The following is a 56508-nucleotide window of genomic DNA, read 5'->3' as shown; positions in this document are numbered from 1 at the left end:
AGCACGGCGGCTGAATTGTTAAAAGTGTCCACATGGCGGGACGCGCTCGGCAAATAGCGCCGGCGCATCCGCCGGAGCGCGCGAATTCGAAGCATGTCATTGATTTATATCGCGTTTCCATCCCAATAACGAGAACGATTGCCGATAAGTCGCGCTCGCGCCGGCCCTTCCAGCCCATTCGATGGCAGGTTCTCCACAAAGTTATCCACAGGCCATGCGCATCGGCTGAAGCGCTCGTCCAACGCGCGGCGGTGAAGCACGCGACTTGCCGGGCGGGACACGCGCGCGCTAGAGTGGCGGGTTCGACCGCATGCCGAACGCTGCGCCGGTCGCGCCAGTACGGCCCATCGGCAGGCAATTGCGCGGCATGCGGCGCAACTGCATTGGATGCCGCCGCAGCTTCATTTGCGCTTCATTTTTCGATCGCCAGGAGAACCGCGTTGATGTCTGTCCCGCGTATTGCGCCTAGCCTCTCCACGCCGCCGTCCTTTACGACGACGAACGGCGCGCCGCTCGTTCATCCGGCGTGCCGATGAGCAATCTCACCGACCGTCTCGAGGCCCGACTTGCGCGCGAATGGCAACGGCGCGGCCCGCTTGCATGGGCGCTGACGCCCCTCGCCTGCGTGTTTGGCGCAATCGCCGCCGCTCGCCGCGCCGCCTTTGCGCTCGGCTGGCTGAAAACGGTGCGCGTCGGCGTGCCCGTGGTGGTGGTCGGCAACGTGACCGTCGGCGGCACCGGCAAGACGCCGACCGTGATCGCGCTGGTCGAAGCGCTGCGCGCGGCGGGCTTCGAACCCGGCGTGGTGTCGCGTGGCTACGGCGCGCGCGTGAACCAGCCGACGCCGGTCACGCCCGCTTCCACGGCGAGCGTCGGCGGCGACGAGCCGTTGCTGATCGCGCGCCGCACCGGCGCGCCGGTGTGGGTCTGTCCGGACCGCGTGGCGGCCGCGCAAACGCTGTGCGCCGCGCATCGCGATGTCGACGTCATCGTGAGCGACGACGGCTTGCAGCATTACCGCCTCGCGCGCGACGCCGAAGTGGTCGTGTTCGATCACCGGCTCGGCGGCAACGGCTTTCTGCTGCCCGCCGGGCCGTTGCGCGAGCCGCTGTCGCGCCGCCGCGACGCGACGCTGATCAACGATCCGTATGCGCGCAGCCTGCCGGCGTGGCCGAACACGTTCGCGCTGCGGCTCGCACCCGCCGACGCGTGGCATCTCGACAATCCCGCGCTGCGCCGTCCGCTCGCGCAATTCCAGGGCGAGCGCGTGCTGGCCGCGGCCGGCATCGGCGCGCCGGAGCGCTTTTTCGCCACGCTGCGCGCCGCCGGCCTCACGCCCGCCACCCGCGCGCTGCCCGATCACTATGCGTTCGAGCGCAATCCATTTACCGACATCGACGCCGACGCCATCCTGATAACGGAAAAGGATGCGGTAAAATTGGGGTCCTGGCACGACGCGCGCATCTGGGTTGTCCCGGTCGAAGCCGCGCTCGATCATCGCCTCATTGCATTAGTTGTGGAGAAAATCCGTGGACGCTCGCCTGCTTGAAATTCTCGTCTGCCCGATCTGCAAGGGCCCGCTCAGCTACGACCGCGCCGCGCAGGAATTGATTTGCAACGCTGACAAGCTCGCCTATCCGATCCGCGACGGCATCCCCGTCATGCTGGTCGACGAAGCGCGGCAGACTGTCGAAGGCACGCCGGTGGATTTGAATCCGGGTTCCGTGGCTTGAGTTGGCGGGATCGGCGTTGCGCTTGCGAGGCTGCTTCGGTCGCGGCGCCCCGCGGGTTTGAGCGGCAGGTTCGAGCAATGCCGCCAGGTTGCGTCAGGGTCCGCGCGTCTGGTCGGAGCCTCCACCCAGGTTTTCACGCCGCGTCCGCAGTCCTCGTTTGCCGTCTTTCCCATCCGCGACCGCTGCATGCGCGGTCGCTTACTTCCCGTCTCATCGCCGCCCGTCTTTAGATGACTCACGCCAACGTCAGCCCTCCCCCGTTCGTCGCCGTCGTGCCGGCCCGGCTCGCCTCCACCCGTCTGCCCAACAAGCCGCTCGCCGACATCGGCGGCAAGCCGATGGTTGTGCGAGTCGCCGAACGCGCGCGCGAATCGGGCGCGCACCAGGTGCTGATCGCGTCGGACGCGCAGTCGGTCCTCGACGCCGCCCGCGAGCATGGCTTCGAAGCCGTGCTGACGCGCGCCGATCATCCGTCGGGCACCGACCGTCTCGCGGAAGTCGCGGCGCGATTCGGCTGGAGCGACGAAACGATCGTGGTGAACGTGCAGGGCGACGAACCGCTGATCGATCCGGCGCTCGTGTGCGGCGTGGCGTCGCACCTCGCGGCCAGCAACGGCTGCGCGATCGCCACCGCCGCGCATCCGATCACCGACCCCGCCGAAATCTTCAACCCGAACGTCGTCAAGGTCGTGATCGATGCGCGCGGCGTCGCGCTCTACTTTTCGCGCGCGCCGATTCCGTGGGCGCGCGACGCCTATCAGCCGCATTGGCCCAACGTCGGCGCGATGCCCACGCCGCCCGCGCCCGCGATCGTCCACCGGCATATCGGCTTGTACGCGTATCGCGCGCAATTTCTGCGCACGTACCCGAGTCTCGCGATCTCGCCGATCGAGCAAGCCGAGGCGCTCGAACAACTGCGCGCGATGTGGCACGGCGAGCGGATCGCGGTGCTCGTGACCCACGACGTGCCGCTTCCCGGCGTCGACACACCCGCCGATCTCGCGCGCGTGCGGGCTTTATTCGGGTCTTGAGCGTAAAAACCCGTGGCATAATCAGACGCTTGTGCGCGCCTCCTGGCGCCTCCCGTTAAGCAGCGAGAATGAGGGTTTGCCCGGTCGCACCGCTTCGGTCTTGCAGCGCCGTCATAGCCGATGTGCAGCGCGAGACTTGAACGGCAGTTCGATGCGGGTCCCCACGAATCGCGGGATGGCCGCAGCGCCACCAAAGAATTCACATAGATCTGGAGATATCACATGCGTTTGATTCTTTTGGGTGCGCCCGGCGCGGGTAAGGGCACTCAGGCCACGTTCATCAAGGAAAAATTCGGCATTCCGCAGATTTCCACCGGCGACATGCTGCGCGCGGCCGTCAAGGCGGGCACGCCGCTCGGCATCGAAGCCAAGCGTTTCATGGACGCCGGCGAACTGGTCACCGACGAACTGATCATCAATCTCGTGAAGGAGCGCCTGCAGCAGCCCGACTGCGTGAACGGCTATCTGTTCGACGGTTTCCCGCGCACCATCCCGCAAGCGGAAGCGATGAAGCAAGCCGGCGTCGCGATCGACTACGTGCTCGAAATCGACGTGCCGTTCGAGGAGATCATCGTGCGCATGAGCGGCCGCCGCTCGCATCCGGCCTCGGGCCGCACATATCACGTCAGGTTCAATCCGCCGAAAGTCGAAGGCGTGGACGACGTGACCGGCGAACCGCTGATCCAGCGCGACGACGACAAGGAAGAAACGGTCAAGAAGCGTCTGCAAGTGTACGAGGCGCAAACCAAGCCGTTGATCGAGTACTACAACAACTGGGCGAAGAACGGCGATGCCGCCTCCCCGCTGAAGGCGCCGCAATACCGCCGTATCTCGGGTCTCGGTAGCGTCGACGAAATTCGCGAACGCGCGTTCGAGGCGTTGAAGTAACTCGCTCGTCGCTGCATTCGTTGTGCTGAAACCCGCCCATGTCGGCGGGTTTTTTGTTGCGTGCCGCGCGCCCCGCGCTGCCTTGTCGCGCGGCCGCTTTCTTTTATGCGTTGCAGCATAGTCGCTACAATCGATCATCCAAAACATACTCGATCGACACATTACCGAACCGTAGCAAAGGAGAAGACATGGAGATTCGTGACAACGTATTCCTGATCACCGGCGGTGCATCGGGCCTGGGTGCGGCCACTGCGCGCCTCGTCGTGGAGAACGGCGGCAAGGTGGTGCTCGCGGATCTGAATCAGGATGCCGGCGAGGCGCTCGCGAAGGAACTCGGCGGCGTGTTCGTCAAATGCGACGTCAGCCGCGAAGACGACGCCACGCAAGCGGTCGAAGCGGCAACGAAGCTCGGCACGCTGCGGGGCCTCGTCAATTGCGCGGGCGTCGCGCCGGCCATCAAGACGGTCGGCAAGGACGGCCCGCATCCGCTCGATTCATTCGCGCGCACCATCTCGATCAATCTGATCGGCACCTTCAACATGATCCGGCTCGCCGCCGCGGCCATGTCGAAGAATGAACCGAATGCGAACGGCGAACGCGGCGTGATCATCAACACGGCGTCGGTGGCCGCGTATGACGGCCAGATCGGCCAGGCGGCTTACGCGGCATCGAAAGGCGGCGTGGTCGGCATGACGCTGCCGATCGCACGCGACCTGTCGCGCAACGCAATTCGCGTGATGACGATTGCGCCAGGCATCTTCGAAACGCCGATGCTGCTCGGCATGCCGCAGGAAGTGCAGGACGCGCTCGGCGCAATGGTGCCGTTCCCGCCGCGCCTCGGCAAACCGGCGGAATATGCGATGCTGGCCAAACAGATTTTCGACAATCCGATGCTCAACGGCGAAGTGATTCGCCTGGACGGCGCGATCCGCATGCAGCCGAAATAACGAGGTGTCCGGTGCGCTGTTTGATAGGCGCGCCGCAAATTAAAACGCCTGCGCATGAGTCATGCGCAGGCGTTTTGTTTTGGCTCGTCGTTCGGACCGATTGCCGGTCTGTCAGTCGCGATCGTCGGGCTGGGTGCGTTGACGCAGTTCATGCAATTGCGACTCCACCACCGTTGCGTCCTCGGCATCCGGCCGCTCGCCGAGATAACGCTCGAGGTCCTCGAGCGCGGGGCGCAGATAATCGAGCCGCGCATAGGCGAAGCCGCGGTCGCGCACTTCCTCGATGCTTTCCGGCAGCAGGATCACGAGACGCTGCTGCACGGCCAGCAAACGCTGCCAGCGCTCCGTCTGAAGATACGTGGACTTGAGATTGCGCAGCATGCGGGCGAGAATCTCGCGCCGCGTGGCCGGCTGCAACAAGATGCGCAGCGCGCGGCTCACCGACTCGCCCGCCGACGCCACATACGGCTCCAGCATTTCCACCATCTCCGATTCGGACAGCGATTGTCCGCTGGTCGGATCGAGCATCACATCGCCGTCGGGCGTCGTGACACGCAGCAGGAAGTGCCCCGGAAACGACACGCCACGCACCGGAATACCGATCTGCTCGGCCATCTCCAGATACAGCACCGCCAGCGAAATCGGAATGCCGCGGCGCCGCTTGAGCACGGCGTTCAGGTGGCTGTTGTCGGGGTCGTAGTAATCGTTGAGGTTGCTGGCGAAACCCAGCTCGCGAAAGAAAAACCGGTTCAGGATGCCGACCTTCTGCTTGATGTCGGCGTCGTCCGGCATGCGGCGCTGCAGGCGCACCACCAGTTCGTCGATCTCTGCCAGCGTGCCTTGCAGATCGAGGTCGGGATAAGCATCCTGCGCGAGCGAGAGCGCCGCCTCGGTCAGCGGCAGGCTCTCGTCCTCGGCGACGAGTGTGCTGAAATAGTCGAGAACCCGCGTCATCGTGATCACTTCACTCGCCTTCTGAAATACGCGTACTTGAAGCCCATCAGCCAAAGCATACCGAAATATAGCGCGGCGAACAGCACGAGGCACGCGCCCAGCAACGCCATCCGGTCGAGCGGCCGGCTATGCATGCCGATCCAGTCGAAGCTGATTGCCAGCCAGTGCATCGCGCCGGCCAGCACCAGACAGGCGCCGAGCAACTGCACGAAAAATTTGGGCCAGCCGTGCGACGGCATATAAATGCCGCGCTTACGCAAGCCGAGGAACAACAACAGCGCGTTGCCGCAAGCGCCGAGCCCGACGCTCAGCGTGAGGCCGGCGTGCGAGAAAATCGGCACGAACAGATAGTTGCTCAACTGCGTGAGAATCAGCACGCCGACGCCGATTTTCACCGGCGTCTTGATGTCCTGCTTCGCGTAAAAGCCGGGGGCGAGGATCTTGATGAGGATCAGGCCGATCAGGCCGACGCCGTAGGCCGACAACGCGCGAGAGACCATCACGACCGCGTTGCCGTCGAACTTGCCGTAATGAAACAGCGTGGCGGTGAGCGGCTGGGCAAAGAAAAACAGCGCGACCGCGCTCGGCGCGGCCAGCAGGAACGTGACGCGCAGCCCCCAGTCGAGCAGCGACGAATATTCGTGCGGATCGGCGTCGACGTGCGCCTTCGAGAGACTCGGCAACAGGATCGTGCCGAGCGCGACGCCGAGCAGCGCGGTGGGAAACTCCATTAAACGGTCGGCGTAGTTGATCCACGACACCGCGCCCGGACCGATGCGCGATGCAATATTCGTGTTGATGATCAGGCTGATTTGCGCGACCGACACCGCGAACATGGCGGGCACCATCTTGGAGAGCACGCGCTTCACGCCGCGATGCGCGAGCGCCTTCACCGGGTTCAGGCCGATGCGCGGAATCATGTCGATCTTCTTCAGACCCGGCAGTTGCACGGCGAACTGCAGCACACCGCCCGCGATCACGGCCCACGCGAGCGCATAAACCGGCGTTTTCAGATGCGGCGCGACGAACATGGCCGCGACGATGAACGCAACGTTCAGCAGGACCGGCGCGAATGCGGGCAGCGAAAAGTTCTTGTACGTATTGAGCACGCCCGACGCCAGTGACGTCAGCGAGATGAAAATGATGTACGGGAACATGATGCGCGTCATGGTGACCGCGAGCGCGTACGCCTGGCCCTCATGCGCGAGACCCGACGCGACGACGAACACCACGCCTGAGGCGCCCACGACGCCGATCAGCGAGAGGATCGCCAGCGCCCACGCGAGCACCGTCGAGGTCGCGTCGACCAGCGCCTTGGTGGCGTCGTGCCCTTGCTGGTTCTTGAATTCGGCGAGGATCGGTACAAAAGCTTGGGAGAACGCGCCTTCGGCGGAAATGCGGCGCAGCAGGTTGGGGATGCGGAAGGCGACGTAAAACGCGTCGGTATATTGACTGGCGCCGAACGCGCGAGCAATCAGCGTTTCGCGGGCCAGACCGGTCACGCGCGACAGCAGCGTGAAGCCGCTGACCGTCAGCAGGGCTCGGAATAGATTCATGGGGCGCTTATTATACGGGTGCCGCAAAGGCGGACGACGAGCCGGAACGCGATTCGGACCGTTTTTCGAGGTGGACGTTCGCCGCGGTGTCGTCGGCCGAGGCGTTTTTAGTTGCGGAGGGCGCGCGTTTGGTTCATCGCCCGCTCATATCGCCGCCCGCTCGTGGACTTCGGCGGGCTGATGGAAACGTGGCCGCGCGGATCGTCAGGCGCATCGGAATCGGCGATTCCCCGTTGTCACATGCCTGATTTTGTTGCTATAATCGCCGGTTTCGAAGCTCGCTTAACTTTCGGACGGGGTAAAAGTACGCAATCAAGCACGCCGCATTCAAGCGTGAGAAAGCGTCAACCAACCTCGAAGCACGCCGGAACACGGGCCCGCCTTCGCGTAGTTCGATCGAATTTTTCGACACTTTTTGCGCTCTTGGGCAATCGCTTCCAAGAGTTCGGATCTAAAAGCAGCACCTCACCTTAAGGTCAGGTACTGGAAACAGGAACAGGATAAGGAACCGTCATGGCTAACTCCGCACAAGCACGCAAGCGCGCCCGCCAGGCCGCCAAGGCAAATTCGCACAACTCGGCACTGCGCTCGAAGTTCCGCACGGCTATCAAGGCTGTCCGCAAGGCGATCGACGCCGGCGACAAGGCCAAGGCCGCTGAAATCTTCCAGGCATCGTCGAAGACCATCGACATCATCGCCGACAAGAAAATCGTTCACAAGAACAAGGCAGCTCGCCATAAGAGCCGTCTCGCTGCAGCCATCAAGGGTCTGCAAGCGTCCGCAGCCCAGTAATTCCGGTCGGCCCGCTCCGGTGGGCCACGTCCTGTTTCCGCTGCACGGAAAAGCCCGCCTCGGCGGGCTTTTTTGCCTCGATTCAACTCCCCCGCCGCCGGCTCCGCGACTCGTCTCATGCATGAGCGAGACAGGCTGTGCGCTGAAGCTTCCGCTTTTAGGCCACAAAAAAACCCGCTGCTTGCGGGTTTTTTGTTTTTGCCGGCCTTGCGACGACGTGCGCCTTAACGCGTGTTCTTACCTTGCTGCGTGCCGTGCTCAGGCGGCAACTCGCATGCCTCGGTCACCACGAGATCATTGTCTTTCGCGAAGTTCAGAACGAAATCGAAAGCCATGGGTTCGATGTCGCGCAAGCGTGAATCGAGGATCACGCATTTGAGGTCGCCGATCATGGTCGGCCGGACGTACGACGAGTACTGCAGATAAGCGTTCGGCCCCTTTGCACCGGGGCCGAAGCATGACATCACGCCTGCGAGCCGCTCCGACCAGTCGCTCGGCCGAAACCTCTTTCCCGTCGACGTGATGCCCTGAATGAAATATTCGGTTGGAGCTGCTTCGGCCATGTAGGAATACCTGTGTGACTGCCCAGCGGGATGACGGCACCATGACGGCGATGCGGCTCTGAGATGCCTGAGCCCGCCATGCATGCGGCGTTGGCGAACTGCGCCAGGTGCACTGGCGAAGCGCCGGCCAGCCAGCTTGACTGCGTTGCTTGACTGAGCCACCTCGGTGCCAGCCATGACCGCACCCGGGAAGGTTTTTCGAACCGCGTGAGCCATGTCCCGCAAGCGAAATACCAGCCTGCCGGGCTTTGGGATAACTTGCGGATTATAGCGCAGCGTGCCTTTTTCCGCACCGCACACAAGCTTTATCCGACGGGCCCGCGAGCCTTTCGGACAGCTTTCCCAGCCTTTTGCCTGACTCGTCAAATCAGGCGAAATCCTTTATGCTGCATTGGGTTACCACAAACGACGGCGGCGCCGTCCGGCAATCCCTGCCGGGTGAGACCGCCGTATTTGTTTCATGACCGCCAAGAAAATTCGCCACTATCTGCAGTTCAAGGATTTCTCGCTGGAAGACTACGAGTACGTGTTGGAGCGCGCGCGCATTCTGAAACGCAAGTTCAAGAACTACGAGACTTACCACCCGCTGCACGACCGCACGCTGGCAATGATCTTCGAGAAGAATTCGACACGCACGCGCCTGTCGTTCGAAGCCGGCATCTTCCAGCTGGGCGGCCACGCCGTCTTCATGAGCACGCGCGACACGCAGCTCGGCCGCGGCGAGCCGATCGAAGACGCGGCGCAAGTGATCTCGCGCATGGTCGACATCATCATGATCCGCACGTTCGGCCAGGACATCATCCAGCGCTTCGCCGAGAATTCGCGCGTGCCGGTGATCAACGGACTGACCAACGAATATCACCCGTGCCAGGTGCTGGCGGACGTCTTCACCTTTTTCGAGCATCGCGGCCCGATTCGCGGCAAGACCGTCGCGTGGGTCGGCGACGCCAACAACATGCTCTACACGTGGATCGAAGCCGCGCAGATTCTCGGCTTCAAGCTGCGCCTGTCCACGCCGCCCGGCTACAAGCTCGACCGCGCGCTGGTCGCTGCCGAAAGCGCGCCCTTCTACGCGGAATTCGACGACCCGAACGAAGCCTGCGCGGGCGCCGACCTCGTCACCACGGACGTGTGGACCAGCATGGGCTTCGAGGCCGAGAACGAAGCGCGCAAAAAAGCCTTCGCCGACTGGTGCGTCGACGCCGAAATGATGGCGCGCGCCAACTCCAATGCGCTCTTCATGCACTGCCTGCCCGCCCACCGCGGCGAGGAAGTCAGCGCGGAAGTGATCGACGGTCCGCAAAGCGTCGTGTGGGACGAGGCGGAAAACCGTCTGCACGTGCAAAAGGCGTTGATGGAGTATCTGCTGCTCGGCAAGCTCAATCACTGAGCGAGCCGCGTTTCAGCAGCTCAGCCGGCCGCTGCGTGCAGTGCGACGGGTTCTCGACTATGAATCCGCGTCGCGCACGCCGCATCCGGCTGCAGTCCATTGTGCAAGCGGACCGCCGATCACACCGCACCGTCCCAAAAACGCGGGCCGCCGGCGGTTTAGTGTCAAAATAGTGTTTTTCCGTGCTCCGGAACCGCCGGCGCGCCTTGTTTTCCCGCTTTCTCCAGCTACGAGTTCACCATGAGCGATATCAAGAAAGTCGTGCTCGCCTATTCGGGCGGCCTCGACACCTCCGTCATCCTGAAGTGGTTGCAGGACAACTACGACGCCGAAGTCGTCACGTTCACGGCCGACATCGGCCAGGGCGAAGAGCTGGAACCGGCGCGCAAGAAAGCCCTGCAACTCGGCATCAAGCAAGACAACATCTTTATCGAAGACTTGCGCGAAGAATTCGTGCGCGACTTCGTGTTCCCGATGTTCCGCGCAAACACGATCTATGAGGGCGAGTACCTGCTGGGCACGTCGATCGCGCGTCCGCTGATCGCCAAGCGCCAGATCGAAATCGCCCGCGCCACCGGCGCGCAAGCGGTCTCGCACGGCGCAACCGGCAAGGGCAACGACCAGGTTCGCTTCGAACTCGGTTACTACGCGCTTGAACCGGGCATCAAGGTGATCGCACCGTGGCGCGAATGGGACCTGCTGTCGCGCGAAAAACTGCTCGCCTACGCGGAAAAGGCCGGCATCCCGATCGAAATGAAGCACAAGCAAGGCGGGGCGCCGTATTCGATGGACGCGAACCTGCTGCACATCTCGTTCGAAGGCCGTCACCTGGAAGATCCGAAAGCGGAAGCCGAGCCGGAAATGTGGCGTTGGACGGTGTCGCCGGAAGAGGCGCCGGATCAGGCGGAATACCTGGACATCGAGTACGAGCACGGCGATCCGGTTGCGATCAACGGCAAGCGTTTGTCGGCGGCCGAAATGCTGACCGAGTTGAACCGTCTGGGCGGCAAGCACGGCATCGGTCGTCTGGATCTGGTGGAGAACCGTTACGTCGGCATGAAGTCGCGCGGCTGCTATGAAACGCCGGGCGGCACGATCATGCTGAAGGCGCACCGCGGCATCGAGTCGATCACGCTCGACCGTGAAGTGGCGCATCTGAAAGACGATCTGATGGCCCGTTACGCGTCGCTGATTTATAACGGCTACTGGTGGAGTCCGGAGCGCCGCGCGCTGCAGGTGCTGATCGACCATACGCAGGAGAAGGTCAACGGCTGGGTGCGTGTGAAGCTGTACAAGGGCAGCGTCTCGGTCGTTGCGCGCGATTCGAAGGAAACGCTGTTCGACAAGACGATCGCCACGTTCGACGACGACGGCGGTGCGTACAACCAGGCGGACGCTGGCGGGTTCATCAAGCTCAACGCCCTACGCATGCGAATCGCGGAAAACGCGCGTCGTCAGCGTAGCTAAGCGCCGCAAGGCGCAAGCCAGCAACCAAAACGCAGACACAAAAAAGGCGCCGGGAGGCAACTCCCGGCGCCTTTTTCCGTCCCGCGGACAAATCACGCCATCACAAACAAACCGGCTCCGCTTCCAGTTCCACGCCAAAGCGCGTCAGCACATCCTGTTGAATCGCCTTCGCGAGCGCCAGCACTTCTGCGCCGCTCGCGCCGCCGCGATTCACCAGCACCAGCGCCTGCCGCTCATGCACGGCCGCGGCGCCCATCGCGCGCCCCTTCCAGCCGCATCGATCGATCAGCCACCCGGCCGCAAGTTTGACCCGGCCGTCCGGTTGAACGTAGGACACGAGGCCGGGCTCGCGCAGCTTCAGCGCCTCGAACTGCGCCGCCTCGACGACCGGATTCTTAAAAAAACTCCCCGCGTTGCCCAGCTCGAGCGGGTCGGGGAGCTTCGCGCGACGCACCGCGACCACTGCATTGAAGATAGCCTGCGCGCTCGGCGACGCGGCGTCGTCGCCATTGCCGCTCGCGGCCAGTTCACGCGCCAGATCGGCGTAACCGGCGCGCGGCTGCCAAACCTTCGGCAAGCGAAAAGCAACCGACGTAATCACGAAACGGTCGCGCCCTTCCCGCTTGAAAAAACTGTCGCGATAGCCGAATCGGCAAGCCTTCGCGTCGAGTTCGACCACCGCCCCCGTTGCCAGCTCCACCGCGCGCAGCGACGCAAACCGCTCGCACATTTCCAGCCCGTAAGCGCCGATGTTCTGAATCGGCGCCGCGCCCACCGTGCCGGGAATCAACGCGAGGTTTTCCAGACCCGGCAGCCTTTGCGCCAGCGTCCACGCGACGAACTCATGCCACGGCTCGCCGGCTGCGGCCTCGACATACCAGGCGTCGTCGTCCTCCCGCACGATGCGGCGGCCCCGCAGCGCCACCAGCAGCAGCAGCCCCGCGAAATCCCCCGTCAGCACGACATTGCTGCCGCCGCCCAGAACGAGGCGCGGCAGGCCGGCGGCGCGCGGATCGCGCACGGCCGCCATCAGTTGCTCTTCGCGCTCGATACGGCACGCAAGCTGCGCGCGAACATCGAAGCCGAAGGTGTTGTGCGCCTTTAGCGGATAGCCGGCAATGAACGCGGCGGAAGCGGATTCGGACATCGGAGCGGGAACAATGAAACGACGAATGGGCGGCGGATAAGACCAGATCGAGCCTCGGCCGCGCGACAATGTGCGGCGGCCTTGGGCAAAAGGGAGTGGCGTCGGTAAAATGACATCCGGTCCGTGATTATAGCGAGTGCCCCGTGAGCAGCCGACCGGCCGCGTCATGCACCGCAGCACTATTGGGAGAAAGCAATGCCATCGTTTGACGTCGTCTGCGAAGCGAACATGATCGAAGTCAAGAACGCGATCGAGCAGTCCAACAAGGAAATTTCAACCCGCTTCGACTTCAAGGGGTCGGACGCGCGCGTCGAACACAAGGAAAACGAGATCACGGCGTATGCGGACGACGACTTCAAGCTCGGTCAGGTGAAAGACGTGCTGCTGTCGAAAATGGCCAAGCGCAACGTGGACGTGCGCTTCCTCGACTACGGCAAGATCGAGAAAATCGGCGGCGACAAGGTCAAGCAGGTCATCAAGATCAAGAAAGGCGTGTCCGGCGACCTGTCGAAGAAAATCGTGCGCCTCGTGAAGGACAGCAAGATCAAGGTCCAGGCGAGCATTCAGGGTGACGCGGTGCGCATCACCGGCGGCAAGCGCGACGATCTGCAAAGCGTGATCGCGATGCTGCGCAAGGACGTCACCGACACGCCGCTCGACTTCAACAACTTCCGCGATTGAACGCGGAGCGCGCGCGGTATCGAGCGCGCGCTGAAGGCTTGGCGCACCCGCGGTGGATAGTCCATTGCGTCATCGCGCCGGCCGCGAAGCGGCCACGATCACAGGTTGGACCAATCAACACCGTTCGACGCGCAACGCAGCTCCCGCTCAAGCTCCGTTGCCCGACGCCGGCCCTCCTGCCGCATCGACCTTCTTTTTCTTGTCGCCGATGCGGCTTTCCTCACCGCGGATCAGCTTGGCGATATTGCCGCGATGACGCCAGATCAGCAGCGAACTCATCACGACGATCGCGAGCGCAATGACGTGCGGCCCGAACAGAAAACCGTCGAAGATCGGCGCGAACGCCGCCGCGGCCAATGCCGCGAGCGACGAATAACGCGTGAAGAAAGCCACGATCAACCACGTCAGCAAAGTCGCAAGGCCGAGAATCGGATTGATCGCGAGCAGCACGCCCGCCGCGGTCGCCACGCCTTTGCCGCCCTTGAAGCGGAAAAAGACCGGATACAGGTGGCCGAGAAACACGGCAACGGCTGCGATGGCAACCGAGGTGTCGTCGAGTCCGTAACGCGCGCCGAAGTGCACGACGAACCATACCGGCAGCCAGCCTTTGAACGCGTCGCCGATCAAGGTAAGGATCGCGGCCTTCTTGCTGCCGCTGCGCAGCACGTTGGTGGCGCCGGGGTTGCCTGAGCCATACGAGCGCGGGTCGTCCAGCCCCATCGCGGCGCTCACGATCACGGCGAATGACACCGAACCGATCAGATAGGCAACGACGGCAACGATCAGATTTTGCATCTAGGACTCTTATAAGGATCGGCGGTCTGAAACTCGATACCCCAACCGCAACAGGGAACGAAACACGGAGCAAAGCGCGGAACAAAGCGGCGCACATTCTACCGAACCCGCCCGCCCGGAAAACATTCAGGCAAACGTCAATCGACGCTCGCGCATTGCACCGGTTTCGCCGCCAGCAAATCTGCGAGCACCTTCGGCTCGATACTAACCAGAAAACCGCGCCGCCCGCCGTTCAGCCAGATGGTGTCCATCTCGAGGATGCTCGACTCCACGTAGACCGGCATCGGCTTGCGCGTGCCGAACGGCGACGTGCCGCCGATCAGGTAACCCGAATGACGGTTCGCCACCTCCGGCTTGCACGGCTCGACGCGTTTCGCGCCGATCTGCCGCGCGAGATTCTTGGTGCTGACGGTGCGGTCGCCGTGCATCAGTACGATCAGCGGCTTGGCATGCTCGTCTTCCATGACCAGCGTCTTGACGACGTGATGCTCGTCCACGCCGAGCTGACGCGCCGACTCCGCGGTGCCGCCGTGCTCGACGTAATCATAAGGATGCTCGCCGAACGCGACGCCGTGACGGCGCAGAAACTGCGTCGCGGGCGTTTCGGAGACGTGTCTGGATTTGCTCATCGGCGCATTGTAATGGCGAGTCTGCACAACGGCTATTTGCCGAATGGCCAATTGTGCGGGTCGGGCGCTTGTGGCACGATCGTTCGGGAATGTTCCGGCGCAGTGTACGCCGGGCGCGAGCCGCTAGAGCGGGGAACTGTGGTCGGCTGCTTTGAATGGGACCGGGGTAACGCGCTTTGGCGTGAACTCTGGTCGACCGCCTTTGCATGGGACCAGTAAGCCGGTAAAGCGGCAAGTCCGGTCGACCGCTCTGCATGGGACCAGAGTAAGCCGCCAAAGCGGCAACTCTGGTCGACCGCCTTGCATGGGACCAGAGTAAGCCGCCAAAGCGGCAACTCTGGTCGACCGCTTTGCATGGGACCAGAGTAAGCCGCCAAAGCGGCAACTCTGGTCGACCGCTCTGCATGGGACCAGAGTAAGCCGCTAAAGCGGCAACTCTGGTCGACCGCTCTGCATGGGACCAGAGTAAGCCGCTAAAGCGGCAACTCTGGTCGACAGGAGACAGTGTTGAGTATTGACTTATCCACCCGTTCCACCATCGATATCCCCGCGCTGCTGGCGGCGCTGCCCACGCGCATCGCCGAGATTCCGGCGCTCGCGGCCGCGCGCGATCCGCAACACGTCGCGTTGATCGAGGACGCGCGTCGTTTGACCTGCGCGCAGCTCGCGCAGGCAGTCGAAACCGTCGCCGCGTTGCTAAGTGATTGGGGCGTGCGCGGCGGCGATCGCGTGATGATCGTCGCCGAAAACAGCATCGCCCAGATCGTGCTGCTGTTCGCGGCGGCGAGGCTCGAGGCGTGGGCGCTCGTGTCCAATGCGCGGCTGTCCGCAGCGGAACTCGACTCGATTCGCGCGCACGCGCAGCCGCGCGTGGTTGCCTATGCGGTGGAAAGCTCAACCGACGCCCAACAGCACGCGCAGCGGCATGAAGCGCAACCGGCGCCGGCCAGCACGCCGGACATCGGCGCATGGTCGTTCACGGTGGACTCCACGACGAAAGCCGAACCCGTCGGAGCCGCCAACGACCGCCAATGCGCCGCGCTGATCTACACCACCGGCACCACCGGCGCGCCGAAGGGCGTGATGTTGTCGCATCGCAATCTGCTGTTCATCGCCGCGATCTCGAGCCGCTTGCGCCAGGTCGGCCCCGACGACGTCGTCTATGCCGTGCTGCCGATCTCGCACGTGTACGGCTTCGCGTCGGTTTGCCTCGGCAGTCTCCATGCCGGCGCAACGTTGCGGCTCGCGCCGCGCTTCGCGCCGGAAGCCGTGCGCCGCGCACTCGCCGAGGAACACGTGTCGATCTTCCAGGGCGTGCCGGCCATGCACGCCAAACTGCTCGAACATCTGGAGACGCACGGTCATTCGTGGTGCGCGCCGCATCTGCGCTTTGCCTATTCGGGCGGCTCGCCGCTCGACGCCGCGTTGAAGGCGCGCGTCGAAAGCGTCTACGGTCTGCCGCTGCACAATGGCTATGGCATGACCGAAAGCAGCCCGACTGTCTCGCACACCATGCTCGATGCGCCACGCGGCGACTGCTCGGTCGGCGAAGTCATTCCGGGCGTCGAGGTGCGCTTCGTCGGGCTCGACGGCGTCGATGCCGCGCGAGGTGAAATCGGCGAGCTATGGGTGCACGGCCCGAACGTGATGCTCGGCTATTACCGCAGCCCGGAGCAAACGCGCGCCGTCGTGACCCAAGACGGTTGGCTCAAGACCGGCGACCTCGCGCGCCAGGACGCGGATGGCGCGTTGCATATCGTCGGACGCAGCAAGGAGCTGATCATCCGTTCGGGCTTCAACGTCTATCCGGCCGAGGTCGAACACGTGTTGAACGCGCATCCGCAGGTCGTGCAATCGGCGGTGATCGGACGCGCGGTCGAGGGTAATGAGGAGGTGGTCGCGTTCGTCGAACTGATTGCCGGTGCGCAGGTGACGCCGGCCGAATTGGTCGAGTGGTGCAGCGAGCGTCTCGCGCCGTACAAGCGCCCTGCCGAAGTGAAGGTGCTCGCCGCGCTGCCGGCGGCGTCGACCGGCAAGATTCTCAAGCACCGGCTGCGGGAATTCGTGTGAAGCAAGCGTCGCGACAGCAACGATAACCGCAACCAGCACGGCGCGAACGCCCGCTCCTCACCCCCGCGGATGATGCTGCGCATGCAGCGACTTCAAGCGCTCGCGGGCCACGTGCGTATAGATCTGCGTCGTGGAAATGTCCGTGTGGCCGAGCAGCAGTTGCACGACGCGCAGATCGGCGCCGTGATTCAGCAGATGCGTGGCGAACGCGTGCCGCAGCGTATGCGGCGAAAGCGGCGCATGCACGCCGGCCGTCGCAGCGCGCCGCTTGATGATGTTCCAGAACTGCTGCCGCGTCATGCCCTCCGCGCGGCTGGTGACGAAGAGCGCGTCCGTCGCTCGCGCACCCAGCAGCGCCGGGCGCGCTTCGCGCAGATAGCGCTCGATCCAGCCGTGCGCTTCCTCGCCGAACGGAATCAGGCGCTCCTTGGAGCCCTTGCCCATCACGCGCACCACGCCTTCGTTCAGACCCACTTCCACGGTCTTCAGCGTGACGAGTTCGGTGACGCGCAAACCGCTCGCGTACATCAGCTCCAGCATCGTGCGGTCGCGCAAACCCAAAGGCGTGCCGACGTCGGGTGCGCCGAGCAGCGCTTCGACTTGCGCTTCGCTGAGCGTCGACGGAAAACGCGGCGGCTGCTTGGCCGAGCGGATGCGCAGCGTCGGATCGATCTTCGCGCGATGCTCGCGCACCGCCCAGCCGTAGTAGCGGCGAAACACCGAAAGCCGCCGGTTCGCGGAGGTGGATTTGTCTTTCTGCCGCGCCGCGCTATAGGCATTGAGATCGGCCTCGCTGGCGGTGTCGAGCGACGTGTTGCGGGTTTTCGCGAGCCATTCGCAAAAGAGCCGCAGGTCGCGCCGGTATGCATCGAGCGTGTTGCGCGACAGGCCGTGTTCGAGCCACAGCGCGTCGCAGAACGCATCGATCGACGCGGAGCTCGCCAGAAAAAGAGGTGACGCGATGGGTGCGTCGTCAGCCAGAGTGTCGCTCATGCGTATGGAATGCCTTCATGCGCTAGGAGCCAGCGCTTGACGTTGCGAAAGAAGCCGTCTTCGGCGTGATGCGAAAACCCGCCGATGCCGCTCGAACTCACCACCCGATGGCACGGAATCACGATTGGAAAATAATTGGCGCCGCACGCCTGACCGACCGCGCGCGGCGCGCTGCCGAGTTGCTTCGCCAACTGCCCGTAGGTGCGCACGGCACCCGGCGGAATGTCGCTGATCGCCTGCCATACGCGCTGCTGAAACGCCGTGCCGACCGATGCCAACGGCAAGTCGAACTTCGCGGATGCGCGCTCGAAATACCGTTCGATCTGTTCGGCCGTCTGTTTCGCCAGTGGCGTCTCGGGCGCGACGTTCGCAATCGAGTCGGGAAGATAGACGATCTCGCGCACGGCATCGCCTTCGAGCCGGATGCCGACCTTGCCGAACGGCGCATCGATCACTGCGTTGAACATGGTTGCCTGCTCCTCACTGGCGGCGCTTTTTTCGGATTTCGCTAGCGTACCTGCATGGCGTGCAGGCGTTCGAGTGCCGCTACTTTACGCCGCTTCCAACGCCCATTCCACATGCTCGCGCACGACGGCGGACGGGTCGTCGGCACGCGAGCGCAGCGCCTCCACGATCGCCTTGCGTGCGTCCCCGCTCAGACTTTCCGAAGACGCACGCAGCGCATTGCCCATCCCCACCGCGAGATTGCGCAGCCAGCTCTCGTAACCGATGCGGCGAATCGCGCTGCCCTGCATGCGCGTGTCGAACTCCTGCGCGCTCCATGCAAATAGCTCGACCAGCGACGCGCGATCCAGCCCATGCCGCACGTCGAAATCGTCGACCGGCGCGGCTTGCGCGAACTTGTTCCACGGACACACGAGTTGGCAATCGTCGCAGCCATACACACGATTGCCGATCAGCGGCCGCATTTCCAGGGGAATATTGCCCTTCAGTTCGATCGTCAGATAGGAAATGCAGCGGCGCGCATCGACCTTGTAAGGCGCGACGATCGCACCGGTCGGACAGGCGCCGATGCAGCGCGTGCAACTGCCGCAATGCGAGCCCGGCGTTTCCGGGGCCACGTCGGGCGAGGTCTCGGCATCGGTCGGCAAGGGCACGTCGACGTAAATCTCGCCGAGGAAAAACAGCGAACCGGCGTCGCGTTGCAGCAGCAGCGTATGCTTGCCGCGCCAGCCGATGCCGGCCTTTTGCGCCAGTTCCACTTCGAGCACCGGCGCCGAATCGGTGAACACGCGGTAGCCGAATACGCCGATCGCGGCTTCGATTTTCTCGGCCAGTTGTTGCAAACGGTTACGCATGACCTTGTGATAATCGCGGCCGCGCGCATAGATCGACACCACCGCCGCCGACGGATCCGCGAGCCGCGCATGCTCGGCCGCGCGCCAGTCTCGGGGTGCGGGCGGCACGTCCGGCAAGGCGCTTTCGTTCGCCTTTCCGTTCAATGTCCGCGCGGGCAAATAGGCGATGCGCGCGGTAATCACACGTCGCGTGCCGGCCACAAGCTCGGCGGGCCGCGCGCGTTTCATGCCGTGTTTCGCCATATAATCCATCTCGCCGTGGCAACCCGCTTCCAGCCAGGCTGCAAGCGGCGCCTCCGCGGCGGAGAGATCGGTATCGCTAATGCCGATCGCCGCGAAACCCAGTTCACGGCCCCACGTTTTGATGTCCAGCGCGAGCGCATGCAGCGCCGCTTCATCCAAACGACGCTCGGCACGCGCATCGTCGTCAGACGCAGGCGTGCGGGACACAGGGGACTCCGGACTTCGGTTCATCACGTCATTTTACGAGAATGCCCGTCAATCCCGATCACGCGATCCAACCGCCCGCGAAGGTTCTGCTCGAACGCACCTTCGCGCTCGCGGACGAAGCCGCCACGCACGCGTTCGGCGAGCGCTTCGCGCTGGCGATCGAAAGCGTGCGCGCCATGGCGCAAGAAGCATCGCAGGAAGCACGGCGGCACGCTCCGGTCGCTGCCGGCGGCCAGGCATTTCACGGGCTGCAAGTCCAACTCATCGGCGACCTCGGCGCCGGCAAAACCACACTCGTGCGCGCCACGTTGCGCGGCCTCGGCCACACCGGCCGCGTGCGCAGTCCCACGTACACGCTCGTCGAACCTTATGTGCTCGCGCGGCCCAATGGGGAACTCGCGCTCTATCACTTCGATCTGTATAGATTCACCGATCCGGCCGAATGGGCCGACGCGGGCTTCCGCGAATACTTCGACAGCGGCGCGATCTGCCTCGTCGAATGGCCGCAACGCGCGGGCCGCCTGCTTGGCGTGCCGGATCTCGTCTTCTCGCTCGACCTGGACCACGCGGGCGACGGCCGCGTACTCGTCGCACGGGCCCACAGCGAATCAGGAAAGGCATGTCTCGAAAGATGTTGATCAAACCGTTCCGCTCGATCGAATCGGCGGCCACCGCAACGCATAACTGGCGGCGCCGGCAGATGCTGCGCGCGGGCGCATCCACACTCGTGCTCGGCCTCGTCGCCCCGCGCCTCGCGTGGGCCAGCTCGGTGCTCGGCGTGCGCGTCTGGCCGGCGCGCGACTACACGCGCGTGACGATCGAATCGGATCAGCCTTTGCAAAACGCGCAGCAATTGCTGCAAGGCCCGGACCGGCTGGTGGTCGACCTGAACGGCCTCGATCTGGACCAGGCGCTGAAGGATCTCGTGTCGAAGATCACGCCGAACGATCCGCAGATCCAGTCGGTGCGCGTCGGGCAATATCAGCCGCATGTGGTGCGAATGGTGTTCGACCTGAAGGGTTCCGTGAAGCCGCAGGTGTTCACGCTGCCGCCGGTCGGCGCGTACAAGTACCGGCTGGTGTTCGACCTGTACCCCGCCGTCGCGCCCGATCCGTTGATGGACCTCCTCGCGCAGACCGAGCGCAAGGAACAGAACCTGAATGAAAACAGCGCGCCGCCCGCCACGCTGAGCGGCCCCGGCACCACACCGCCCACCGCGGACAACAGCGAAGCGTTCTTCGAGCGTTATGCGCAGAACGGCGGCTCTGCCGCGCCCAGCGTGCCGCACGCGCCGGCGCCGCTGCCGCCGATTCTCGGCAAGCCGGCCGCGCCCGCCGCGCCCGTCACGCCGCCGAGCGCGATCGCCCGCAACAAGGGCGGCGCCAGCGGCGGAAGCAGCGCCGGCAAACTCGGCGACGACAACGGCGGCGACGACACCTACGCCTTCACCACGCCGAAACCCGGCAAGAGCAACACGGTGCGTCTGTTGACCGTCGCGATCGATCCGGGTCACGGCGGCGAGGACCCCGGCGCGATCGGCGGCTCGGGCACTTACGAGAAGCACGTCGCACTCGACATCGCCAAGAAGCTGCGCGCGAAGATCGATGCGCAACCGAACATGCGCGCGATGATGACCCGCGACGCCGACTTCTTCGTGCCGCTGAACGTGCGCGTGCAGAAGGCGCGGCGCGTCGGCGCGGATCTGTTCGTATCGATTCACGCGGACGCGTTCACCACGCCCGACGCGAAGGGCTCCTCGGTGTTCGCGTTGTCCGAGCATGGCGCGTCGAGCGCGGCGGCGCGCTGGATGGCGAACAAGGAGAACGCCTCGGATCAGATCGGCGGGATCAACATCAAATCCGCCGACGCCACCGTCAACCGCGCGCTGTTCGACATGTCGACCACCGCGCAGATTCGCGACTCCATGCGCTACGGCAACTTCGTGCTGAAGGAGATCGGCGGCATCAACAAGCTGCACAAGGGCTCGGTCGAACAGGCGGGGTTTGCGGTACTGAAAGCGCCTGACATTCCGTCGATCCTCGTGGAAACCGCCTTCATCAGCAACCCCGACGAGGAGCGCCGTTTGAACGACGACGCCTATCGCGAGAAGATGGCCGATGCGATCATGACCGGCATCAAGCGCTATTTCGCGGCGAATCCGCCGTTGGCGAAGAACCGCATGACTTGACGGCGCGCGCAGTCGCGCCGCCCCGCATCAAGCCGCGCCCTGGTGCGCAACGCAGAACGGCCGCTCGATCGCGGCCGTTCTGCTATCCGGTCTCACATCCGCTCAACGCTCAACGCGCCGGCGACAAACGCTGCACGACCCAGCCGCCGAACACGTTCACCGCCAGCCCCGCCATCACCAGCAAGGCGCCGACGATTTGCGCGACGGACAAGCGCTCGTCGAGAAACAAAGAGGCGGACGCGAGCCCGACGATCGGCACCAGCAACGAGAACGGCGCGACCTGGCTCGCCGGATAGCGCGAGAGCAGCCGGCTCCACAACCCGTAGCCGAGCAGCGTCGCAACGAACGCGAGATAGACGACGGCGAAAATCGACATCGCGCTGATGCCCGAGAGCGCCGCGGCGATTCGCTGCGGTCCCTCGAACGCATACGAGAACGCGAAGAACGGCAATGGCGGAATCAGGCTGCCCCACACCACGAGCCCGACCAGATCGACCTTGCCCACCTTCTTCGTGACGATGTTGCCGAGCGCCCACGAACACGCGGCGCACAGCGTGAGGACGAAACCGGCGAGCGTCATCTCGTGACCGCCTTGCAAGCCGATCAGCGCGAGCCCGCCCGCGGCGATCAGCAATCCGACGATGTTCGGCACGCGAAAGCGCTCATGCAGGAACAGCGCCGCGAACATCAGCGTGAAAAACGCCTGCGCCTGCAGGACCAGTGAAGCGAGCCCCGCCGGCATGCCCACATACATGGCCGAGAACAGAAACGCGAACTGGCCGAACGAGATCGTCGCGCCGTAGGCGAGCAGCCAGCGCCACGGCATGCGCGGACGCTTGACGAAAAACACCGCCGGCACCGCGGCGAGCGTGAAGCGCAGCGCGCCGAGCAGCATCGGCGGCACACCATGCAGGCCCACCTTGATCACGACGAAATTGACGCCCCACGCCACGACGACCACCAGCGCGAGCAGCAAATCCCTGGGCGACATCCCAGTCTCCGATTGGTTGTTCAATCCGGCAGTTTAGCGGAGGCGGCCGCAAGCGATGGGCCGCGCTACGGATTGCCGGAGCGCCGACGTGCTTCGATCCGTCAGCATTCCGCCCTCCGCAGTAGAATCATCCATTGAGCAAAATCCCAACCCATCCTTCCAGCCGAGCCCCCCATGTCCTCCTCGATCAAAGCAGTCCTCAAGCCGCATCTGCGCGACGTCGGCAACCTGACGGTGCGGCGCGTGCTGCCCGCCCTGGCTGCGCGTTTGATCGGGCCGTTCATCTTCTTCGACCACATGGGCCCCGCCACGCTCGAACCCGGTGTCGGTCTCGACGTGCGTCCGCATCCGCATATCGGCCTCGCCACCGTCACCTATCTGTTCGAAGGCGCGGTCATGCATCGCGACAGCCTCGGCTCCGAGCAGAAGATCGTCCCAGGCGACGTCAACTGGATGACGGCCGGGCGCGGCATCGTCCACTCCGAGCGCACGCCCGCCGAAGACCGCGCGAGCGGCCTCACCATGCACGGCATCCAGACCTGGGTTGCGCTGCCGTTGGAGGACGAGGACATCGAGCCGTCGTTCGCGCATCACGCCGCCCACACGCTGCCCGTGGTCGAGCGCAACGGCGTCACGCTGCGCGTGATCGCGGGCACGGCCTTCGGCGAAACCTCGCCGGTCGCGACGTTTTCGGGCACGCTGTACGTCGCCGCGCAGTTCGCGCCGGGCGGCGCCTTCGCGCTCGAACCGGAGCACGAGGAACGCGGCGTGTACCTCGTGGACGGCGACCTGGAGATCGACGGCGCGCCGCTCGAACCCGGTCAGATGGCGGTGCTCGCGCTCGACGAAACGGTCACGCTCGCGAGCACGCAGGGGGCGCGCGTCATGCTGCTCGGCGGTGAGAAACTCGATGGCGAGCGCTTTATCGAATGGAATTTCGTCGCCAGTTCGCGCGAGAAGATCGAAGCCGCGAAGCTCGCGTGGAGCAATCAGGATATGGGCAAAGTGCCGGGAGAAACCGAATGGATTCCGCTGCCGACCCGAAAATGAACACCGGCAGGCGCGGCCGAACGCGCCGCGTTGAATCCACGGCACTCGCCCCCAACTAGTCAATAAACCGTTTTATCGACGAGGACGCAATGGACACCACTCTGGCCACTTTCGAACAGGACGTCATCACGGCGTCGACACTGGCTCCCGTGCTGGTCGATTTCTGGGCGCCGTGGTGCGGCCCCTGCAAGACGCTCGGCCCGATGCTCGAAAAGCTCGAAGCCGAAGCCGCCGGCAAATGGAAGCTCGTGAAGGTGAACGTGGACGAGAATCAGGAACTGGCCGCGCACTTCCAGGTGCGCAGCATTCCGCACGTCATGGCGTTCGCCGACGGCCGGCCGGTCGATCAGTTCGTCGGCGTGCTGCCGGAAGGCCAGTTGCGCGAGTTTATCGAGCGGCTCGTGCCGCAAGGCGCGGACGCGTCGCGTCTCGAAGCGCAAACCGCGCTGGCCGAAGGCCGCCGTGAAGATGCGTACGACGCGCTGCAAGCCGCGCTCGCCTACGACCCCGGCTTCGACGAAGCGCGCATGGACCGCATCGAAATGCTGCTCGAAGACAACCGTATCGACGAAGCGCGCGACGAAGTCGATCTGCTGTCGCCGAAAACCACGCAAGGCATCGACGCGCGCTTCAACGCGATCAAGACGCGGCTCGACGCCGTGGACGCCGCCGCCGACCTGCCGCCCACGGATGCGCTCGAAGCCAGGGTCGCGTCGAACCCGGACGATCTCGAAGCGCGCTTCGATCTGGCTAGCGCGCTGATCGCGCGCCGCAAGTACGCGGGGGCGCTCGAACACCTGCTGGCGATCGTGCAGCGCGACCGCACGTTCCGCGACGACATCGGCCGCAAGACGATGCTGTCGGTGTTCGATCTGGCCGCGCATCAGCCGGAACTCGTGTCGCAATGGCGGCGCAAGCTGAGCGCGTCGCTGTTCTGATCCGTGCCGCCGTTCAGGTGCGGCCAGTGCGCCGCGCCTGGATGCGCTCTCAAGCTGCTGCCGCCTGCTTCGCCAACGCCCGCAACACGTGCGCGGCCGCGGCAAACCCGAAGCTTGCCGTCACGCACACGCTCGAACCAAAACCCGCGCAGTTCAGACCGACCGGCCCGGTGTGCCCCGGCGAGGTCGTGACGTGCTCGGCTTCCTCGTCGATATCGCAGACGGCCGCTTCGGGATAGATCAGCGGCTCGTCGGAATACACCGCGCTCACCTTGAACTTCGCCTTCGGCCCGCGCGGAAAACCATGCTGTTTGCGTAACTGTCCACGTACTTTCGAGAGCAACGGGTCCTGGATCGTCAGCGCGAGATCGTCGATGCGAATGCGCGTGGGATCGAGCTGGCCGCCCGCGCCGCCCACCGTGATCAACGGCTGTTTCCTCTCGACGCACCATGCGATCAACGCGGTCTTGGTGCGCACGCTGTCGATCGCGTCGACCAGGTAATCGAAACCGCCGCCGAGCGTCGCCGCGAAGTTATCCGGCTCGACAAAATCCTCCACCAGCCGCACGTCGCAAAACGGATTGATCGCCGCGATGCGCTCGGCCATCGCTTCCACTTTGGGCTTGCCGAAGTTGCCGTCGAGCGCGTGGATCTGCCGGTTGGTGTTGCTTTCGGCGACGTTGTCGAGATCGATCAGCGTGAGCGTGCCGACCGCGCTGCGCGCCAACGCCTCCGCCACCCACGAGCCCACTCCGCCGATGCCGATCACCGCGACATGCGCGCCTTCGAACGCGGCGAGCGCCGGCGCGCCATACAGGCGAGCGATGCCGCCGAAGCGCCGCGCGCGGTCGGCGGTTTCGCTCCCGTCGACGCTGGTAGTAAGATCGGATTGCGCGGTGGTGCTGGACATGGTGACAAGGCTCGTTGAAAAGAGGCAATACAGAATGGGGCGACGCCTGGGTACTCGCAGTCGGTATTTTGCCTGAACGCGTCGGTCGGGATGGCCGTGGGGCGTCGCGGCGTCGCCAGCTAACCGAAGGCTTTACGAAAGGCGCGCAAGCGCGAGACGGCATGCCTCGGTGCAATGTCCGGTCCCTTGATCTGGCCGCGCGCAAAGATTTCGCTCCTTAGCTATACTGGCCGAACTGTAGCGTTCGCATAAGAACATGACCTCACTCGCCGAACTTCGAAAAAATTATTCGCTCGGTTCGCTGGACGTTGGCGATGTCGACCGCAACCCGTTCCGTCAATTCGAAACGTGGTTTCAACAAGCGGTCGACGCCAGGCTGCCCGAGCCGAACACGATGACCTTGGCCACGGTCGACTCGCGCGGCCGGCCGTCGGCGCGCATTGTGCTGATCAAAGGCGTGGACGAACGAGGCTTCGTGTTCTTCACCAACTACCAGAGCCGCAAGGGCCTGGAGCTGGCCGCCAACCCCTACGCCAGCCTCCTGTTCTACTGGATCGAACTCGAGCGCCAGGTGCGCGTCGAGGGCCGCGTCGTTAAAACCAGCGAGGAAGAAAGCGATGCGTACTTCGCGTCGCGCCCGCTCGGTTCACGCATCGGCGCGTGGGCGTCCAATCAAAGTCAGATAATTGAAAGCCGCTCGCAGCTTGAAACACGCGAGCGCGAAATCCGCCTGCAATACGGCGACCAGCCGCCGCGCCCGCCGCACTGGGGCGGCTATCGTCTGGTCCCCGAGGCCATCGAATTCTGGCAGGGCCGGCCGTCGCGTCTGCACGACCGGCTGCTCTACACACGTTCAAGCGAAAGCAGCGACTGGCTGATCTCCCGCCTCTCGCCTTGAACCCGGATACAACGCCGCCAGCGCGTTGCCAACGCAGCAGCGCGCGGCGGCAGGATCGTGCTCGCGGCATGGGAGTTGCGTCGCACTGAGTAACGATCCGCACGAGCTTTGCTTTAGTTCAACAGACACGGAGAAATCACATGTTCTGGGAGAAAAAGCTGGCGCAGTGGGTGGACGATGTAAAAACGAGGGCGAACTTGCCAGCGCGCCTTGTGCTGTGGGACGGCCAGCAACATGACTTCGGGCAGTTCGCCGCGCCTCAGGTCACGCTGCACGTCAAAAGCGCCACGGCGCTGCCCTATCTGCTCGAACCGAGCCTCGACAATCTCGGCGAGGCGTACGTCAAGGGCAAGATCGACATCGAAGGCAAGCTGTCGGACATCATCAATATCAGCTACCAGCTTGCGCGCAGCACCGTCACCAGTGCGAGCAAGCTGGCGCGCGTGCGGCGCTACTTCAATCATTCGAAAGCGTCGGACAAGAAGGCGATCCAGTATCACTACGACGTCTCGAACGAGTTCTACAAGCTGTGGCTCGACGAGAACATGGTGTACTCGTGTGCGTACTTCGAAAACGGCGACGAGGATCTCGCCACCGCGCAGATCAAGAAGATCGACCACATCCTCACCAAGATCCAGTTGCAGCCGGGGCAGCGCCTGCTCGACATCGGCTGCGGCTGGGGCGCGCTCGTATTGCGTGCGGCACGGAAATTCGGCGCGAAGTGCGTGGGCGTGACGCTCTCGCAGAATCAGTACGATCTCGCCACCGCTCGCGTGAAAGCCGCGGGCCTCGAAAGCCAGATCGAGATTCGTCTGCAGGATTACCGCGACGTCGTCGGGCAATTCGACCGCATCACCAGCGTCGGCATGTTCGAGCACGTCGGCCGCAAGAATCTGCCGGGCTACTTCGAGAAGATCCGCGACCTGCTGGTCGACGACGGCATCGCGATGAATCACGGCATCACGTCGAGCGATGCGGACAGCGGCGAAACCGCGCTCGGCGGCGGCGAATTCATCGACCGCTATGTGTTCCCGGACGGAGAACTGCCGCACATCAGCCTCGCGCTCGAATCGATGCAGCGCGGCGGGCTCGAAGCGGTTGACGTGGAAAGCCTGCGCCGTCACTATGCGCACACGCTGGAAATCTGGGCGGAGAACTTCGAGGCGCATGCGGAGGAAGCCCGCAGTCTGGTCGACGACGAAAAATTCCGCATCTGGCGCGTGTATCTGGCCGGCTGCGCGTATGCGTTCGAGAACGACGACGTGTCCATCTACCAGGTGGTGTGCCGCAAAGCCGGCCGCAGCGCGAAAACCTTACCATGGTCGCGCCGCTATATGTACGAGAAACCGCTGTGATACGGGTACGCCGCCACGACTTGCCGTGGCGGCGTACCCAGGTTGCGTGACGGGGTGGCGTCCATTGGCGGCCCGACGTGGCGCAACCTTTGAACAGCAGGCCGAACATCGATGGACCGGAGCGGGACGAGTGAAGTGGGAGAGCCGGTGAACGGCGAGCATGACGCGGCAGCCGAGGCTGGGCAATTCGATCTGTTCGGCATGCCGGTGGAGCCCGCGCCATCGCCATCGAAAGCGGCTCAAATCGCACAAGCGGAGCGCCCGGCCGTTCCCGCCGACGCCCCCAAAAAACGCCGCGCCCGCGAGGTGCTGGCGGCCACGCCCTCGCCGGAGCTTCTCGCGCTCGCCGCCGAACTGCCGCCGCAAGTCCACCTCGGCACCTCGACTTGGTCGTTTCCCGGTTGGAACGGCATCGTCTACGGCGACGAATACAGCAACAGCAAACTCTCGCGCGAAGGTCTCGCGGCCTACGGCGCGCATCCGCTGCTCAAGACGGTCAGCATCGACCGGTCGTTTTATCAGGCGCTCACCGTCACCGAGTATTTGCGCTACGCGCAGCAAGTGCCGGCGCATTTCCGCTTCATCGTGAAGGCGCCGATGACGATCACCGACGCCACCGTGCGCGCCGAACGCGGCGAGCCGGTCTCGCTGAACCCGTGTTTTCTGAATGCGCAAATGGCGATCGACGACTTCGTCACGCCATGTCTCGAAGGACTCGGCGCGAAAGCCGGCGCATTGGTGTTTCAGTTATCGCCGTTGCCCGATCAGATGCTGGCCGAGCCGGCGGCGTTCATCGAACGCCTCGCCGAATTCCTCGCGGCATTGCCGACGTTGCCCGAAGGCACCTGCTACGCAATCGAAATCCGCGACGCCAGTTTGCTGACGCCGCGCTTTATCCGCACGCTGAAGGCGGCGGGCGTGCGCTATTGCGTCGGCATTCACGCGCGCATGCCCGACCCGCTGCGCCAGGCCGCGGCGCTCGCGCTGCTGGACGGCGAGCCGGCCGGGCCGCTGATCGTGCGCTGGAGTCTGCACGGCGGCTTCAAATACGAACAGGCGAAGGCGAAGTACGAACCGTTCGATCGACTGGTGGACCAGGACCCGGCCACGCGCGCGTCGCTCGCCGAACTGGCCGCGCGCTACGCGCTGGCCGGCCAGCCGGTGGTGATCGCGGTCAACAATAAAGCGGAAGGGTCCGCGCCGCTCAGTTGCGTCGAACTGGCGCGGGCGATCGTCGAGGCGTATGCGCGGCTGGCTCACGAGCATGAGCATGACCCAATGCAGCCGGCGCCCGGCGAACATGAACGAAACGAAAGCGGCGAACCAGGCTAGGCGAACCCTCGCTCAACGAGGGCTCGTTGGCTATCGCCTGGCTGAATCGAACCACCGCTCCGCTCAACTCGCCTTGACGCGATGCGCGAACTTCTGGCGAAACTTCGCGACTTTCGGCGCCACCACGAACGAGCAATATCCCTGGTTCGGATGCTGCGCGAAATAGTTCTGATGATAGGCCTCGGCAGGCCAGTAGTTGCCGTCGAGCGGCAGCACTTGCGTGACGATCTGCCCGTCGTAAATGCCTTGTTCGCCGATCTCGCGAATCGCCTGTAGCGCCGTTTCGCGCTGCGCGTCCGAATGCGTGAAGATCACCGAGCGATATTGCGTGCCGACGTCGTTGCCCTGCCGATTCAATTGCGTCGGATCGTGGATCGCAAAGAAGATATCCAGGATCTCGCGATAACCGATCTTCGCCGGGTCGAAGTCGACGTTCACGACTTCCGCGTGGCCGGTCACGCCATCGCATACCTGCTCGTAGGTCGGATGCTGCGTATGACCGCCCGCATAGCCCGACTCCACCGAGTTCACGCCATCGACGCCCAGATATACCGCTTCGAGGCACCAGAAACACCCGCCACCGAGGGTGGCGACTTCGCCTGTCTGACTCATGCTGCTCGCTCCTTGAGACTCATAGTCGGCCGATGCCGGTCCCCGCGTGGCCGCAACGCTCATGCCCATCGCGGCGTTCCAGCTTAGCGGGTTTTCCACATACCGGCAGGGGTCGCGGCCAATCCCGCCGCGATTGCAGTTAAAATTGGGACAAATCGACGATTTTCACTATGACTTTCGAATCATTTGTTTCCGGCCGCACGCGCGATGGGTTCAGCCTTGGATTCTCAAGGCTTGCGTCGAAGGCTTTCATCCGATGAAGCGCGCCAGCCCGCCCAACTTCGACCAGAACGCCTTCAAGCAGGCGCTCAGCCAATTCGCCACCGGCGTCACCGTCATTACAACGCGTGCGGAGTCCGGCCAATTGATCGGCATCACGGCCAGCTCGTTCAATTCGGTTTCGCTCAATCCGCCGCTGGTGCTGTGGAGTCTCGCCACGCGCTCGGCGTCGATGCCGGTATTCCGCGCCAACAGCCACTACGTGGTCAACGTGCTGGCCGGCTCGCAACTCGATCTGTGCAAGCGCTTCGCCACCGTGAAGGGGGATCGCTTCGAAGGCGTGTCGCACGCGCAAGGCGATACCGGCATGCCGGTGCTCGACGGCGCGCTCGCCTGGTTCGAATGCCATAACCGCAGCCGCTACGAAGAAGGCGACCACGTGATTTTCGTCGGCGAGGTGGAGCGCTGCGGCGTGCATGAGCATGTCGCGGAGGTGTCGCCGCTGGTGTTCCAGAACGGCCAGTTCCACGGACTCAAACCGCTCTGAAGGCGACGCCCTGTTTTACACGCGGTACATGTAGGCCATGCAGCATGACCGGCGATGTGGGAAGCGTCCGATACACGCATGGCACTTCGGGGCTTGCGCGATCGGCGGTGGATTCAACGATCGTTATGCGACGCGCCATGCCCACCGGTTTTCGTCACCAGCGACACCGGCACGCCTGAATCTTCCTTGAGCGTCTGCAGCACGATATTCGAGCGAATATCCATCACGCCCGGCGCTTTATAGAGGCGATGCAGCACGAAATCCGAATAGTGCTTGAGGTTGTGCGCGAGCACGCGCAGCAGGTAATGCGTTTCGCCGGTCACGACGAATGCGCCGACCACTTCGGGCCAATCCTGCAGCGCCTGTGCAAAACGCTCGTGCCAGTTCTCCTGGTCGTTGCGCATCGACACCTGCACGAACGCCTCCAGTTCAAAACCCAACACTTCGCGATTCAGACACGCGCGGTAATGTTCGATGACGCCCTGCTCTTCCAGGAGGCGCAAGCGGCGCAGACACGCCGACGGCGAGAGCGAGATGCGCTCCGCGAGATCCAGATTGCTGATGCGTCCTTCCTGCTGAAGCACCGCCAGAATACGGCAATCGGTGGCGTCGAGCGAGATCGCGTTCATATTCGGTCTCCCTTTCCCATTTGACTCAAATTATGTTCCAAGACAACGCGTAGAAGGAGATTTTTTCGCAATCACATTTCGCGGCAAGCCACCTATCATTCCCGGATAGACAAAACACCGCAGATGGAGATATGGACACACTCTGGGACATCACCCCCGCCGTCGATACCGCGACGCCGGTCTGGCCGGGCGACACGCCGGTCGGCATAGAACGCGTGTGGCGCATGGAGGCGGGCTCGCCGGTCAACGTCGCGCGGCTGACCTTGTCGCCGCACACCGGCGCTCACACCGACGCCCCGCTGCACTACGACGCCGAGGGCGCCGCTATCGGCCACGTGCCACTCGACGCCTACCTGGGCCGCTGCCGGGTGATTCATTGCATCGGCGCCTCGCCTGTTGTCACGCCACAACACCTGAACGGTTCGCTCGACGATCTGCCGCCGCGAGTCTTACTGCGCACTTACAGGAACGCGCCCACCGCGGCCTGGGACAGCGCGTTCTGCGCGGTCGCGCCGGAGACCATCGACCTGCTGGCCGCGAAGGGCGTGAAGCTGATCGGCATCGACACGCCGTCGCTCGATCCACAGGAATCGAAAACGATGGACGCTCACCACCGCGTGCGCGCGCATCGCATGGCGATACTCGAAGGCATCGTGCTGGATGCCGTCGCGCCCGGCGACTATGAACTGATCGCGCTGCCGCTGAAGCTGACCACGCTCGACGCGAGCCCGGTGCGCGCGGTGTTGCGCGCGCTGGCCAGCACCCACTGAACGCTTTTCCTGACCGACTGGACCACCATGAACCATCGTGACGAAGCACTGGCGCTCGACCGCGCCGACCCGCTCGCGGCCCTGCGCGACCAGTTCGCGCTGCCGCCGGCCACTATCTATCTGGACGGCAACTCGCTCGGCGTGGCGCCCGCCGCCGCCGCGCAGCGCGCGCAAACCGTGATCGGCGCCGAATGGGGCGAAGGCCTGATCCGCAGCTGGAACAGCGCCGGCTGGTTCGCGTTGCCGCGCCGGCTCGGCAACAAGCTCGCGCCGCTGATCGGCGCGGAGCAGGACGAAGTCGTCATTACCGATACGATTTCGATCAACCTCTTCAAGCTGCTGTCGGCCGCGTTGCGGCTGGCGAATGCGCGCGATCCGAAGCGGCGCGTGATCGTCTCCGAGCGCTCGAATTTCCCGACCGATCTGTACATCGCGCAAGGGCTGATCGAGCAGCTCGATCGCGGCTACGAATTGCGTCTCGTCGACGACCCGTCGGAACTACCCACCGCGATCGACAACGACACGGCCATCGCGATGATCACGCACGTGAACTACCGCACCGGCTATATGCACGACATGGCGGCGGTCACGAAGCTGATCCACGACCAGGGCGCGCTCGCGCTGTGGGACCTCGCGCATTCGGCGGGCGCGGTGCCGGTCGACCTGAACGGCGTCGGTGCCGATTACGCGGTCGGCTGCACGTATAAGTATCTGAACGGCGGACCGGGCTCGCCCGCGTTCGTATGGGTGCCGCAGCGTCACCAGAACGACTTCGCTCAACCGCTGTCCGGCTGGTGGGGTCATCGCGCGCCGTTCAAGATGGACCCGACCTATCAACCGGACGACGGCATCGGCCGCTTCCTGTGCGGCACGCAGCCGATGGTGTCGATGTCGCTGGTCGAATGCGGGCTCGACGTGTTCCTGCAGACCGACATGCAGGCGATCCGCAAGAAATCGCTGGCGTTGACCGATCTGTTCATCGAGCTCGTTGAAACGCGCTGCGGCGAGTTTCCGCTGAAGCTCGTCACGCCGCGCGCGCATCGGCAGCGCGGCTCGCATGCGAGCTTCGAGCATCCGCACGGCTATGAGGTGATGCAGGCGTTGATCGCGCGCGGCGTGATCGGCGACTACCGCGAGCCGCACGTGTTGCGCTTCGGCTTTACGCCGCTGTACACGCGCTTTGTCGACGTGTGGGATGCCGTGGAAACGCTGCGCGACGTGCTCGCGAACGAGACCTGGCGCGCGCCTGAATTCGCCGCACGCGGCGCTGTGACCTGAGGAGCACGCAATGACCGATCACATGCAAACGCCGGGTTTGCCGGAAGAAAAACCGGCGCAGGGGTGCCCGTTTGGGCATGGGCAGACCGCGGCGCCTGGCGCATCCACGAAGTCCGATTCTTCCGGCGACGGCTGGCACGACGCGCAACTCGATTTCTCCGAATCGATGAGCTACGGCGACTATCTGTCGCTGGGAACGGTGCTGAATGCGCAGCATCCGCTGTCGCCGGATCACAACGAGATGCTGTTCATCATCCAGCATCAAACCAGCGAGTTGTGGATGAAGCTCGCACTGTATGAATTGCGCGCGGCGTTGAAGGCGGTGCATCGCGACGAGTTGCCGCCGGCGTTCAAGATGCTCGCGCGCGTCTCGCGGATCATGGAACAACTCGTACAGGCTTGGAGCGTTCTCGCGACGATGACGCCGTCCGAGTACACCGCCATGCGGCCATACCTGGGGAGTTCTTCCGGGTTTCAGTCGTATCAGTACCGGCAGATCGAGTTCCTGCTCGGCAACAAGAACGAGCAGATGCTCAAGCCGCACGCGCATCGCGCGGACGTGCTTGCCGAGGTGAAGGCTTCGCTGGAAGCGCCTTCTTTCTACGACGAGGTGGTGAGGCTGCTTGCGCGTCGCGGGTTTGCGATTTCACCTTCCAGACTGCAGCGCGACTGGACGCAGCCCACCACGCACGATGCTTCCGTCGAGGCGGCCTGGCTCGAGGTCTATCGCAACCCGTCGCAACATTGGGAGTTGTATGAGATGGCCGAGGAACTGGTCGATCTCGAAGACGCGTTTCGCCAGTGGCGGTTCCGGCATGTGACCACGGTGGAACGGATCATCGGCTTCAAGCAAGGCACGGGCGGCACGAGCGGCGCGCCGTACCTGCGAAAGATGCTGGACGTGGTGCTGTTTCCCGAGCTTTGGCATGTGAGGACGATGCTGTAGTCACCTCGCGGTATAGCCCCCATCGATCGGCAAGCAAACACCGCTGATCATCGACGCCGCGTCGCTCAACAAAAACATGATCGGCGCGGCGACCTCGGCGGACTCCGCAAACCGCTGCAAGGGAATCGCCCGCAACGCGGGCTCGCGCTTCGCGGGATCGCTCCATGCCTGCACCGCCATCGGCGTCAACGTGACGGTCGGATTGACGCTGTTCACGCGAATGCCGAACGGCCCGAGTTCGATGCACAACGCGCGCGTCACCGCATCCATCGCCGCCTTGGAAGCCGAATAGCTCAGATGATCGTCCAGCGCGACGAGCGCGGCCTGACTCGACACGTTCACGATACTGCCTGCGCGCCTGGCGTCGATCATCCCGCGCGCCACGTGCTTCGCCACCAGCACGGCGCCACGCGTATTCACCGCCATCACGCGATCGAAACTGGCGGCCGTCGTATCCACCGCGCGTTCGAGCAACGCAATCCCCGCGCAATTCACGAGGCCGTCGAATGGATCGAGCGAGCCCAATGCATCGTCGATCGCGGCTTCGTCGCTGACGTCGAGCGTCAGCGGCTCGCAGCCGGTCTCTTCAGCGAGGCGCGCGAGTTCTTTGACGTTGCGCGCCGCGGCGACCACGTTCGCGCCGGATGCGCACAACGCCTCGACCGTCGCGCGCCCGATTCCGCTCGATGCGCCCGTGACCAGAATCGACTTGCCGGAAAAATCGAAAGTAGCATTCATGATGATTGCAACCGATGCATGACCGGCTTCAACGCCGGATAAAGGTCCGTATAAACGCCGAAGCGCTTTTCGTACAGCGCGAGGCGCGCGGCGTCGGGCTGCGCGCGCTCGATCAGCGTCACCCAGCCGCCCTGCGCTGCCTCGGGCGACACCAAACCGGCGCCCACCCCGGCCAGCAGCGCCGCGCCCATTGCCGCTTCCACTTCCTGCTCGATCGTGTAGACCGGATAGCCGGTGATGTCCGCGATGATCTGCATCCACAGATCCGAATGCGCGGCGCCGCCCACGACGATCAATTTGTCGTCCAGCGACTGCGCGCCTTTGCGTCCCGCCTCGATGTTGTGCTTGAGCGCGAACGACACGCCTTCCAACACCGCGCGGTACAGATGCGCGCGCGTATGGAACAAACTCAGGCCGACAAAAGCGCCGCTCGCCTTCGCGTCCCACACCGGACTGCGCTCGCCCATCAGATACGGCAGGAACATCACGCCATCCGAACCGGCGGCCACCTTCGCGGCGGACTCTTCGAGCAGGCGATGCGGGTCGCCATGCGGCGTCGCGCGCGCGGCCTCGATCTCCGCATGACAGAACTGCTCGCGATACCACGTCACCGACGCGCCCGCCGTGATCGCGCCGCCGAACACGTAGATGTCGCGCTGACCGTTGAACACGTGCGGCATGCTGATCAGGCCATGCCGCGCATCGACGGTCTGGTTGATATAGCCCCAGCACATGCTGGTGCCGATCATCGCGACATGCTGGCCGGCACGCGTGACGCCCGCGGCGAACGTCGCCACCGCCGCGTCCACGCCGCCCGCGACGATCGCCGTGCCCGCTTCGAGTCCGAGTTGTTCGGTCCATTGCGATAGCAGGCCGCCCACCACTTCGGACGATTCCACCAGCCGCTCCGGCATCATGGTCGCCGGAATGCCGAGCATGTCGAGCGCTTCGTCGGACCAGTCGCGCCTGGCGATGTCGTAGATGCCGCCGATATTGCCCGCCGAACTGTGATCGACCGCGACCTCGCCGGTGAGCATATAAATGATGTACGCGTTCGGCGGCAGGAAATAGCGCGTGTGCGACCAGACGTCCGGCTCGTGATCGCGCAGCCACAGCATCTTCGTGTAGCCGTAATAGCTGTCCACGCCGTTGCCGGTGATCGCGTACAGGCGTTCGAGATCGACGTTGCCGCGCACCCATTCGACCTGATCGGTCGCGCGCCGGTCCATCCAGATCAGGCACGGATAGAGCGGCCGCATATCGCTATCGACGGCGATGCCCGAGCCGCCATACAGGCTGCTCACGCACACCGCCTTGACCGATGCCGCCGCGACGCCCGCCTCTTTCGCCTTCGTCACGCAAGCGGCGATGCATTCCACCACCGCCTTGAACCACACCGCGGGCCATTGCTCGGCCCACAGCGGCTTGGGCGTATCCGGCTGATAGCTCGACGCATGCTGCGCGACGATCGCGCCGTGCTGATCGACGAGCAGCGCCTTGGTGCTCTGCGTGCCGATATCGACGCCGATGACGTAGTTCATACTGTCTCCGTTTATATGCCGCTCGCGTTCGCTCGATGCTGTGAACGTTCAGGCGCGCGGCTTCATCAATACCTTGATCGAATCGAGCGAGTCGGCGACCTTGATCGCCTCCTCCCATTCCTCCAACGAAAAGCCGTGCGTGACGATGCCCTTCGAGGTGACGAGTCCGCGCGCCAGCAGATCGATTGCGATCGGATAACAGTAGGGTCCAAGATGCGCGCCGCGCACGTCGAGTTCCTTGCGATCGCCGATCACCGACCAGTCTAGCGTGGTATCCGCGCCGAACACCGAAAACTCGACGAAGCGCCCGAGCTTGCGAATCAGGTCCATGCCCTGGTTCACGCCGACCGGCGCGCCGGTGGTCTCGATGTACACATCGCAACCGTAGCCGTCAGTGAGCGAATGGATGATCGCGAGCGCGTCGTCCTGCTTCGGATTGATCGTCACGTCGGCGCCGTACTCGCGCGCGAGCGCGAGGCGCTCTTCCACCAGATCGATCACGACGAGCTTCTTCGGCGTTTTCAGATGCGCGACTTGCGTCATCATCAGGCCGAGCGGTCCGGCGCCCGCGATCACCACCACGTCGTCGAGCTGCACATCGCCGCGATTGACCGTGTGAATCGCGCAGGCGAGCGGTTCGATGATCGCCGCGTCTTCGAGCGAGATGCCGTCGGGAATCTTGTGGACGATCGCGGTCGGCGGAATGCGCATGTATTCGGCCATGCCGCCGTCCGCGACTTCGCGCTGAAAGCCGAAGATGTTGTGCACCTCGCACATCCAGTATTGGCCGGACTTGCAGTAACGGCACTTGCCGCAGGGCACGATCTGCTCGGCGATCACGCGGTCGCCGGGCTTCACGCCGAAGTGCGCGGCCGCGCCTTCGCCGATCTCCTCGACGAAGCCGAAGAATTCGTGCCCAGGAATCACCGGCGCTTTCACCCACGGGCTCGGGCCGCCCCAGAACATCTTCGCGCCCGAATGGCATTTGCAGTCGCTCGCGCAAATGCCGCACGCGGCGATGCGGATCACCAGTTCATGCGCGCGCGCCTTGGGCTTCGCCACCTGTTCGACCCGATAGTCTTTCGGCGCATGACAGACGATGGCCGTCATGCTCTGCTTGTCAGCTTGAGTGGATTGAGTCATTGCGTGGTCCTGCTTGAAAGAGAAAGTCAGTGGAGAGTTATTTTCTGCGGTCGCGGCTGATGTAGATCGCGAGCAGAATGATTCCGCCCTTGATCACGTTCTGCACGTACGGATTCACGCCGACCATGTTCAGGCCGTTGTTCAATACGCCGAGCAGCAGCGCGCCGATCAACGTGCCGATGATCGAGCCGCGTCCGCCGGAAATCGAGGTGCCGCCCATCACCACCGCCGCGATGGCGTCGAGCTCGAAACCCACGCCCGCGTTCGGCTGGCCGCTCATCAAACGCGCGGTCAGCACGATCGCGGCGAACGCGGAGGTCAAGCCGGCGATCGTGTAGACGATCAGCTTCACGCGCGCCACGCGCACGCCGGACAGACGCGTCGCCTGTTCGTTGCCGCCGATCGCATACACGTAGCGGCCGAACGGCATGCGTTCGAGCAACACCCAGGCGATCGCGTAGATCACCGCCATGATCACGACCGGCGCCTGAATGCCGACAATCTTGCCGCTGCCGAAGAAGCTGACCCAGTCGGGCAAGCCGTCGATCGGATAACCGCCCGTGTAGATCAGCGCGAGGCCGCGGGCGATGCCCATCGTCGCCAGCGTGACGATGATGGGCGGCATGCCGGCGAACGCGACGAAGAAACCGTTGGCCGCGCCAAAGCCGAGACCGACCGCGACGCCGATCGCAAGCGCCGCCACCGCATTCATGCCGGCCACCATCAGGCCGGCGGCGAGCGTGCCCGATAAAGCCATCACCGAACCCACGGAAAGGTCGATGCCGCCGGTCAGAATCACGCAGGTCATGCCCACGGCGATGATCGCGTTGATCGACACCTGGCGCAGCACGTTCTCCAGATTCGCGCCGGAGAGAAAACTATCGCTCGCGAACACCATCACGATGCACACCGCCACCAGGCCGACGAACGGATAGAACAGCGTCGAGCGCTTCAACGCGGCCCAACTGAAACGCAGCGGCGCACCGGGGACGCCCCCGCTGACGGTGGACGTTTTCGGCGAGGAAGAAGGATTAGGCGAGTTCATGGCTTGCTCCACGGGTGCCGGCTGTTGCATAGGTCATCACGGCGTTCGAGTCGATCTGGTCGCCTTCGAGCATGGCTTCGATGCGGCCCTGGCGGAACACGGCGACGCGGTCGCACATGCCGACGATCTCCGGCAATTCGGACGAGATCATGATGATCGAATAGCCGCGCGCGGTGAGTTCGCGCATCAGCAGATAGATTTCGGCTTTCGCGCCGACGTCGATGCCGCGCGTGGGTTCGTCGAAGATCAGGATGTTGGTGTGGTGGTTCAGCCAGCGCGCGATCACCACCTTCTGCTGATTGCCGCCCGAGAGCGTCGCGACTTCGGTGTGCATGGTCGGCGCCTTGACGCCCACGCGTTTCATGATGTCGGCGGTCGCGCGCGCTTCGCTGCGCTGGTCGATGAAAAAACGCAGCGAGCGATATTTGCCGAGGTTGTTGATCGAGATGTTCTGCTTGATCGAGAAATCGGTGATCAGCCCTTCGGTCTTGCGGCTCTCCGGCAGAATGCCGACGCCGGCGCGCAATGCGTCGGCCGGATCGGACAGCTTCGCGGCCGTGCCGTTGATGCGAATCTCCTTCACGTAGGCCGCGTCCGCGCCGATCACGGCGAGCGCGGTTTCGGTGCGCCCCGAGCCGACCAGTCCCGCGAAGCCGAGAATCTCGCCTTCACGCAAATCGAAACTCAGCACCGGACTGTCTTTGCGCAGTTGCAGCTTGTCGACCTGGAGCACGGTTTTCGCATCGGCGGCGAGCGGCGGCTTCGGCGGAAAGCTGTTTTCGATGCGGCGGCCCACCATCATCTCGACGAGCCGGCTCACATCGGATTGCGCGACCTCCGTCATGCCGACGTACTGACCGTCGCGCAGCACGGTAATGCGATCGCACACTTCAAAGATCTCTTCCAGATGATGCGAGATGAAGATCATTGCCACGCCCTGCTTCTTCAGGTCGCGCATGATCGCGAACAGATGCTCGGCTTCCGCGGGCGTGAGCGTCGCGGTGGGTTCGTCGAGAATCAGAATGCGCGCTTCCAGCGACAACGCCTTGCCGATTTCGACGAACTGCTGCTGCGCCACCGACAGCTCGCGAATCGGCACCGACAGATCGATCGCCACGCCGAGCCGCTGAAAGATCGCCGCCGCCGTGCGCCGCATCTTGCCGCGCTCCAGAAGGCCCAAGCCGTTTCTCAACTCGCGGCCGAGAAACATGTTCTCCACCGCGTTCAGATACGGAATCAGGCTGAACTCCTGAAACACGATGCCGACGCCCGCAGCCACCGCGTCGTGATAATTCGTGAAGTGGCGCGCGGCGCCGTCGATCGTGATCGTGCCTTCGTCCGGCTGATAGATGCCGCACAGGATTTTCATCAACGTCGACTTGCCCGCGCCGTTCTCGCCGAGCAACGCGTGAATCTCGCCGCGCGCGATCTCCAGGTGAATGTCTTGCAGCGCCTTCACGCCGGGAAAACTTTTGCTGATGTGTTCGAGCTTGAGTATCGTGTCCATCGGGTCCTCCTTCACGGCTCGCCGACGCGCCCATTCGAACGCGGCACGGCGGCGAGCCTTCGCCTTACCAGCTGAAACCCTTGGCGTTGCTCTTGTCGACCATCTTCACGTCGACCGGAATCGCTTTCGGCACATTGGCGCCCCACTTCTTCGCGAGCGCGACGCCGAGCGCGATGCGCACCTGGTCGGCGGGGAATTGCGCGGACGTTTCGACGAACTTCGAATTCGGCTTCTGGATCGCGGCAATCGCTTCGGGCGCACCGTCGACGCTCGTCAGCTTGATGTCCTTACCCGATGCTTCGATCGCCGAGAGCGCGCCCATCGAGCCGCCGTCGTTCACGCTGAACACGCCCTTCAGGTTCGGATGCGCCTGAATCATGTTCTCGGTGACGGACAAGGCCGTCGCGCGTTCCTGCTTGCCGTTCTGCGTATCCACGAGCTTGACGCCGGGACTCCTGGCGAGCGCCGCCTTGCAGCCGCGCACCCGTTCGAGAATCGGCACCACCGGAATGCCGTCGAGAATCGCCACTTCGCCGCTGCCGCCGATCGACTTCGCCAGATACTCGCAAGCCATCACCCCGGCGTCGAAGTTCTTCGAGCCGACGAATGAATCGACCGGACCGTTCGCGTTCGCATCCACGGCGACCACCACCACGCCCGCCTTTTTCGCCGACGTCACCGCCGATTGAATGCCGGTCGAATCGGTCGGATTCACGAGCAGGATGTCGATCTTCTTTTGCAGCATGTCCTCCACGTCGCTGACCTGCTTGCTGACGTCGTGATGCGCGTCGGTGACGACCACCGTCGCGCCCATCGACGCAGCCGCGTCGTTCAGCGCTTTTTGCATCGTCACGAAGTACGGATTGTTCATCTCCTGGAACGTCATGCCGATTTTCAGCGGCGCGGCCTGCGCCGCCGGCGCGGCGATGAACGACAGACCGACCGCAAGCGCCGTCACCGCGGCCGTGCGGCGCGCGAGGGTCTTCAACGATGCCTGCTTCGAATTGGATTGCGTCATGGTTGTCTCCGTTTTTAAAAATGAGCACGTCCCTCACGCTGTCGAAAGACAGCGCGATACGTGTTTGCAACGCGGGTCGGTGAAACGCCTCGGCTCGAGGCCGGAAATGCTACGTGGGTGCCAGGTTGGGGGGATAAGCGGCGGCGCTGCGCGGCAAACCCGGCGCGAGCACGATCGCGGGCACGGCGTCGTCGATGCCCACGCCGCGCGCGGCGGCTTCCTCGGAAGCGTCGCGGCTCGCGCCGTTCAGTTGCTGATAGCGGCGAAACTTCGAGGGCGCCATGCCCTTCACGGCAAGGAACTGCCGGTTGAAATTCGACAGGTTGTTGAAGCCCGCCTTGAAGCAGATCTCGGTGACGCTCAGGTCTTCGTCCGTCAGCAGTTGGCATGCGAGGTTGATGCGCATGCGGTTCACGTACTGCACGAAAGGCAAGCCCGTATGACGGCGGAAGTAACGCGAGAATGCGCTCACGCTCTGCCCCGCCAGTTGCGCGAGGTCGGATTCGCGCAATTCGCCCGCGAGGTTCTTGCCGATATAAGAGAGCACGTGATTGATGCGGGTCGACGCGAAACCCGTGGGGTCCGCCTGATACGCGGGGCTGGCGAGCGTCTCGCGATCCTCGGCGCTCACGAGGATTTCGAGCATCGACATGAACAGCACCAGACGGCGCAGCCCGCGCGCCGCCAGCAATTCCAGAAAGAGCGGCTGGATCACCGCGCTCGTCGTCGCGCCGAACGACACGCCGCGGCGCGAGTCGGCCAGCAGCGCTTCGACCTGACGCCACTCCGGAAAACTGTCGACGCAGCTCGACACGAACTCCTGCCCGAATTGCACGACCAGATTGCGCTGCGCGATCGTCTCGCCTTGCGGCACGTCGCTCACCCAGTTGTGCGGCAGGTTCGGCCCCATCAACACGAGGTTGCCGGGCGCGAAGCTGCTGATATGGTCGCCGACGAACATCTTGCCGGTGGTCGCGACGATCAGATGAATCTCGTACTCCGGGTGAAAGTGCCAGCGCACCGTGCGATACGGATAGCCATGCGACCACACCTTGAAGGATTCGTCGCGGCGTACGGCCACGATCTCGAGATCGGGTTGCACTGTCTGCCTCCATGAAGCGGCTTGTGATCGCGCCGCGGGTCTTCGTCTTGTATAGCGAAAAGTAGCCTTCAATGGCGTTATCCACCACTAAAAATGAAACCGCGGACCGATACTTTTTTGCATTCGGGTTAGTCCCGACCCGGTTCGCGTCAAATTTGATGCAACGCAATACACGGGGCAACGCGTTCCCATCATGCGACGACGCATCGTCACGCATGCCGGAACGCACTGCCACGCCGCGCTGCGCCACGAAAACCCTGCGAGCTCGCCTTGACTTTCGTTTCGGCGGATACGATCATTCGTTCACAGTAAGAGCAAATGCTCCATCCAGAGAAAAAACGCACGCGCAAGCCGTGCGAGTCAAGGCATTCAGGAGACGCACATGAACAGCGGGCAAGGCGGCGCGGCCGCACACGTGATCCTCCACATCGGCGCGGGATCGTTTCATCGCGCGCATCAGGCGTGGTATCTGCATCGTTTGAACGAAGCGAACGTGGCGGGCGAGCCGCACTGGTCGCTGGCGGTGGGCAATATTCGCGGCGACATGAATGCGGTGCTCGAAGCGCTCGCGGCGCAAGACGGCGTCTACACGCTCGAAACCGTCACGCCGCAGGGCGAGCGCGCGTATGAAACGATTCGTTCGATCGAGCGTGTGGTGCCGTGGACCGAAAGCCTCGACGCGCTAATCGAAGCGGGCGCCGACCCGGCCTGCAAGATCATTTCGTTCACGGTCACCGAGGGCGGTTATTACCTCGACGAGCACCACAAGCTCGATACCGCCAATCCCGATCTCGCCACCGATCTCAAGGGCGGCCACACCACCATCTACGGCGCGCTCGCGGCGATTCTCGACGCGCGCATGAAGCGCGGCGCCGGTCCCGTCACATTGCAGACTTGCGACAACCTGCGCAGCAACGGCGAGCGCTTTCACGCCGGCATGAGCGAGTTTCTCGAACGGCGCGGCGCGAACGAACTGGCGCGATGGTTCGACGACAACACCGCCTCGCCGAGCTCGATGGTCGACCGCATCACGCCGCGTCCCACGCCGGACGTGCGCGAACGCGTCAAGGCCGCGACCGGCGTCGACGACGCCTGCCCGGTGATGGGCGAAGCGTTCATTCAGTGGGTGATCGAAGACCGCTTCATCGCGGGACGGCCGGCTTGGGAAAAGGTCGGCGCGGAACTCGTGGACTCGGTGCTGCCCTACGAGGAAGCGAAGATCCGCATTCTCAACGCGACGCATAGCTGCATTGCGTGGGCGGGCACGCTGGTCGGGCTGAACTACATTCACGAAGGCACGCTCGACGCGGACATCCAGAAGTTCGCGTTCGATTACGTCACCGAAGACGTGATTCCGTGTCTCACGCCGAGTCCGCTCGATCTCGAACGTTATCGCGACGTGGTGCTCGAGCGCTTCGGCAATCCGTATATCCAGGACACCAATCAGCGTGTCGCGGCCGACGGCTTTTCGAAGCTGCCCGGCTTTATCGCGCCGACGCTGGCCGAATGTTTCGAGCGCGGCGTCACGCCCGCGGCCACGGCAATGCTGCCGGCGCTGTTCTTCCGCTTTCTCGATCGCTGGCAAGCCGGCAAGCTGCCCTACGCGTATCAGGACGGCGTGATGGACGAGCGCGTCGCGCGCGGCTTCTTCGCGGCGCCCGATCCGTTGCAGGCGTTCGCCGCCGACCGGCTGCTGTGGGGCAGCATGGCGCAGACGCCCGAACTGGAATCGGCGCTGGCGGGCGCGCTCGCGCGCGTCGACGTGTGGCTGGCCAAACGCGGCGCGGCCTGAACATCGCGCTCGAACAATCCGCTTGAATATCCCGCACTCAGGCATAACGCGCATGGCACCGTGCGCGATGTGCGGCTAAAGTAGCGCATCCCTAACGACGAAGGTTCCGCGCCCATGTATCTCGGCATCGACCTCGGCACGTCCGAAGTGAAAGTCCTGCTGCTCGCCTCCAATGGACGCGTGATCGGCACGGCAGGCTCCCCGTTTACCGTTTCGCGCCCGCATCAGCGCTGGTCCGAGCAGAATCCCGAGGACTGGTGGGCCGGCACGCGCGCCGCGCTCGCCGCGTTGCGCGCCAAACATCCCGACGAGTTCGCGGAGATTCGCGGCATCGGCCTGTCGGGCCAGATGCACGGCGCGGTGCTGCTGGATGCGCAAGACCGCGTGCTGCGTCCCGCGATCTTGTGGAACGACATGCGCAGCGACAAGGAATGCGCGGAACTGACCGGGCGTGCGCCGCAACTGCACAGCGTGGCGGGCAATCTCGCGATGCCGGGCTTCACCGCGCCGAAGCTGCTGTGGGTCGCGCGCCACGAGCCCGAGATCTTCGCGCAAACCGCCTGCGTGCTGCTGCCGAAAGATTACCTGCGTCTGCAACTGACCGGCGGCAAGGTATCCGATCCCTCGGATGCGGCCGGCACCCTGTGGCTCGACGTCGCCAAACGCGACTGGTCCGACTCGCTGCTCGCCGCCTGCGACATGACGCGCGCGCAGATGCCGAAGCTCGCCGAAGGCAGCGAGCCGTCCGGCACGCTGCTGCCCGAGGTGGCGCGCGAGTTCGGCTTGAGCGACGGCGTGGTCGTCGCGGCGGGCGGCGGCGACAACGCCACGAGCGCGATCGGCATCGGCGCGACGCAACCGGGCGACGGCTTCGTGTCGCTCGGCACGTCAGGCGTGCTATGCGTGGTCGGCGACAGCTTCAGGCCGAATCCGTCCTCGGCGGTGCATGCGTTCTGTCACGCGATTCCCGATCGCTGGCATCAGATGAGCGTGGTGCTGTCGGCGGCGAGTTGCCTGCGCTGGGTCTGCAAGCTCACTTCCACCGACGAACCCACCCTGCTCGCCGAAATCGAGGCGCTGCCCGCCGACGCGTTGAACACCGCGCCGCTCTTTCTGCCCTACCTCTCCGGTGAACGCACGCCGCACAACGACCCGTACGCGCAGGGCGTGTTCTTCGGCATGACTCACGCGACCGACCGCGCCCTGCTCGGCTACGCGGTGCTCGAAGGCGTGACCCTCGCGCTCACCGACGGCCTCGACGCGCTGCGCGCGGCCGGCACCGAAGCGAAGGCGCTCTCGCTGCTCGGCGGTGGCGCGCGCAGCGATTACTGGGCGCAACTGCTCGCCGATGCGCTCGACACCGCTACCCGCAAGCACGGCGGCGGCGAAACCGGCGCGGCGCTCGGCGCGGCACGCCTGGGCTGGCTGGCCGCGGGCGGCGACCCGGACAAGGTGCTCGCCAAACCGCCGATCGAAAAGGAGTTCACGCCGAACCCGCGCCGTCACGCGGAACTGCGCGCACGGCTCGACGCGTATCGCGCGCTGTACCGCCATGTGCGGCCGCTGTTCGACCCCGCGCGTCAGCGGCTCGCGTAAGCGACGCCGGCGCAGCCGGTTCTCCGCCTGTTCCCGTTAACACGCGAGGACCGGCTGCTATCATCGGCGCACTTCAAGCAGAACCTCACCGTGCCCAAGTCCACAGAAAAATTAGATCTTGCTACCCGCGCCGCGTGGCTCTACTACGTCGCCGGCAATACCCAGAACGAGATCGCCGAAAAGTTGCAGGTGTCGCGCCCGGTCGCGCAGCGGCTGGTCGCCTTCGCGGTGGAAAAGAATCTGATTCGCGTGCGCGTCGATCACCAACTGGCCGATTGCCTCGCGCTCGCCGATCAACTGTCGAAGCGCTACGGCCTCTCCATGTGCGAAGTGGTGCCGGTCGACAGCGATACGTCCGAGGAAGTGGACCGCAAGCTCGCGGTGGCCGGCGCGCAGGTCATGGAGCGCTATCTCAGCGCGGAAAAACCGATGGTGGTCGCGGTGAGCAGCGGCCGGACGCTGAAGGCCGCGGTCGATCAGATCGCGCAGCTCGACCGTCCGCAGCACAGGCTGGTGTCGATGGTCGGGGCGATCGCTTCGGACGGCTCCTCGAACCGCTATGACGTCGCGCTGCACATTTCGGAGAAGACCGGCGGCAAGCACTTTCTGCTGCCCGCGCCGTTGCTCGCCGATAGCGAGGCCGAGCGCGCGCAATGGTGCAATCACCGGCTCTATCGCATCGTCGAATCGCTGTCGGCCAAAGCGGATGTCGCGTTCGTCGGCATCGGCGATATCGGGCCGAAATGTCCGCTGCACGTGGACGGCTTCATCACGTCGGCGGAAGTGAAGGAGTTGATGCGCAACGGCGCGGTGGCCGAAATGCTCGGCCTCACGATCGACGCCAGCGGCGCGCATGTCGAATCGCCGACCGGCCGGCGCGTGACGAGCATCCCGCTCGATTCGCCGCCGCGCCGTCCGACCATCGGCTTTGCCGGCGGCGCGCGCAAGCGCGAAGCGGTGATCGCGGTGCTCAAGGGCGGCTGGCTCTCGGGACTCGTCACCGACGAGTTGTGCGCGCGGGCGGCGCTCGAAGCCTGAGCGCCGTTGTCGGCCAAACGTGGCCAAGGCAGCGGCGCGAACGCCGCCGTCCCCGTCGTCACGCGGCCAGCACTTCCACGATCTTGCGCTGGAACGCCTTGCCTTCGCTGTCGAACAGATGACAGTGTTCCGGCGTCGCGCCGAGTTTCTGCACCGCGCCTTTCGACTGCCGTTCGAGCGGCGGAATCCGCGCGATCAGGCCGTCCGGCGCGACGCTCGACTCCGCGTACAGATAGGCCGCGTCGCCGAGCGATTCGACCGCCATCGTGCGCGCCGACACGCCGTCTTCGGTCGTGCCGACGTGCAGATGCTCGGGGCGAATGCCGACCGTCACCTTGTCGCCCTGCTTGACCGAGGCCGGCTCCACCGCGACGCGCTGCGTCTCGCCGGTTTCGTACAGCACCGTCACGCCGTCGTGCGCGACCGACTGTACGATGCCTTCCATGAAATTCATCTTCGGCGAGCCGATGAAACCCGCGACGAAGCGATTAGCGGGCGCGTGATACAGCATCGTCGGGCTGCCGACCTGTTCCAGATTGCCCGCCGACAGCACGACGATCTTGTCGGCCAGCGTCATCGCTTCGACCTGATCGTGCGTCACGTAAATCATCGTGGTCTTGAGTTCGTCGTGCAGGCGCGCGAATTCGAGGCGCATCTTCACGCGCAATGCGGCGTCGAGGTTCGACAGCGGTTCGTCGAACAGGAACACTTTCGGCTTGCGCGTGATCGCGCGGCCGATCGCCACGCGCTGGCGTTGGCCGCCGGAAAGCTGCTTGGGCTTGCGATCGAGCAGATGGTCGATGTGCAGGATCTTCGCCGCGTTGCGCACGGCCGCGTCGATTTCCGGCTTTTTGGTGCCGGCGAGCTTCAGGCCGAACGCCATGTTGTCGTACAGCGTCATGTGCGGATACAGCGCGTACGACTGGAACACCATCGCGATGCCGCGCTTGGCGGGCGGCACGTCGTTCATGCGCGTGCCGTCGATGGTGAGATCGCCGCCGCTGATGTCCTCGAGGCCGGCGATCATTCGCATCAGCGTCGATTTACCGCAACCGCTCGGGCCCACGAACACGACGAACTCGCCGTCCGCGATGTCGAGGTTGATGTCGCGCATCACCTCGTTGTCGTCGTAAGCCTTTCTGATGTTGCGCAGAGTTACGCTTGCCATGATGTGTCTCCGTGTCATGCTGTGTGTTGCTTATGCGTTGATGAAGCGCGCTTACGGCGCCGCCGCCGTCGCGCTCAGCGTCCATTGCGCGACCAGTTCGGGCAACTGCCGCATGTCGTCGAATACGTGGCGCGCGCCCGCTGCGTGCAGCTTGTCGATCTGCGCCTCGCTCGCGTGGCCGCCGCCGATGAAACCGAGCACCGTCATGCCCGCCGCGCTCGCCGCCGTCACGCCGGTGACGCTGTCCTCCACCACGAGGCACGCGGATGGCGCGAGGCCCAGGCCTTGCGCCGCCGCGAGATAGACATCGGGCGCGGGCTTCGGATTGGGCACCGCATCGGCGCAAAAAAGACGGTCGCCGAAAAACGTCACGAGGCCGGTGCGCGCCAGCACGGCTTCCACGTAGGGGCGGTAACTATTGCTCGCGCACCCCTTGATGAGCGGCACCTGGCCGAGCGCGGCCACGATGCCTTCGACCGCGCTCGCCTGCATCGCCGCCGCTTCCACCGCGCGGCGAATCGCGTCGATGTCCTCGACGGTGAGACTTTTGCCGAGCTGCGTCGCCGTGCCTTGCAACACTCTCTCGATGCGCAAGCCGAGCAGCGGCAGCACGACCGGCTCGACGTCGCTGCCCGGCCAGCGGGCTTCGAGTTCGTGCACCAGCATGCGCGCCGCCACGGCTTCGCTGTCGATCAACACGCCGTCGCAATCGCAGATCAGGGCGAGATTGCCTGCCGTCATTTGACCGCCCCGAAGGTGAGACCGCGCACCAGTTGCTTTTGCGACAACCAGCCGACGATCAGGATCGGCGCGACCGCGAGCAGCGAGGCGGCGGACAGCTTGGCCCAGAACAGGCCTTCAGGACTCGAGTACGAGGCGATGAACACGGTCAGCGGCGCCGCGCTCGAACTCGATAGATTGATGCTCCAGAACGCTTCGTTCCACGACAGGATCACGAGCAGCAGCGCGGTGGAGGCGAGTCCGGGCAACGCCATCGGCATCAGCAGATAGACGATCTCCTGCCACGTCGCGGCGCCGTCGATGCGTCCGGCTTCGAGAATGTCGCGCGGAATCTCGGCGAAGTACGTGAACGACATCCACACCGCGATCGGCAGATTGATCAGCGTGTAGACGATCACGAGACCCGACACCGTATCGAGCAAGCCGCTGTTCTTCCACAGCAGATAGATCGGCACCAGCACGCCGACCGACGGCATCATCTTGGTCGACAGCATCCACAGCAGCACTTTCTGCGTGCGGCGCGTCGGAAAGAACGCCATCGCATAGGCGGCCGGCACGGCGAGAATCAGGCACAGCACCGTGACGCCCGCCGAGATCAGGATCGAATTCCACGCGAACGAAAAGTAATTGCTGCGCGCGAACACCTCGCGGAAGCTGTCGAGCGTCGGGATGAAGAATAGCGACGACGAATACGCCTGCTGTTCGGTCTTGAATGCGGTGATCGTCATCCAGAAGATCGGAAAGAACAGCAGCAGCGCGACCAGCCAGGCGATCACGCCGGGAATGCCGCGGCGAATCGCGGCGAACGGCGACCTGGCCGGCACGGTCATGGGCGTCGCGCTCGACGCCGGAGTGGAGGCAACCTGGCTCATTTTTCGTACTCCCCTTTCAGGTTCTTCGCGAGCATCCGCACGAGGAAGAACGACACGATATTGGCCAGCACGACGGCGAGAATGCCGCCCGCCGAGGCGAGACCGACGTCGAACTGTTGCAGGCCGAGCGAATAGATCAGGTACGACAGATTGGTGGTCGCGGTGCCCGGACCGCCGCCCGTGGTCGTATAGATTTCAGCGAAGATCGACAGCAGGAAAATCGTCTCCATCATCACCACCACCGCTATCGCCCGTTTCAGGTGGGGCAGCGTGATGTAGAAGAACATCGAGAACGGACCGGCGCCGTCGATGCGCGCCGCTTCCTTCTGCTCCTGATCGAGCGACTGGATCGCGGTGAACAGAATCAGGAACGCGAACGGCAGCCACTGCCACGCGACGATCATGATCACGGCCGTCAACGGATACTCGGCGAACCAGTCGATCGGCTGCATGCCGAGTGCGCGCATGCCGTCCGCGATCAGTCCGTACACCGGATGCAGGATCATGTTCTTCCAGATCAGCGCGCTGACCGTCGGCATCACGAAGAACGGCGCGATCGCGAGCAGCCGCGCCACGCCCTGGCCGTAGAACTTGCGGTCGAACAGGATCGCCATCAGCACCCCGCCGACCACCGTGATCACCAGCACCGCGACGATCAACTCGAGCGTGTGTCCGATCGAGGGGCCGAACGACGGATCGCTGGCCAGATATTTGTAGTTGTCGAAACCGGCAAAACCCTTCAGGTCCGGGTTCAGCAGGTTGTAGCGCGAGAACGAAAACCAGATCGTCATCGCGAGCGGAATCGCCATCCACAGCACCAGCACCGCGACCGAGGGCGAAACCAGCCAGCGGGCGGAATTGGCTTTGCGGACTTCGCGTTCTTTTTCCGTCTGGGGATGCGCGGACATGAGAGGCAGGCGCAGAGGACGCATGATTGACCACCTGTTCGGTAATGCGCGGGACGTCGGCCCTGGCGGCCTGAACCGCGTTCGGCTACCGCGATTTGAAAGCGCTGTCGCGGCGCGTGCGCGGCAAGGACGGCCCGCTGTGCTGCGTGAGCCGGCTGACGGGCGTCAGCCGGCGCGTGCCACGGGAAGTCAGTGACTGACCTCAGTGACTTACTTCTGATAACCGGCCTGTTTCACCGCGCGATCCGCGGTGGCCTGGCCGGCGGCGAGCGCCTGATCGACCGTCATCTGACCGGCGATCGCACCCGAGATGCTCTGACCGACCACCGTGCCGAACGACTGGAACTCGGGAATTCCGACGAACTGCACACCCGTGTACGGCACCGGCTTCGCCGTCGGATGTTCCGGGTCGGCCGTTTCGATCGCCTTCAGCACGAAGTCGCCGAACGGCGCGGCCTGCTTGTACTCGGGGCGCGCATACGTGGACTGGCGCGTTCCCGGCGGCACCGAGGCCCAGCCTTCGTCTTTCGCGACCAGTTCGATGTACTGCTTCGAGGTGGCCCACGTGATGAACTTCTTCGCCGCGTCGGTTTGCTTCGACGACTTGGGAATCGCCAGCGCCCACGCCCACAGCCAATGCGAACCCTTCGGCGTGACGGCGACCGGCGCGGCGGCAAAGCCGACCTTGTCCGCGATCTGCGATTGCTGCTTGTTGTACAGCATGCCGGCGGCGACCGTGGCGTCGATCCACATCGCGCATTTACCCGACGACATCAGCGTGAGATTTTCGTTGAAGCCGTTCGAGCTCGCTCCGGGCGGGCCGTTTTTCTTCAGCAGGTCGACGTAGAAGCTGATCGCCTTCTTCCATTCCGGCGAGGTCAGTTGCGCGTTCCACTTTTCGTCGAACCAGCGGCCGCCGAAGGTGTTCACCACCGTCGTGCCGTAGGCCATGTTCTCGCCCCAGCCCGCCTTGCCGCGCAGGCAGATGCCGTAGATGCCGTTGGGCTTGTCGGTGAGCTTGTCGGCGAATTGGGAGATCTGCTCGTAGGTCGGCTGATCGGGCATCTTCAGGCCCTTCGCCGCGAACAGGTCCTTGCGGTAATACGTCATCGAGCTTTCCACATAGAACGGCAGCGCGTACAACTGGCCGCCGCTGGAAAGGCCGTCGCGGGCCGTCTTCACGACGTCGTTCAGATCGTAATCCGCAGGCAGGTTCGTGAGCGGCGTGAGCCAGCCGCGCTTGCCCCATTGCGGCGTTTCATACGCGCCGATCGTCATCACGTCGAACTGGCCGCTGCCGGTCGTGATGTCGGTGGTGGCGCGCTGGCGCAGCACGTTTTCCTCGAGAATCACCCAGTTCAGCTTGATGTCGGGGTTGGCTTTCTCGAACGCGGGCGAGAGCTTCTTCAGCTCGATCATGTCGGGATTGTTCAGCGTCGCGATCGTCACCGTGGCCGCCGACGCGCTCAGCGCGAAGCAGGCGATAGCGCCGGCGCTGGCCGCTTTTAGCGCGGATTTGAGGGCTGGTTTCATGTGTTGTCTCCTTTCTCGTACGTTATGTGATGCTGCGTTTATTCGACGAAATTCGTGTGAAGGCGGCGATGAAGGGCCGTGCTTCAGCTCATCCAGTTGCCGCCGTCGACGTTCAGCGTTTGCGCGGTGATGTAGTCCGCATCCGCCGAGGCGAGAAACAGCGCGGCGCCGGTCAGATCGTCGGGCACACCCATGCGCCCGAGCGGCACCGCTTCGCCGACGAGGCGCTTCTTCTCGCCGAGCGGCCGGTTTTCGTAACGGGCGAAGAGCGCGTCGACCTCGTTCCACATCGGTGTATCGACGACGCCCGGCGCGATGCCGTTCACATTGATCTTGTGCGGCGCGAGCGCCAATGCCGCGGATTGCGTGTAGCTCAACACGGCGGCCTTGGTCGCGCAGTAATGCGACACCAGCGCCTCGCCGCGCCGCCCGGCTTGCGACGACATATTGAGGATCTTGCCGCCGTGGCCCTGCTCGACCATCTTCTGCGCGACGGCTTGCATCAGGAAGAACATACCCTTCACGTTGACCGCGAAGAGGCGGTCGAACACGTCCCAGGATTCATCGAGGATCGGGCGCATGTCGAAGAGCGCCGCGTTGTTGAACAGAATGTCGATCTGGCCGAAGCGCTCCAGCGTGCTCGCCACGATGCGATCGATGTCTTCGCGGCGCGTGACGTCGGCCCGGACCGTCAGCACGCGATCGCCGTAGGCGGTGCGCAGCGCGTCGCCGAAACTGCCCGCCGGCTTCACGTCGACCAGCACGCAGCGCGCGCCTTCGTCCAGATATCGCCGGGCCACGGCCTCACCGATGCCGCTTGCCGCGCCCGTCAGAATGGCCACCTTGTCTTGCAATCGTGCCGACACTGCTCGTCTCCGGTTCGTTTCGCTTTTTGAGGCGCGGTGAGCGAACGCTCATTGCGCGAACAATTGCTCTGTTTGTGATCGAATGATCGGATACGGACCGGGTCATGTCAAGGCGCGCAGTGAGATTTCGATGGTGCAGCGCGGCAGGACCGCATGGGACGTGATTCCCGCAGCGATGTCGCTACGAGCAATGAATGCGAAACCGCACTCGACGTTCAGATGACTGACAAAAATTCGAGATACGTTATATCATTGCCGACTCGCACCGCTCCGCAACCTTGCCGGTTCGTTGCCGCCGACATGCCGCTTCGTCAGGAGGTCCGTACTGATATGGCTACATCGATTGCAGAACATCACGCCGTGCGGCTCGCGCACGCCGACGCGCACGCCGCCTTGCACGGGCTCGCGCTCACGCCGCTGCGTCGTCAGGTGTATGCGGCGATCGTCGCGAGCGAACGGCCGGTCGGCGCCTACGAGTTGCTGGCCGCGCTCGAACCGCAACGCGGCCGGATGCCGCCCACCACCGTCTACCGCGCGCTCGACTTTCTGCTCGCGCACGGCTTCGTCCATCGGATCGAATCGAAGAACGCCTACGTGGCCTGCTGCGAAGTCGGCGTGCCGCATCGCAGCCAGTTCCTGATGTGCGACCGCTGCGGCGCGACCGTCGAGATTCCCGGCGACGATCTCGCGGAACAGTTGTCGCACAGCGCGCCGGCGCACGGCTTCGAGGTGCATCGGCAGGTCGTCGAATTGAGCGGCTTGTGCGCGGTGTGCGCTCGCGCGACGCAGCCGGGCGCGCCGGCTTGAGCGTCGCCCGAACGCGGCACGCGGCCCTGGCATCCAGGCCGCGGCTCGCCGCTCCTGAAACCCTTTGACCCATCCACCTCTCACGCAGCAGGAAACAACGATGAAAAAAATCGGCTCGATGTTATTCGGAGCGCGCCGTGCGCTGAAGCTGTCGAAGTACGTGGCCGCCGCCGCTGCCGTCTGCGCGCTCGGCCACAACGCGTTTGCCGCGGATACGAAAATCCCCGTAGTCGCCGCCGAAAACTTCTACGGCGACGTGGTGCGTCAACTGGGCGGCGAGCGCGTCGACGTGACGAGCATCCTGAGCAATCCGGACCAGGACCCGCATCTGTTCGAAGCCAGCCCGAAGACCGCGCGCGCGCTGGAGCATGCGAGCCTTGTGGTCTACAACGGCGCCGACTACGATCCGTGGATGGCAAAATTGCTGGCCGCGTCGAAGAACACGAAACGCACGACGATCGTCGCCGCCGAGCTGGTCGGCAAGAAGAGCGGCGATAATCCGCACCTCTGGTACGACCCGGCAACCATGCCGAAGGTGGCGCGCGCGGTGAGCGAAGCGCTCGTCGCGGCTGACCCGGCGCACAAGTCGGCGTACGATGCGAACCTCGCGAAGTTTCTCGATTCGCTGAAGCCGATTGACGCGAAGGTCGCCGACCTGCATGGCCGCTACGCCGGCGTGCCGGTGACGGCAACGGAGCCGGTGTTCGGCTATATGTCGGATGCGATCGGCCTCACGATGCGCAACTTGCGCTTCCAGATGGCGACGATGAACGACACCGAAGCAAGCGCGGCCGATATCGCCGCGTTCGAACGCGATCTGCGCGAAAAGCGCGTGCGTGTTCTGATCTATAACAGCCAGGCAACCGAGGCTCTGACCCAACGCATGTTGAAGCTCGCGCAGCAATCGAAGGTGCCGACGATGAGCGTCACCGAAACCGAAACGACCGGCAACACCTATCAGACGTGGATGCTCAAGCAGCTCGACGCGCTGGGCGCGGCGCTCGCCGCGGGCGATACGGGCAAGGCCGCAGGCGGCGCGAAGGCGGCAGCCGCTTCGAGTGTCAAAGGAACAACGCAATGAATCCGACTGGCCGCGCCACGCCGGCAAATCCATCGACGAGCGCGGCCCCCCACGCGCCCGTGCTCGAACTCGAGCACGTCACGCTCGAACTCGGCGGCCGCGTGATTCTGCGCGACACGGGTCTGGTCGTGAACCAGGGCGAATTCATCGGCGTGCTCGGGCCGAACGGCGCGGGCAAGACCACGTTGATGCGCGCCGTGCTCGGCCTCGTGCCGGCGGCCAACGGCGCGATTCGCGTCCTCGGGCAACCGGTCGAGCGCGGCAATGCGTCGATCGGCTACATGCCGCAGACGCGCAGCGCGCTCGCCGGGCGCCGCGTGCGCGGCCGCGATTTCGTCGCGATGGCGGCCGACGGCCACCGCTGGGGCTTGCCGCATGCGGACAGCGCGACCCGCGCGGATGTGGAGCGCGTGCTCGATCTGGTCGACGGACGCAAGCTGGCCGAACGGCCGTTGTCGGAACTGTCGGGCGGCGAGCGGCAGCGCCTGCTGCTCGCGCAATGCCTGCTCGGCAACCCCAGGCTGCTGCTGCTCGACGAACCGTTGATCAGCCTCGACCCGCATCATCAGAAGAGCGTGGTCGAACTGGTGCGGCGCGTGCAGCAGGAACTCGGCATCGCCGTGCTGTTTTCGGCGCACGAACTGAATCCGCTCCTGAACGCGCTCGATCGCGTGCTGTACCTCGGCAGTGGCGTGGCCGCGCTCGGCACCGTCGATGAAGTGATCACGAAGCCGGTGCTCTCGCGCCTCTACGGCTCGCCGATCGACGTGATGCGCGTGAACGGCCGCATCTTCGTGATGTCGGGCGACGTCGAAGTGGAAAAGCACGATCACGAGCACGAACACGACGAGAACGGCGGCCATGCGCATACGCATGGGCACCAGCACGACTCACGCAACGGACACACGCACGATGTTTGAATACGATTTCATGGTGAACGCGTTCGCGGCGTCGGGGATCGTCGCGGTGCTGGCGGGCGTGGTCGGCTATTTTCTGGTGCTGCGCGGACAAACCTTCGCGGGTCACGCGCTTTCGCACGTCGGCTTCACCGGCGCGACCGGCGCCGTGCTGATCGGCATTTCGCCGATCTGGGGGATGATCGGCTTCACGCTCGCGGCGGGCGTCGGCATGGGCGCGCTCGGTGAGCGTCTCGCCGGACGCGATGTGGCGATCGGCGTGATTCTCTCGCTGTCGCTCGGTTTCGGCCTGCTGTTTCTGCACTTCTTCACCGCCTACGCGACCCAGGTCACCGCACTGCTGTTCGGCAACGTGCTCGGCGTGAATACGTCGACGCTCGGCGTGCTCGCGGCGTTGGGCGTCGTCAGTTTGCTGGCGCTCGCAGCGATCATGCGGCCGCTGCTGTTCGCTTCGTTGCAGCCGGAACTGGCCGAGGCCAAGGGCGTGTCGTTGCGTCTCGTGTCGGTGCTGTTTCTGGCGATCGCCGCGCTGGCCGTGGCGGCGTGCACGCAGATCGTCGGCGTGCTGCTGGTGTTCACGCTGATGGTCGGTCCGGCCGCCGCGGCGCAAAACGTGACCACGCGGCTTTCGATCGGCCTCGTGCTCGCCGCCGCGTTTGCGCTGGTGCAGGCGTGGCTGGGATTGACGCTGGCATTCCATACCGATTGGCCGACCAGTTTCTGGATTACCGTGCTGTCGGCGGCGGTGTATGGCGGGAGTCTGTTGATGCGGCGCTGAGTTGGCGGGTCGCGGCGGCACACACCTGAATGCCGCCGCGATCGCCTCAGGACTTCAGCCGAGCAGCACCTTCGCGTGATGCGCGATGTGATCCTCGATGAAGGTCGAGATGAAGTAGTAACCGTGGTCGTAGCCCGCATGACGGCGCAGTGTGAGCGGCTGCCCCGCGGCCTTGCAGGCGGCCTCGAACACATCGGGATTCAGTTGCTCGGCGAGGAATTGATCCGCGAGCCCCTGATCGATCAGAAT

At 64.3% G+C, this 56508-nt stretch carries 55 protein-coding genes; 28 read left to right on the top strand and 27 right to left on the bottom strand.

What is annotated here, in order from left to right:
• Positions 1-532: 532 nt before the first annotated feature.
• The 5 genes from lpxK to BUE39_RS02050 all read left to right on the top strand — a co-directional run bounded on the left by lpxK (position 533) and on the right by BUE39_RS02050 (position 4599).
• Positions 533-1549, top strand: a complete 1017-nt coding sequence (lpxK, locus tag BUE39_RS02070; RefSeq protein ID WP_073427002.1) for a tetraacyldisaccharide 4'-kinase — start codon at positions 533-535, stop codon at positions 1547-1549.
• A complete protein-coding gene (locus BUE39_RS02065) occupies positions 1530-1733 on the top strand; it encodes a Trm112 family protein (protein WP_007180583.1) in 204 nt (67 codons plus the stop codon). Before lpxK ends, BUE39_RS02065 begins: the two co-directional genes overlap by 20 nt.
• 230 nt (positions 1734-1963) lie before the next feature.
• Positions 1964-2764 carry a 3-deoxy-manno-octulosonate cytidylyltransferase gene (kdsB, locus tag BUE39_RS02060; RefSeq protein WP_073427001.1) on the top strand — a complete coding sequence of 267 codons (801 nt, stop codon included), beginning with the start codon at positions 1964-1966 and terminating at the stop codon, positions 2762-2764.
• A 222-nt stretch (positions 2765-2986) separates the two neighbouring features.
• Positions 2987-3652, top strand: a complete 666-nt coding sequence (gene adk, locus BUE39_RS02055) for an adenylate kinase (RefSeq protein WP_073427000.1) — start codon at positions 2987-2989, stop codon at positions 3650-3652.
• Positions 3653-3840: 188 nt separating this feature from the next.
• Positions 3841-4599: a 3-hydroxyacyl-CoA dehydrogenase gene (locus BUE39_RS02050; RefSeq protein ID WP_073426999.1), complete on the top strand. Its 759-nt coding sequence runs from the start codon at positions 3841-3843 to the stop codon at positions 4597-4599.
• A gap of 111 nt (positions 4600-4710) precedes the next feature.
• Here BUE39_RS02050 and BUE39_RS02045 read toward each other — a convergent pair whose 3' ends face one another.
• The gene (locus BUE39_RS02045; RefSeq protein ID WP_073427222.1) at positions 4711-5553 is read right to left on the bottom strand and encodes a SirB1 family protein; all 843 of its coding nucleotides are present in this window, start codon (positions 5551-5553) and stop codon (positions 4711-4713) included.
• Between the two features lie 5 nt (positions 5554-5558).
• Complete coding sequence (gene murJ, locus BUE39_RS02040) at positions 5559-7109, bottom strand: murein biosynthesis integral membrane protein MurJ (RefSeq protein ID WP_073426998.1); 1551 nt, start codon at positions 7107-7109, stop codon at positions 5559-5561.
• 513 nt (positions 7110-7622) lie between these two features.
• On the opposite strand from murJ, the gene rpsT reads away from it, so the two are divergent.
• On the top strand, positions 7623-7901 hold the full coding sequence (gene rpsT, locus BUE39_RS02035) for a 30S ribosomal protein S20 (RefSeq protein WP_020069158.1): 279 nt from the start codon (positions 7623-7625) through the stop codon (positions 7899-7901).
• Positions 7902-8125: 224 nt separating this feature from the next.
• Here the strand turns inward: rpsT and BUE39_RS02030 are convergent, their stop codons facing one another.
• Positions 8126-8464 carry a DUF3579 domain-containing protein gene (locus BUE39_RS02030; RefSeq protein WP_073426997.1) on the bottom strand — a complete coding sequence of 113 codons (339 nt, stop codon included), beginning with the start codon at positions 8462-8464 and terminating at the stop codon, positions 8126-8128.
• Between the two features lie 460 nt (positions 8465-8924).
• Here BUE39_RS02030 and argF point away from each other — a divergent pair, with 460 nt between their 5' ends.
• On the top strand, positions 8925-9854 hold the full coding sequence (gene argF, locus BUE39_RS02025) for an ornithine carbamoyltransferase (protein ID WP_073426996.1): 930 nt from the start codon (positions 8925-8927) through the stop codon (positions 9852-9854).
• A gap of 240 nt (positions 9855-10094) precedes the next feature.
• Positions 10095-11321: an argininosuccinate synthase gene (locus BUE39_RS02020; protein WP_073426995.1), complete on the top strand. Its 1227-nt coding sequence runs from the start codon at positions 10095-10097 to the stop codon at positions 11319-11321.
• A gap of 100 nt (positions 11322-11421) precedes the next feature.
• On the opposite strand, the gene murB is transcribed toward BUE39_RS02020, so the two are convergent.
• Positions 11422-12468 carry a UDP-N-acetylmuramate dehydrogenase gene (gene murB, locus BUE39_RS02015; protein ID WP_073426994.1) on the bottom strand — a complete coding sequence of 349 codons (1047 nt, stop codon included), beginning with the start codon at positions 12466-12468 and terminating at the stop codon, positions 11422-11424.
• Positions 12469-12663: 195 nt separating this feature from the next.
• On the opposite strand from murB, the gene BUE39_RS02010 reads away from it, so the two are divergent.
• Positions 12664-13149: a YajQ family cyclic di-GMP-binding protein gene (locus BUE39_RS02010; RefSeq protein WP_007180572.1), complete on the top strand. Its 486-nt coding sequence runs from the start codon at positions 12664-12666 to the stop codon at positions 13147-13149.
• 147 nt (positions 13150-13296) lie between these two features.
• On the opposite strand, the gene plsY is transcribed toward BUE39_RS02010, so the two are convergent.
• Together plsY and ybaK are read right to left on the bottom strand one after the other, a co-directional pair.
• Positions 13297-13944, bottom strand: coding sequence for a glycerol-3-phosphate 1-O-acyltransferase PlsY (gene plsY / locus BUE39_RS02005; RefSeq protein ID WP_073426993.1), 648 nt, complete (start codon positions 13942-13944; stop codon positions 13297-13299).
• 137 nt (positions 13945-14081) lie between these two features.
• Positions 14082-14573: a Cys-tRNA(Pro) deacylase gene (ybaK, locus tag BUE39_RS02000; protein WP_073426992.1), complete on the bottom strand. Its 492-nt coding sequence runs from the start codon at positions 14571-14573 to the stop codon at positions 14082-14084.
• A gap of 507 nt (positions 14574-15080) precedes the next feature.
• On the opposite strand from ybaK, the gene BUE39_RS01995 reads away from it, so the two are divergent.
• Positions 15081-16643, top strand: coding sequence for a class I adenylate-forming enzyme family protein (locus tag BUE39_RS01995; RefSeq protein ID WP_073426991.1), 1563 nt, complete (start codon positions 15081-15083; stop codon positions 16641-16643).
• Positions 16644-16700: 57 nt separating this feature from the next.
• Here BUE39_RS01995 and xerD read toward each other — a convergent pair whose 3' ends face one another.
• The 3 genes from xerD to queG all read right to left on the bottom strand — a co-directional run bounded on the left by xerD (position 16701) and on the right by queG (position 19429).
• The gene (xerD, locus tag BUE39_RS01990) at positions 16701-17636 is read right to left on the bottom strand and encodes a site-specific tyrosine recombinase XerD (RefSeq protein ID WP_073426990.1); all 936 of its coding nucleotides are present in this window, start codon (positions 17634-17636) and stop codon (positions 16701-16703) included.
• Complete coding sequence (locus tag BUE39_RS01985) at positions 17633-18103, bottom strand: methylated-DNA--[protein]-cysteine S-methyltransferase (RefSeq protein WP_073426989.1); 471 nt, start codon at positions 18101-18103, stop codon at positions 17633-17635. Before BUE39_RS01985 ends, xerD begins: the two co-directional genes overlap by 4 nt.
• 84 nt (positions 18104-18187) lie before the next feature.
• On the bottom strand, positions 18188-19429 hold the full coding sequence (gene queG / locus BUE39_RS01980; protein WP_073426988.1) for a tRNA epoxyqueuosine(34) reductase QueG: 1242 nt from the start codon (positions 19427-19429) through the stop codon (positions 18188-18190).
• A gap of 17 nt (positions 19430-19446) precedes the next feature.
• Here queG and tsaE point away from each other — a divergent pair, with 17 nt between their 5' ends.
• Together tsaE and BUE39_RS01970 are read left to right on the top strand one after the other, a co-directional pair.
• Positions 19447-20043 carry a tRNA (adenosine(37)-N6)-threonylcarbamoyltransferase complex ATPase subunit type 1 TsaE gene (gene tsaE / locus BUE39_RS01975; RefSeq protein ID WP_073426987.1) on the top strand — a complete coding sequence of 199 codons (597 nt, stop codon included), beginning with the start codon at positions 19447-19449 and terminating at the stop codon, positions 20041-20043.
• Entirely contained in the window at positions 20025-21593 is a 1569-nt protein-coding gene (locus BUE39_RS01970; RefSeq protein ID WP_073426986.1) for an N-acetylmuramoyl-L-alanine amidase, read from the top strand. Before tsaE ends, BUE39_RS01970 begins: the two co-directional genes overlap by 19 nt.
• A 109-nt stretch (positions 21594-21702) precedes the next feature.
• On the opposite strand, the gene BUE39_RS01965 is transcribed toward BUE39_RS01970, so the two are convergent.
• Positions 21703-22584: an EamA family transporter gene (locus BUE39_RS01965; protein WP_073426985.1), complete on the bottom strand. Its 882-nt coding sequence runs from the start codon at positions 22582-22584 to the stop codon at positions 21703-21705.
• Positions 22585-22758: 174 nt separating this feature from the next.
• On the opposite strand from BUE39_RS01965, the gene BUE39_RS01960 reads away from it, so the two are divergent.
• Positions 22759-23634 (top strand): pirin family protein, encoded by an 876-nt coding sequence (locus BUE39_RS01960; protein ID WP_073426984.1) that lies wholly within the window; start codon positions 22759-22761, stop codon positions 23632-23634.
• 89 nt (positions 23635-23723) lie between these two features.
• On the top strand, positions 23724-24572 hold the full coding sequence (trxA, locus tag BUE39_RS01955) for a thioredoxin (RefSeq protein WP_073426983.1): 849 nt from the start codon (positions 23724-23726) through the stop codon (positions 24570-24572).
• 49 nt (positions 24573-24621) lie between these two features.
• Here trxA and tcdA read toward each other — a convergent pair whose 3' ends face one another.
• Positions 24622-25482, bottom strand: a complete 861-nt coding sequence (gene tcdA / locus BUE39_RS01950; RefSeq protein WP_073426982.1) for a tRNA cyclic N6-threonylcarbamoyladenosine(37) synthase TcdA — start codon at positions 25480-25482, stop codon at positions 24622-24624.
• A gap of 256 nt (positions 25483-25738) precedes the next feature.
• On the opposite strand from tcdA, the gene pdxH reads away from it, so the two are divergent.
• The 3 genes from pdxH (at position 25739) to BUE39_RS01935 (ending at position 29067) form a co-directional block, all read left to right on the top strand.
• Entirely contained in the window at positions 25739-26380 is a 642-nt protein-coding gene (gene pdxH, locus BUE39_RS01945) for a pyridoxamine 5'-phosphate oxidase (protein WP_073426981.1), read from the top strand.
• 140 nt (positions 26381-26520) lie between these two features.
• Positions 26521-27735, top strand: coding sequence for an SAM-dependent methyltransferase (locus tag BUE39_RS01940; RefSeq protein ID WP_073426980.1), 1215 nt, complete (start codon positions 26521-26523; stop codon positions 27733-27735).
• Positions 27736-27846: 111 nt separating this feature from the next.
• Positions 27847-29067, top strand: a complete 1221-nt coding sequence (locus BUE39_RS01935) for a DUF72 domain-containing protein (RefSeq protein ID WP_073426979.1) — start codon at positions 27847-27849, stop codon at positions 29065-29067.
• Between the two features lie 63 nt (positions 29068-29130).
• Here BUE39_RS01935 and msrA read toward each other — a convergent pair whose 3' ends face one another.
• Entirely contained in the window at positions 29131-29679 is a 549-nt protein-coding gene (gene msrA / locus BUE39_RS01930) for a peptide-methionine (S)-S-oxide reductase MsrA (RefSeq protein ID WP_073426978.1), read from the bottom strand.
• 256 nt (positions 29680-29935) lie between these two features.
• On the opposite strand from msrA, the gene BUE39_RS01925 reads away from it, so the two are divergent.
• Entirely contained in the window at positions 29936-30445 is a 510-nt protein-coding gene (locus tag BUE39_RS01925; RefSeq protein ID WP_073427221.1) for a flavin reductase family protein, read from the top strand.
• A gap of 113 nt (positions 30446-30558) precedes the next feature.
• Here BUE39_RS01925 and BUE39_RS01920 read toward each other — a convergent pair whose 3' ends face one another.
• Positions 30559-31074, bottom strand: a complete 516-nt coding sequence (locus tag BUE39_RS01920) for an Lrp/AsnC family transcriptional regulator (protein ID WP_073426977.1) — start codon at positions 31072-31074, stop codon at positions 30559-30561.
• 131 nt (positions 31075-31205) lie between these two features.
• Between BUE39_RS01920 and kynB the strand changes: the two genes are divergently transcribed.
• The 3 genes from kynB to kynA are packed head-to-tail and all read left to right on the top strand — an operon-like array spanning position 31206 to position 34068.
• On the top strand, positions 31206-31844 hold the full coding sequence (gene kynB / locus BUE39_RS01915) for an arylformamidase (RefSeq protein WP_073426976.1): 639 nt from the start codon (positions 31206-31208) through the stop codon (positions 31842-31844).
• Between the two features lie 27 nt (positions 31845-31871).
• Positions 31872-33122, top strand: a complete 1251-nt coding sequence (gene kynU, locus BUE39_RS01910; RefSeq protein WP_073426975.1) for a kynureninase — start codon at positions 31872-31874, stop codon at positions 33120-33122.
• 10 nt (positions 33123-33132) lie between these two features.
• Entirely contained in the window at positions 33133-34068 is a 936-nt protein-coding gene (gene kynA, locus BUE39_RS01905) for a tryptophan 2,3-dioxygenase (protein WP_073426974.1), read from the top strand.
• On the opposite strand, the gene BUE39_RS01900 is transcribed toward kynA, so the two are convergent.
• The 7 genes from BUE39_RS01900 to BUE39_RS01870 form a co-directional block, all read right to left on the bottom strand.
• Positions 34069-34806 (bottom strand): SDR family oxidoreductase, encoded by a 738-nt coding sequence (locus tag BUE39_RS01900; RefSeq protein WP_073426973.1) that lies wholly within the window; start codon positions 34804-34806, stop codon positions 34069-34071.
• A complete protein-coding gene (locus tag BUE39_RS01895) occupies positions 34803-36347 on the bottom strand; it encodes an FGGY-family carbohydrate kinase (protein WP_073426972.1) in 1545 nt (514 codons plus the stop codon). The genes BUE39_RS01900 and BUE39_RS01895 overlap by 4 nt, the downstream gene beginning before the upstream one ends.
• A 48-nt stretch (positions 36348-36395) precedes the next feature.
• Positions 36396-37490: an alcohol dehydrogenase catalytic domain-containing protein gene (locus BUE39_RS01890; protein ID WP_073426971.1), complete on the bottom strand. Its 1095-nt coding sequence runs from the start codon at positions 37488-37490 to the stop codon at positions 36396-36398.
• Positions 37491-37527: 37 nt separating this feature from the next.
• Entirely contained in the window at positions 37528-38535 is a 1008-nt protein-coding gene (locus BUE39_RS01885) for an ABC transporter permease (RefSeq protein ID WP_073426970.1), read from the bottom strand.
• Positions 38522-40042, bottom strand: a complete 1521-nt coding sequence (locus tag BUE39_RS01880; protein ID WP_073426969.1) for a sugar ABC transporter ATP-binding protein — start codon at positions 40040-40042, stop codon at positions 38522-38524. Before BUE39_RS01880 ends, BUE39_RS01885 begins: the two co-directional genes overlap by 14 nt.
• Before the next feature lie 64 nt (positions 40043-40106).
• Positions 40107-41060 (bottom strand): substrate-binding domain-containing protein, encoded by a 954-nt coding sequence (locus BUE39_RS01875; protein ID WP_073426968.1) that lies wholly within the window; start codon positions 41058-41060, stop codon positions 40107-40109.
• A gap of 109 nt (positions 41061-41169) precedes the next feature.
• Entirely contained in the window at positions 41170-42162 is a 993-nt protein-coding gene (locus BUE39_RS01870) for an AraC family transcriptional regulator (RefSeq protein WP_073426967.1), read from the bottom strand.
• 382 nt (positions 42163-42544) lie between these two features.
• Between BUE39_RS01870 and dalD the strand changes: the two genes are divergently transcribed.
• From dalD to BUE39_RS01855, 3 genes are all read left to right on the top strand, one after another.
• Positions 42545-43954, top strand: coding sequence for a D-arabinitol 4-dehydrogenase (gene dalD, locus BUE39_RS01865; RefSeq protein ID WP_073426966.1), 1410 nt, complete (start codon positions 42545-42547; stop codon positions 43952-43954).
• 114 nt (positions 43955-44068) lie between these two features.
• On the top strand, positions 44069-45550 hold the full coding sequence (xylB, locus tag BUE39_RS01860; protein ID WP_073426965.1) for a xylulokinase: 1482 nt from the start codon (positions 44069-44071) through the stop codon (positions 45548-45550).
• Positions 45551-45640: 90 nt separating this feature from the next.
• Positions 45641-46588, top strand: a complete 948-nt coding sequence (locus BUE39_RS01855; protein WP_073426964.1) for a sugar-binding transcriptional regulator — start codon at positions 45641-45643, stop codon at positions 46586-46588.
• Positions 46589-46646: 58 nt separating this feature from the next.
• On the opposite strand, the gene BUE39_RS01850 is transcribed toward BUE39_RS01855, so the two are convergent.
• The 6 genes from BUE39_RS01850 to BUE39_RS01825 all read right to left on the bottom strand — a co-directional run bounded on the left by BUE39_RS01850 (position 46647) and on the right by BUE39_RS01825 (position 52676).
• Positions 46647-47756, bottom strand: coding sequence for an ABC transporter ATP-binding protein (locus tag BUE39_RS01850; protein WP_073426963.1), 1110 nt, complete (start codon positions 47754-47756; stop codon positions 46647-46649).
• Positions 47757-47807: 51 nt separating this feature from the next.
• Positions 47808-48497, bottom strand: coding sequence for an HAD family hydrolase (locus BUE39_RS01845; RefSeq protein ID WP_073426962.1), 690 nt, complete (start codon positions 48495-48497; stop codon positions 47808-47810).
• Positions 48494-49327 carry a carbohydrate ABC transporter permease gene (locus BUE39_RS01840; RefSeq protein ID WP_227470792.1) on the bottom strand — a complete coding sequence of 278 codons (834 nt, stop codon included), beginning with the start codon at positions 49325-49327 and terminating at the stop codon, positions 48494-48496. The genes BUE39_RS01845 and BUE39_RS01840 overlap by 4 nt, the downstream gene beginning before the upstream one ends.
• 38 nt (positions 49328-49365) lie before the next feature.
• The gene (locus tag BUE39_RS01835) at positions 49366-50301 is read right to left on the bottom strand and encodes a carbohydrate ABC transporter permease (protein WP_073426960.1); all 936 of its coding nucleotides are present in this window, start codon (positions 50299-50301) and stop codon (positions 49366-49368) included.
• A 186-nt stretch (positions 50302-50487) separates the two neighbouring features.
• A complete protein-coding gene (locus BUE39_RS01830; protein WP_073426959.1) occupies positions 50488-51810 on the bottom strand; it encodes an ABC transporter substrate-binding protein in 1323 nt (440 codons plus the stop codon).
• Between the two features lie 83 nt (positions 51811-51893).
• Entirely contained in the window at positions 51894-52676 is a 783-nt protein-coding gene (locus BUE39_RS01825; protein ID WP_073426958.1) for an L-iditol 2-dehydrogenase, read from the bottom strand.
• A gap of 330 nt (positions 52677-53006) precedes the next feature.
• On the opposite strand from BUE39_RS01825, the gene BUE39_RS01820 reads away from it, so the two are divergent.
• The 4 genes from BUE39_RS01820 (at position 53007) to BUE39_RS01805 (ending at position 56259) form a co-directional block, all read left to right on the top strand.
• Positions 53007-53483 (top strand): Fur family transcriptional regulator, encoded by a 477-nt coding sequence (locus BUE39_RS01820; protein ID WP_073426957.1) that lies wholly within the window; start codon positions 53007-53009, stop codon positions 53481-53483.
• Positions 53484-53583: 100 nt separating this feature from the next.
• Positions 53584-54564 carry a metal ABC transporter solute-binding protein gene (locus BUE39_RS01815; RefSeq protein ID WP_073426956.1) on the top strand — a complete coding sequence of 327 codons (981 nt, stop codon included), beginning with the start codon at positions 53584-53586 and terminating at the stop codon, positions 54562-54564.
• Positions 54561-55484 (top strand): ABC transporter ATP-binding protein, encoded by a 924-nt coding sequence (locus tag BUE39_RS01810; protein WP_073426955.1) that lies wholly within the window; start codon positions 54561-54563, stop codon positions 55482-55484. Before BUE39_RS01815 ends, BUE39_RS01810 begins: the two co-directional genes overlap by 4 nt.
• On the top strand, positions 55477-56259 hold the full coding sequence (locus tag BUE39_RS01805) for a metal ABC transporter permease (RefSeq protein ID WP_073426954.1): 783 nt from the start codon (positions 55477-55479) through the stop codon (positions 56257-56259). The genes BUE39_RS01810 and BUE39_RS01805 overlap by 8 nt, the downstream gene beginning before the upstream one ends.
• 54 nt (positions 56260-56313) lie before the next feature.
• Here BUE39_RS01805 and BUE39_RS01800 read toward each other — a convergent pair.
• Positions 56314-56508: alpha/beta hydrolase-fold protein (locus tag BUE39_RS01800; RefSeq protein ID WP_268801982.1), on the bottom strand; the 195-nt coding region annotated here is incomplete at its 5' end.

Source organism: Paraburkholderia terricola, assembly GCF_900142195.1.
GTDB classification, from domain to species: Bacteria; Pseudomonadota; Gammaproteobacteria; order Burkholderiales; family Burkholderiaceae; genus Paraburkholderia; species Paraburkholderia terricola.
Note: the sequence above shows the minus strand (reverse complement) of the source record. Positions and strands in the feature narration are given on the sequence as shown.

Coding starts and splice junctions, on each gene's coding strand:
- lpxK (WP_073427002.1), top strand. CDS start 533: ATGAGCAATCTCACCGACCGTCTCGAGGCCCGACTTGCGCGCGAATGG.
- kdsB (WP_073427001.1), top strand. CDS start 1,964: ATGACTCACGCCAACGTCAGCCCTCCCCCGTTCGTCGCCGTCGTGCCG.
- adk (WP_073427000.1), top strand. CDS start 2,987: ATGCGTTTGATTCTTTTGGGTGCGCCCGGCGCGGGTAAGGGCACTCAG.
- BUE39_RS02050 (WP_073426999.1), top strand. CDS start 3,841: ATGGAGATTCGTGACAACGTATTCCTGATCACCGGCGGTGCATCGGGC.
- BUE39_RS02045 (WP_073427222.1), bottom strand. CDS start 5,553: ATGACGCGGGTTCTCGACTATTTCAGCACACTCGTCGCCGAGGACGAG.
- murJ (WP_073426998.1), bottom strand. CDS start 7,109: ATGAATCTATTCCGAGCCCTGCTGACGGTCAGCGGCTTCACGCTGCTG.
- rpsT (WP_020069158.1), top strand. CDS start 7,623: ATGGCTAACTCCGCACAAGCACGCAAGCGCGCCCGCCAGGCCGCCAAG.
- BUE39_RS02030 (WP_073426997.1), bottom strand. CDS start 8,464: ATGGCCGAAGCAGCTCCAACCGAATATTTCATTCAGGGCATCACGTCG.
- argF (WP_073426996.1), top strand. CDS start 8,925: ATGACCGCCAAGAAAATTCGCCACTATCTGCAGTTCAAGGATTTCTCG.
- BUE39_RS02020 (WP_073426995.1), top strand. CDS start 10,095: ATGAGCGATATCAAGAAAGTCGTGCTCGCCTATTCGGGCGGCCTCGAC.
- murB (WP_073426994.1), bottom strand. CDS start 12,468: ATGTCCGAATCCGCTTCCGCCGCGTTCATTGCCGGCTATCCGCTAAAG.
- BUE39_RS02010 (WP_007180572.1), top strand. CDS start 12,664: ATGCCATCGTTTGACGTCGTCTGCGAAGCGAACATGATCGAAGTCAAG.
- plsY (WP_073426993.1), bottom strand. CDS start 13,944: ATGCAAAATCTGATCGTTGCCGTCGTTGCCTATCTGATCGGTTCGGTG.
- ybaK (WP_073426992.1), bottom strand. CDS start 14,573: ATGAGCAAATCCAGACACGTCTCCGAAACGCCCGCGACGCAGTTTCTG.
- xerD (WP_073426990.1), bottom strand. CDS start 17,636: ATGAGCGACACTCTGGCTGACGACGCACCCATCGCGTCACCTCTTTTT.
- BUE39_RS01985 (WP_073426989.1), bottom strand. CDS start 18,103: ATGTTCAACGCAGTGATCGATGCGCCGTTCGGCAAGGTCGGCATCCGG.
- queG (WP_073426988.1), bottom strand. CDS start 19,429: ATGAACCGAAGTCCGGAGTCCCCTGTGTCCCGCACGCCTGCGTCTGAC.
- tsaE (WP_073426987.1), top strand. CDS start 19,447: ATGCCCGTCAATCCCGATCACGCGATCCAACCGCCCGCGAAGGTTCTG.
- BUE39_RS01970 (WP_073426986.1), top strand. CDS start 20,025: ATGTCTCGAAAGATGTTGATCAAACCGTTCCGCTCGATCGAATCGGCG.
- BUE39_RS01965 (WP_073426985.1), bottom strand. CDS start 22,584: ATGTCGCCCAGGGATTTGCTGCTCGCGCTGGTGGTCGTCGTGGCGTGG.
- BUE39_RS01960 (WP_073426984.1), top strand. CDS start 22,759: ATGTCCTCCTCGATCAAAGCAGTCCTCAAGCCGCATCTGCGCGACGTC.
- trxA (WP_073426983.1), top strand. CDS start 23,724: ATGGACACCACTCTGGCCACTTTCGAACAGGACGTCATCACGGCGTCG.
- tcdA (WP_073426982.1), bottom strand. CDS start 25,482: ATGTCCAGCACCACCGCGCAATCCGATCTTACTACCAGCGTCGACGGG.
- pdxH (WP_073426981.1), top strand. CDS start 25,739: ATGACCTCACTCGCCGAACTTCGAAAAAATTATTCGCTCGGTTCGCTG.
- BUE39_RS01940 (WP_073426980.1), top strand. CDS start 26,521: ATGTTCTGGGAGAAAAAGCTGGCGCAGTGGGTGGACGATGTAAAAACG.
- BUE39_RS01935 (WP_073426979.1), top strand. CDS start 27,847: ATGGACCGGAGCGGGACGAGTGAAGTGGGAGAGCCGGTGAACGGCGAG.
- msrA (WP_073426978.1), bottom strand. CDS start 29,679: ATGAGTCAGACAGGCGAAGTCGCCACCCTCGGTGGCGGGTGTTTCTGG.
- BUE39_RS01925 (WP_073427221.1), top strand. CDS start 29,936: ATGAAGCGCGCCAGCCCGCCCAACTTCGACCAGAACGCCTTCAAGCAG.
- BUE39_RS01920 (WP_073426977.1), bottom strand. CDS start 31,074: ATGAACGCGATCTCGCTCGACGCCACCGATTGCCGTATTCTGGCGGTG.
- kynB (WP_073426976.1), top strand. CDS start 31,206: ATGGACACACTCTGGGACATCACCCCCGCCGTCGATACCGCGACGCCG.
- kynU (WP_073426975.1), top strand. CDS start 31,872: ATGAACCATCGTGACGAAGCACTGGCGCTCGACCGCGCCGACCCGCTC.
- kynA (WP_073426974.1), top strand. CDS start 33,133: ATGACCGATCACATGCAAACGCCGGGTTTGCCGGAAGAAAAACCGGCG.
- BUE39_RS01900 (WP_073426973.1), bottom strand. CDS start 34,806: ATGAATGCTACTTTCGATTTTTCCGGCAAGTCGATTCTGGTCACGGGC.
- BUE39_RS01895 (WP_073426972.1), bottom strand. CDS start 36,347: ATGAACTACGTCATCGGCGTCGATATCGGCACGCAGAGCACCAAGGCG.
- BUE39_RS01890 (WP_073426971.1), bottom strand. CDS start 37,490: ATGACTCAATCCACTCAAGCTGACAAGCAGAGCATGACGGCCATCGTC.
- BUE39_RS01885 (WP_073426970.1), bottom strand. CDS start 38,535: ATGAACTCGCCTAATCCTTCTTCCTCGCCGAAAACGTCCACCGTCAGC.
- BUE39_RS01880 (WP_073426969.1), bottom strand. CDS start 40,042: ATGGACACGATACTCAAGCTCGAACACATCAGCAAAAGTTTTCCCGGC.
- BUE39_RS01875 (WP_073426968.1), bottom strand. CDS start 41,060: ATGACGCAATCCAATTCGAAGCAGGCATCGTTGAAGACCCTCGCGCGC.
- dalD (WP_073426966.1), top strand. CDS start 42,545: ATGAACAGCGGGCAAGGCGGCGCGGCCGCACACGTGATCCTCCACATC.
- xylB (WP_073426965.1), top strand. CDS start 44,069: ATGTATCTCGGCATCGACCTCGGCACGTCCGAAGTGAAAGTCCTGCTG.
- BUE39_RS01850 (WP_073426963.1), bottom strand. CDS start 47,756: ATGGCAAGCGTAACTCTGCGCAACATCAGAAAGGCTTACGACGACAAC.
- BUE39_RS01845 (WP_073426962.1), bottom strand. CDS start 48,497: ATGACGGCAGGCAATCTCGCCCTGATCTGCGATTGCGACGGCGTGTTG.
- BUE39_RS01840 (WP_227470792.1), bottom strand. CDS start 49,327: ATGACCGTGCCGGCCAGGTCGCCGTTCGCCGCGATTCGCCGCGGCATT.
- BUE39_RS01835 (WP_073426960.1), bottom strand. CDS start 50,301: ATGCGTCCTCTGCGCCTGCCTCTCATGTCCGCGCATCCCCAGACGGAA.
- BUE39_RS01830 (WP_073426959.1), bottom strand. CDS start 51,810: ATGAAACCAGCCCTCAAATCCGCGCTAAAAGCGGCCAGCGCCGGCGCT.
- BUE39_RS01820 (WP_073426957.1), top strand. CDS start 53,007: ATGGCTACATCGATTGCAGAACATCACGCCGTGCGGCTCGCGCACGCC.
- BUE39_RS01815 (WP_073426956.1), top strand. CDS start 53,584: ATGAAAAAAATCGGCTCGATGTTATTCGGAGCGCGCCGTGCGCTGAAG.
- BUE39_RS01810 (WP_073426955.1), top strand. CDS start 54,561: ATGAATCCGACTGGCCGCGCCACGCCGGCAAATCCATCGACGAGCGCG.
- BUE39_RS01805 (WP_073426954.1), top strand. CDS start 55,477: ATGTTTGAATACGATTTCATGGTGAACGCGTTCGCGGCGTCGGGGATC.